The sequence below is a fragment of the Kitasatospora sp. NPDC057965 genome (assembly GCF_042887135.1).
Classification (GTDB): Bacteria; Actinomycetota; Actinomycetes; order Streptomycetales; family Streptomycetaceae; genus Kitasatospora.
Genome location: NZ_JBHVPZ010000006.1, coordinates 178,139 through 235,809, shown reverse-complemented (window position 1 = coordinate 235,809; position 57,671 = coordinate 178,139). Strand labels below are relative to the sequence as shown.

Annotated in this window: 47 protein-coding genes and 1 pseudogene (1 of these 48 cut by a window edge); 28 read left to right on the top strand and 20 right to left on the bottom strand. The window is 75.1% G+C overall.

Going from position 1 to position 57,671, the window contains the following annotated elements:
* Positions 1–215 carry the final stretch of a DNA-binding response regulator gene (locus ACFVVU_RS10100; protein WP_387789077.1) on the top strand. Its footprint begins 469 nt before the window's first position, so 215 of the gene's 684 nt are visible here — the last part of the coding sequence; its start codon lies beyond the left edge, outside the window; the stop codon is at positions 213–215.
* A 39-nt stretch (positions 216–254) separates the two neighbouring features.
* Here ACFVVU_RS10100 and ACFVVU_RS10095 read toward each other — a convergent pair whose 3' ends face one another.
* Both ACFVVU_RS10095 and ACFVVU_RS10090 read right to left on the bottom strand, forming a co-directional pair.
* Positions 255–1,280, bottom strand: a complete 1,026-nt coding sequence (locus ACFVVU_RS10095; RefSeq protein WP_387789075.1) for a LuxR C-terminal-related transcriptional regulator — start codon at positions 1,278–1,280, stop codon at positions 255–257.
* 223 nt (positions 1,281–1,503) lie between these two features.
* The gene (locus ACFVVU_RS10090) at positions 1,504–2,595 is read right to left on the bottom strand and encodes a DUF5937 family protein (RefSeq protein WP_380682701.1); all 1,092 of its coding nucleotides are present in this window, start codon (positions 2,593–2,595) and stop codon (positions 1,504–1,506) included.
* A 100-nt stretch (positions 2,596–2,695) separates the two neighbouring features.
* Between ACFVVU_RS10090 and ACFVVU_RS10085 the strand changes: the two genes are divergently transcribed.
* The 4 genes from ACFVVU_RS10085 (at position 2,696) to ACFVVU_RS10070 (ending at position 7,557) form a co-directional block, all read left to right on the top strand.
* Positions 2,696–2,932: a hypothetical protein gene (locus ACFVVU_RS10085; RefSeq protein ID WP_387789073.1), complete on the top strand. Its 237-nt coding sequence runs from the start codon at positions 2,696–2,698 to the stop codon at positions 2,930–2,932.
* Between the two features lie 72 nt (positions 2,933–3,004).
* Positions 3,005–3,583, top strand: a complete 579-nt coding sequence (locus ACFVVU_RS10080; RefSeq protein ID WP_387789071.1) for a hypothetical protein — start codon at positions 3,005–3,007, stop codon at positions 3,581–3,583.
* A gap of 174 nt (positions 3,584–3,757) precedes the next feature.
* On the top strand, positions 3,758–6,580 hold the full coding sequence (locus tag ACFVVU_RS10075) for an SdrD B-like domain-containing protein (RefSeq protein ID WP_387789069.1): 2,823 nt from the start codon (positions 3,758–3,760) through the stop codon (positions 6,578–6,580).
* Positions 6,581–6,744: 164 nt separating this feature from the next.
* Positions 6,745–7,557 carry a hypothetical protein gene (locus ACFVVU_RS10070; protein WP_387789068.1) on the top strand — a complete coding sequence of 271 codons (813 nt, stop codon included), beginning with the start codon at positions 6,745–6,747 and terminating at the stop codon, positions 7,555–7,557.
* Between the two features lie 97 nt (positions 7,558–7,654).
* Here the strand turns inward: ACFVVU_RS10070 and ACFVVU_RS10065 are convergent, their stop codons facing one another.
* A complete protein-coding gene (locus tag ACFVVU_RS10065) occupies positions 7,655–8,947 on the bottom strand; it encodes a right-handed parallel beta-helix repeat-containing protein (protein ID WP_380682344.1) in 1,293 nt (430 codons plus the stop codon).
* A gap of 85 nt (positions 8,948–9,032) precedes the next feature.
* Between ACFVVU_RS10065 and ACFVVU_RS10060 the strand changes: the two genes are divergently transcribed.
* Positions 9,033–10,244: a Dyp-type peroxidase gene (locus ACFVVU_RS10060; RefSeq protein ID WP_387789066.1), complete on the top strand. Its 1,212-nt coding sequence runs from the start codon at positions 9,033–9,035 to the stop codon at positions 10,242–10,244.
* Positions 10,245–10,275: 31 nt separating this feature from the next.
* Here ACFVVU_RS10060 and ACFVVU_RS10055 read toward each other — a convergent pair whose 3' ends face one another.
* Positions 10,276–11,859 carry an AMP-binding protein gene (locus tag ACFVVU_RS10055; RefSeq protein ID WP_387789065.1) on the bottom strand — a complete coding sequence of 528 codons (1,584 nt, stop codon included), beginning with the start codon at positions 11,857–11,859 and terminating at the stop codon, positions 10,276–10,278.
* 305 nt (positions 11,860–12,164) lie between these two features.
* Between ACFVVU_RS10055 and ACFVVU_RS10050 the strand changes: the two genes are divergently transcribed.
* Complete coding sequence (locus tag ACFVVU_RS10050) at positions 12,165–12,977, top strand: hypothetical protein (protein ID WP_387789063.1); 813 nt, start codon at positions 12,165–12,167, stop codon at positions 12,975–12,977.
* Between the two features lie 215 nt (positions 12,978–13,192).
* On the opposite strand, the gene ACFVVU_RS10045 is transcribed toward ACFVVU_RS10050, so the two are convergent.
* Positions 13,193–13,936, bottom strand: coding sequence for an SDR family oxidoreductase (locus ACFVVU_RS10045; protein ID WP_387789062.1), 744 nt, complete (start codon positions 13,934–13,936; stop codon positions 13,193–13,195).
* Between the two features lie 115 nt (positions 13,937–14,051).
* Here ACFVVU_RS10045 and ACFVVU_RS10040 point away from each other — a divergent pair, with 115 nt between their 5' ends.
* The 4 genes from ACFVVU_RS10040 to ACFVVU_RS10025 all read left to right on the top strand — a co-directional run bounded on the left by ACFVVU_RS10040 (position 14,052) and on the right by ACFVVU_RS10025 (position 18,401).
* Positions 14,052–14,657, top strand: coding sequence for a TetR/AcrR family transcriptional regulator (locus ACFVVU_RS10040; RefSeq protein ID WP_380682338.1), 606 nt, complete (start codon positions 14,052–14,054; stop codon positions 14,655–14,657).
* Positions 14,658–14,973: 316 nt separating this feature from the next.
* Positions 14,974–15,411: a hypothetical protein gene (locus ACFVVU_RS10035; RefSeq protein ID WP_387789060.1), complete on the top strand. Its 438-nt coding sequence runs from the start codon at positions 14,974–14,976 to the stop codon at positions 15,409–15,411.
* A 276-nt stretch (positions 15,412–15,687) separates the two neighbouring features.
* Entirely contained in the window at positions 15,688–18,030 is a 2,343-nt protein-coding gene (locus ACFVVU_RS10030) for a tetratricopeptide repeat protein (protein WP_387789058.1), read from the top strand.
* A gap of 44 nt (positions 18,031–18,074) precedes the next feature.
* On the top strand, positions 18,075–18,401 hold the full coding sequence (locus ACFVVU_RS10025) for a DUF6191 domain-containing protein (protein ID WP_380682334.1): 327 nt from the start codon (positions 18,075–18,077) through the stop codon (positions 18,399–18,401).
* 25 nt (positions 18,402–18,426) lie between these two features.
* On the opposite strand, the gene ACFVVU_RS10020 is transcribed toward ACFVVU_RS10025, so the two are convergent.
* Both ACFVVU_RS10020 and ACFVVU_RS10015 read right to left on the bottom strand, forming a co-directional pair.
* Positions 18,427–19,374, bottom strand: coding sequence for a molybdopterin-dependent oxidoreductase (locus tag ACFVVU_RS10020; RefSeq protein WP_387789056.1), 948 nt, complete (start codon positions 19,372–19,374; stop codon positions 18,427–18,429).
* A gap of 168 nt (positions 19,375–19,542) precedes the next feature.
* The gene (locus tag ACFVVU_RS10015; RefSeq protein WP_387789208.1) at positions 19,543–21,033 is read right to left on the bottom strand and encodes an alpha/beta hydrolase family protein; all 1,491 of its coding nucleotides are present in this window, start codon (positions 21,031–21,033) and stop codon (positions 19,543–19,545) included.
* Between the two features lie 257 nt (positions 21,034–21,290).
* Here ACFVVU_RS10015 and ACFVVU_RS10010 point away from each other — a divergent pair, with 257 nt between their 5' ends.
* Complete coding sequence (locus ACFVVU_RS10010) at positions 21,291–22,577, top strand: sensor histidine kinase (RefSeq protein ID WP_387789054.1); 1,287 nt, start codon at positions 21,291–21,293, stop codon at positions 22,575–22,577.
* Positions 22,574–23,236 carry a response regulator gene (locus ACFVVU_RS10005; RefSeq protein WP_380682331.1) on the top strand — a complete coding sequence of 221 codons (663 nt, stop codon included), beginning with the start codon at positions 22,574–22,576 and terminating at the stop codon, positions 23,234–23,236. The genes ACFVVU_RS10010 and ACFVVU_RS10005 overlap by 4 nt, the downstream gene beginning before the upstream one ends.
* Before the next feature lie 23 nt (positions 23,237–23,259).
* Here ACFVVU_RS10005 and ACFVVU_RS10000 read toward each other — a convergent pair whose 3' ends face one another.
* A complete protein-coding gene (locus tag ACFVVU_RS10000; protein ID WP_387789053.1) occupies positions 23,260–23,559 on the bottom strand; it encodes an ester cyclase in 300 nt (99 codons plus the stop codon).
* On the bottom strand, positions 23,532–23,699 hold the full coding sequence (locus ACFVVU_RS09995) for a hypothetical protein (RefSeq protein WP_387789052.1): 168 nt from the start codon (positions 23,697–23,699) through the stop codon (positions 23,532–23,534). Before ACFVVU_RS09995 ends, ACFVVU_RS10000 begins: the two co-directional genes overlap by 28 nt.
* Positions 23,700–23,853: 154 nt before the next feature.
* Between ACFVVU_RS09995 and ACFVVU_RS09990 the strand changes: the two genes are divergently transcribed.
* Together ACFVVU_RS09990 and ACFVVU_RS09985 are read left to right on the top strand one after the other, a co-directional pair.
* The gene (locus tag ACFVVU_RS09990; RefSeq protein WP_387789050.1) at positions 23,854–24,627 is read left to right on the top strand and encodes a polysaccharide deacetylase family protein; all 774 of its coding nucleotides are present in this window, start codon (positions 23,854–23,856) and stop codon (positions 24,625–24,627) included.
* 38 nt (positions 24,628–24,665) lie between these two features.
* Entirely contained in the window at positions 24,666–25,331 is a 666-nt protein-coding gene (locus ACFVVU_RS09985) for a phosphoribosyltransferase (RefSeq protein ID WP_380682327.1), read from the top strand.
* Between the two features lie 42 nt (positions 25,332–25,373).
* Here the strand turns inward: ACFVVU_RS09985 and ACFVVU_RS09980 are convergent, their stop codons facing one another.
* Complete coding sequence (locus ACFVVU_RS09980; protein WP_380682326.1) at positions 25,374–25,646, bottom strand: hypothetical protein; 273 nt, start codon at positions 25,644–25,646, stop codon at positions 25,374–25,376.
* 140 nt (positions 25,647–25,786) lie between these two features.
* Here ACFVVU_RS09980 and ACFVVU_RS09975 point away from each other — a divergent pair, with 140 nt between their 5' ends.
* From ACFVVU_RS09975 to ACFVVU_RS09960, 4 genes are all read left to right on the top strand, one after another.
* On the top strand, positions 25,787–26,518 hold the full coding sequence (locus tag ACFVVU_RS09975) for a TSUP family transporter (protein ID WP_380682325.1): 732 nt from the start codon (positions 25,787–25,789) through the stop codon (positions 26,516–26,518).
* A gap of 60 nt (positions 26,519–26,578) precedes the next feature.
* Complete coding sequence (locus ACFVVU_RS09970; protein WP_387789048.1) at positions 26,579–27,076, top strand: DUF5990 family protein; 498 nt, start codon at positions 26,579–26,581, stop codon at positions 27,074–27,076.
* A gap of 51 nt (positions 27,077–27,127) precedes the next feature.
* Positions 27,128–27,547 (top strand): hypothetical protein, encoded by a 420-nt coding sequence (locus ACFVVU_RS09965; RefSeq protein WP_387789047.1) that lies wholly within the window; start codon positions 27,128–27,130, stop codon positions 27,545–27,547.
* Between the two features lie 112 nt (positions 27,548–27,659).
* Positions 27,660–29,297 carry a multicopper oxidase family protein gene (locus tag ACFVVU_RS09960; protein WP_387789045.1) on the top strand — a complete coding sequence of 546 codons (1,638 nt, stop codon included), beginning with the start codon at positions 27,660–27,662 and terminating at the stop codon, positions 29,295–29,297.
* 21 nt (positions 29,298–29,318) lie between these two features.
* Here the strand turns inward: ACFVVU_RS09960 and ACFVVU_RS09955 are convergent, their stop codons facing one another.
* Both ACFVVU_RS09955 and ACFVVU_RS09950 read right to left on the bottom strand, forming a co-directional pair.
* Positions 29,319–31,475, bottom strand: a complete 2,157-nt coding sequence (locus tag ACFVVU_RS09955) for a HelD family protein (RefSeq protein WP_387789043.1) — start codon at positions 31,473–31,475, stop codon at positions 29,319–29,321.
* A gap of 203 nt (positions 31,476–31,678) precedes the next feature.
* Positions 31,679–32,362, bottom strand: coding sequence for an RDD family protein (locus ACFVVU_RS09950; RefSeq protein WP_387789042.1), 684 nt, complete (start codon positions 32,360–32,362; stop codon positions 31,679–31,681).
* A gap of 200 nt (positions 32,363–32,562) precedes the next feature.
* Here ACFVVU_RS09950 and ACFVVU_RS09945 point away from each other — a divergent pair, with 200 nt between their 5' ends.
* Entirely contained in the window at positions 32,563–33,036 is a 474-nt protein-coding gene (locus ACFVVU_RS09945) for a GreA/GreB family elongation factor (RefSeq protein WP_380685939.1), read from the top strand.
* 38 nt (positions 33,037–33,074) lie between these two features.
* Here the strand turns inward: ACFVVU_RS09945 and ACFVVU_RS09940 are convergent, their stop codons facing one another.
* The 3 genes from ACFVVU_RS09940 to ACFVVU_RS09930 all read right to left on the bottom strand — a co-directional run bounded on the left by ACFVVU_RS09940 (position 33,075) and on the right by ACFVVU_RS09930 (position 37,287).
* Entirely contained in the window at positions 33,075–34,415 is a 1,341-nt protein-coding gene (locus ACFVVU_RS09940; protein ID WP_387789041.1) for a serine hydrolase domain-containing protein, read from the bottom strand.
* A gap of 93 nt (positions 34,416–34,508) precedes the next feature.
* On the bottom strand, positions 34,509–35,189 hold the full coding sequence (locus ACFVVU_RS09935) for a hypothetical protein (RefSeq protein WP_387789039.1): 681 nt from the start codon (positions 35,187–35,189) through the stop codon (positions 34,509–34,511).
* Between the two features lie 109 nt (positions 35,190–35,298).
* Complete coding sequence (locus ACFVVU_RS09930; protein ID WP_387789037.1) at positions 35,299–37,287, bottom strand: stealth family protein; 1,989 nt, start codon at positions 37,285–37,287, stop codon at positions 35,299–35,301.
* A gap of 614 nt (positions 37,288–37,901) precedes the next feature.
* Between ACFVVU_RS09930 and ACFVVU_RS09925 the strand changes: the two genes are divergently transcribed.
* A complete protein-coding gene (locus ACFVVU_RS09925) occupies positions 37,902–40,646 on the top strand; it encodes a M4 family metallopeptidase (protein WP_387789035.1) in 2,745 nt (914 codons plus the stop codon).
* A gap of 145 nt (positions 40,647–40,791) precedes the next feature.
* Here ACFVVU_RS09925 and ACFVVU_RS09920 read toward each other — a convergent pair whose 3' ends face one another.
* Positions 40,792–41,931, bottom strand: coding sequence for a sensor histidine kinase (locus ACFVVU_RS09920; protein WP_380685102.1), 1,140 nt, complete (start codon positions 41,929–41,931; stop codon positions 40,792–40,794).
* Entirely contained in the window at positions 41,921–42,586 is a 666-nt protein-coding gene (locus ACFVVU_RS09915) for a response regulator transcription factor (protein WP_380685103.1), read from the bottom strand. The genes ACFVVU_RS09920 and ACFVVU_RS09915 overlap by 11 nt, the downstream gene beginning before the upstream one ends.
* 469 nt (positions 42,587–43,055) lie before the next feature.
* Here ACFVVU_RS09915 and ACFVVU_RS09910 point away from each other — a divergent pair, with 469 nt between their 5' ends.
* Positions 43,056–47,681: a multicopper oxidase domain-containing protein gene (locus ACFVVU_RS09910; protein ID WP_387789032.1), complete on the top strand. Its 4,626-nt coding sequence runs from the start codon at positions 43,056–43,058 to the stop codon at positions 47,679–47,681.
* A 114-nt stretch (positions 47,682–47,795) separates the two neighbouring features.
* On the opposite strand, the gene ACFVVU_RS09905 is transcribed toward ACFVVU_RS09910, so the two are convergent.
* Complete coding sequence (locus ACFVVU_RS09905) at positions 47,796–50,444, bottom strand: cation-translocating P-type ATPase (protein WP_387789031.1); 2,649 nt, start codon at positions 50,442–50,444, stop codon at positions 47,796–47,798.
* Between the two features lie 324 nt (positions 50,445–50,768).
* On the opposite strand from ACFVVU_RS09905, the gene ACFVVU_RS09900 reads away from it, so the two are divergent.
* The 3 genes from ACFVVU_RS09900 to ACFVVU_RS09890 all read left to right on the top strand — a co-directional run bounded on the left by ACFVVU_RS09900 (position 50,769) and on the right by ACFVVU_RS09890 (position 53,868).
* Entirely contained in the window at positions 50,769–51,725 is a 957-nt protein-coding gene (locus tag ACFVVU_RS09900) for an RNA polymerase sigma factor SigF (RefSeq protein ID WP_387789029.1), read from the top strand.
* Between the two features lie 96 nt (positions 51,726–51,821).
* Entirely contained in the window at positions 51,822–52,202 is a 381-nt protein-coding gene (locus ACFVVU_RS09895; protein WP_387789027.1) for an STAS domain-containing protein, read from the top strand.
* 106 nt (positions 52,203–52,308) lie between these two features.
* Complete coding sequence (locus ACFVVU_RS09890) at positions 52,309–53,868, top strand: N,N-dimethylformamidase beta subunit family domain-containing protein (RefSeq protein WP_380689224.1); 1,560 nt, start codon at positions 52,309–52,311, stop codon at positions 53,866–53,868.
* A gap of 61 nt (positions 53,869–53,929) precedes the next feature.
* On the opposite strand, the gene ACFVVU_RS09885 is transcribed toward ACFVVU_RS09890, so the two are convergent.
* Positions 53,930–54,847, bottom strand: coding sequence for a helix-turn-helix domain-containing protein (locus tag ACFVVU_RS09885; RefSeq protein ID WP_380689222.1), 918 nt, complete (start codon positions 54,845–54,847; stop codon positions 53,930–53,932).
* Positions 54,848–55,113: 266 nt separating this feature from the next.
* On the opposite strand from ACFVVU_RS09885, the gene ACFVVU_RS09880 reads away from it, so the two are divergent.
* A complete protein-coding gene (locus tag ACFVVU_RS09880; protein WP_380689220.1) occupies positions 55,114–55,446 on the top strand; it encodes a hypothetical protein in 333 nt (110 codons plus the stop codon).
* A gap of 129 nt (positions 55,447–55,575) precedes the next feature.
* Here ACFVVU_RS09880 and ACFVVU_RS09875 read toward each other — a convergent pair whose 3' ends face one another.
* A complete protein-coding gene (locus ACFVVU_RS09875) occupies positions 55,576–56,082 on the bottom strand; it encodes a DUF2004 domain-containing protein (protein WP_387789024.1) in 507 nt (168 codons plus the stop codon).
* Positions 56,083–56,332: 250 nt separating this feature from the next.
* On the opposite strand from ACFVVU_RS09875, the pseudogene ACFVVU_RS09870 reads away from it, so the two are divergent.
* Positions 56,333–56,482: pseudogene (locus tag ACFVVU_RS09870) on the top strand (ANTAR domain-containing protein); the annotation flags it as partial.
* A 132-nt stretch (positions 56,483–56,614) separates the two neighbouring features.
* Entirely contained in the window at positions 56,615–57,559 is a 945-nt protein-coding gene (locus ACFVVU_RS09865; protein ID WP_387789023.1) for a DUF5133 domain-containing protein, read from the top strand.
* Positions 57,560–57,671: the final 112 nt, after the last annotated feature.

Genomic DNA, 57,671 nt, shown 5'->3' with positions numbered 1-57,671 from the left:
CCGTGCCGGCGCCGTTCGCCGAACAGGTGCTGAGCGAGCGCGAACGCGAGATCCTGCGGCTGACCGCGACCGGCGCCTCGGTGAAGGAGGTGGCCCGCGAGCTCTACCTCGCCGCCGGCACGGTCCGCAACCTCACCTCGGGCGCCATGCGCAAGCTCGACGGCCGCAACCGCTTCGACGCCGCCCGGATCGCCTCCGAACGCGGCCTGCTGTAGGCCGCCGTGGCCGCCGGTGGCGGGGCACGGGCGGCACGGTCAGGGCGCCGCCACCTCCGGTGCCCGCTGCGCCTCGTGCTCCAGCAGTCCGAGCCGGGTGGCCCGCACCATCGCGGTGAGCCGGTTGTCGGTCTCCAGCACCCGCAGGATCTCGGCGACGAACCGCCGCACCGTCCGGTCGGAGTACCCGAGGTGCCGGGCGATCGCCTTGTCGGTCGTCCCGGCGGCCATCATCCGCAGCACCAGCAGGTGGGTGCCCGCGAGCACCGGCGCCGAAGCGCCGCCCCGGCGCCGCCGGGTGTACGGCTCGGCCGTCGACCAGCTGTGCTCGAAGACCCGGGTGAACAGCTGGACGAGCAGCCCGCCGTCGATCACCACATTGCGGCGCGCCCCCTCCGTCTGCGAGCGGGTGACCACCTTCTCCTGGTCGACGATGACCAGCCGCAGCGGCAGCGATTCCGCGGTGCGGACCTCGGCGCCCGCCTCCTGGAGCGCGTTGACGTACTCGACGACGTCCGGACTGCCGAGGGCCGAGGCCGGCGCCACCAGCCGGTAGTGGATGCCCCGGCGCAGGAGCTCCACGTCCTCGCGGATGGACGGCTGCAGTGGCTCGCGCTCGGCCGCGCTGGGCAGCATCACCGCCACCTCCGATCGGCTGGACGCATGCAACTCCCAGAGCCTGGAGCGCAGTTGCTCCCGCGAATCGAGCACCTCGACGGTCGGAGCGGGGTCGACGACCGGGCCGCCCCCGGAGGCCGGCGGGGCCAGCAGGGCGCCGGCCAGGTCGGAGATGAGGTCCTGGGCGCGGGTGAACTCGGCCAGCCGCTGCCGCTGGTCCGCGACCAGCTGTCTGAGCACCCGCTGCGGCGGGACGAGCGGCGAGTCCGGATCCCGGTCGAGGAGCCCCTGCTCGGCCAGCCAGTCCACGGCCTCCCGGACGTCCTCGGGGCAGGCGCCGAGCCCCCGGGCGAGCTCCACCGGATCCGCTCGGCCGTCCTCGGTGCGCAGGAGCGCGCGGTAGACACGGTACGCAAAACGAGCGTTGATCCCGGTTGCCGCCGACATCGCCTTGAACTCCAGCCGTAGATCCGGATCGTGAGCGGGAACGCGCGATTGAACACCGGGGAAACCGATTCCCCGGCGTTCGGGTGGCGAGACTACTGCAAGGATTCGCCCGGTCAAGGGTGCCGCGGTTTAACTCCCGGCATACCCCCGAGGGGTGACGAACCATCCGAGGTCGCACCGTGCTGTTCGTCCACGTCGCGGTCCGCCCCGCCACCGGCCGTCGCTACCGCAGGACGGACTCCAGGAAATCGCTGCCGAGCCGGGCGACGGCCGGGAGGTCGAGCTGGTGGAGGACGTAGCGGCCCCGGCGTTGGGTGACGAGCAGACCGGCCTTCCTGAGGACCGCGAGGTGACGGGAGACCTCCGGGGCGGTGATGCCGTACGCGTCGGCGAGCTCGCTCGTCGAGTACACGCCGCGCGCGAGGTTGCGGCACAGCCGCATCCGCATCGGATGGGTCAGCGCTTCGAGCCGCCGCGTGACCGTTTCCACGGACTCGCTGCCGCCGACCTCGTCGGTGGCCACCGGGTACTGGACGACGGGCTGCCAGCCCGGAGCGTAGATGGCGAAAAGGTGCGGCCACCCGAAGACGCTCGGCAGCAGGGTGACGGCCCGGCCGCGGGCCTCGGTGCGCCCGTGCACCAGCTTGTCGGCGACGATCCGGCTGCCCTGCGCGTCCTCCTGGAGGCTCAGCGCCGGCGACGCCGCCGCGAGCGCCTGGGCCAGGCCCTTGCGGCGCAGCAGCTCGGTCTTGTGCTGGGCGTCGGCGGCGAGCTGGACGCGGACCCGGCGCCAGGTCTCGGCGAAGAACGCCCGGTCGCAGTCCTCCAGGAGCCGCCGGATCCAGGCGCGGGTGGCGGTGGGCTCGGCGAGCATCCGCTCGACGAACGCCGCCTGGCGTGGGCCGCGCGCCGCCGCCAGGTCCAGCGCACGGCGCCGCGACCGGGCGTCGACCAGCGGTGACGGCAGGCCCTTGGGATAGTGGCTGGTGCTGCAGGAGATCTCCAGCGCCGCGCCGACGAACCGCTCGTCGTCCATGCGGTCGAGGTCGTCCAGTTCCTCGGCGAGTGTCTCCCGGGGCCGGGTGGGCATCAGGAAGTCGGAGCGTGTCGAACGCCACATGAAGTCGGCTTCCAGTAGCCGGTCGGCCAGCTCAGGCCGGAGCGCGGCGGAGGTCGCCGTCGTCCACGCGTGCAGCCGGGCGTGGTGAGCGGGCTCGGCCAGCGCGTGCAGCGCGCTGCCGAGCTCGGCCAGCGGCGAGGGGCAGAAGGTGATCCGCTCGTGCGGCAGTCCGGTGATGTCTATGGTCACGCTCACCTCCCCATGGTGCCGGACCGGGCGGAGCCGCTGCCGCGTCGTTTGACCAGGACTGTCAATCGACGGGACCTCCGGGGCGGCCTGGGGGCACGGTGATCGCATGAACGCACTGCAGCAGCACCTCCTGGACAGCCACCGGGCCGCCCGGCACGCCGAACCCGCCCCGCCGGTGCCGGGCGCCCGCGACATCGAGGTGCTGCGCGCGGTCCGCGACCACCGCCGCTTCCGGGCCGTGCTCGCCGGTCGCCCGGCCACCGGCCGACTCCGCGCGGCCCTGCGGCGGGCCCTCGGCCGGGATCCGCGCTCCTGGGCGCGGACCGGCTGGTCCGCCGAGTAGCGCCCGCCCGCCGGTGCCGGGGGCGGGTGCCCGGCTATGGCGATGTCGGACGGTTCCGCTACAGTCCCGGCCATGTCCGGGGAACCCGTGGACGGCGGCCCGGCCGTCGAACACGTCAATGAACAGGCACAGGTGACGATCCACCAGTTCCTGGTGACCGCCGACCCGGGCGAGGTGGCGACGAGGCTCGCCACGGAGCCGGGCCCCGCCGCACGGCTCGCGGCGGCCGTGTACCGGGCGTCCGCGCAGACGCACGGCACGGCCGACGCCGCCACCCGGCGGCAGATCCTGGCGCTGGACGCGGCCCGCTTCGGCGACCGGGCGCTCTCCGCCGGCCTCGCCGCCGTGTCCCTCCCGCGGGCGCCGGACACGCGGTGGCGGGTGGACTGGGCCACCGGCTCCGGCGTCCACCCTCGCTTCCTCGGCCTGCTCGGCGCCGCCGCCGGGCCGCCGCCGCTGGTGGACGGCGACGGCCGGCCCGTCGACCTGTTCGCCGTCCGACACCGCGTTCGGGTGTGGGACCTCTCGGGCGACCCGGTCGTGAGCGGGGAACTCGCCTTTCCGGAGCCGGTCGGCGCCTTGGCCGTCACCACGGACGGCCGGGTGCTGGCCGGGTTCGGCCACGATCTGGCCGTGCTGTCCCCGTGCTGACGGTCGAACGGCGCACAGTCCATCGGAACGTCTGATCTGCTGTCAAAGTTCCTGGTTTTCCTGCGAACTTGAGTGATGTCCCTTTAAGCTCCCGTTAACATGGCGGCTTTTCAGCCACACGCGAATGCCCTCGCGGGGTCCGGGCGGAAGGCCCAACTGACAATGAGAGCAGGGATGACAACGACACGTGATCAGGAGTCCGGTGCCGTTCGCGGCCCGGAGCGGCGGTGGCCGGGCCTGCCCGGACGCCGTACCGTGGGGGGCGCCGCGGCGCTGCTCCTCGGCATCGGGGCGTGCTCGCTGCTGGCCGCCCCGGCCGCGTTCCCGCAGGCGGCGGACGGGACGGTGACGGTCCAGGTGATCCGCGCCGTCGACACCGACGGAGTGTGGACGCCCGGGCTGGAGCCCGGGATGGCCGGCGTCAAGGTGACCCTCACCGACGACACCGGTGCCGGGATCGAGGGCACCACGGCGGCGGACGGCACCGTCACGCTGACGCCGGGTACCAAGCTCACCGGCGGCAAGTACCGCGTCCAGGTGGTGAACCCGAAGCCGGGCACGCTCTACCCGGCCTTCGCCTCCCGCGAGGGCCTGGGCGGAAAGCCCAACCAGCTCAGCAGCAACGAGGAGTTCGTCGACGTCTCCGGCGGCAAGAACGCGTCGGTGCTCACCGGGCTCTGGTACCCCGGCGACTACTGTCAGAAGAACGCCACGCTGGTGACGACCTGTCAGGCGGCCTCGCGCGAGGGCGGGACCCAGCGCACGCTGGTCTCCTTCCCGTACAGCGCGCGCGGCCAGGACGGCAAGGACGCCAAGGCGACCAACATCGCCACCAACGCGGAGACCGGCACGCTCTACGGCATCGCGTGGAACAAGGCCGACCGGCGGGTGTTCTCCTCGGCGGTCGCCAAGCGCGCGACGGAGTACGGTCCCGGTGGCGCGGGCGGGATCTACGTGACGGACCTGGCGTCGAAGCAGACGTCGCTGTTCACCACGGTCCCGAACGCCGGTTCCACCGCCCACGGCGCCGGCACCGACGACGGGTTCATCGCGGTGCCGGGCAAGGAGAGCCTCGGCGGCATCAAGGTCACCGACGACGGCAAGGACCTCTTCGTCGTCAACCTGAACGACCGCAAGCTCTACCGCTACAACGCCACGGTGGCCACCGCGGCCACGCCGAAGGCCGTCTACTCCATCCCGGACCCGGGCTGCCCGGCGGCCGGGGACTGGCGTCCGTTCGGCCTCGGCCTGCAGGACGGCACCGGCTTCCTCGGTGGCGTCTGCTCGGGCGAGTCGACGGGCAAGGCGTCCGACCTGCGCGCCGTGGTCCTGCCGTTCGACCTGGACACCGGCGCCTTCTCGGCGGCGATCCTGAACCAGCCGCTGGACTACCCGCGCCAGTCGACCGTCGGAGCGGGCAACCCCTGCGACGGTGCGGCCTGGTTCCCGTGGACCAACGGCTGGCCGACCTCGCAGAACGGCACCCCCTGCAGCACCGGCCTGCTCGCCCAGCCCGAACCCGAGCTGGGCGAGATCGCGTTCGAGACCGACGGCTCGATGCTGCTGGCCTTCCGCGACCGCTTCGCCGACCGCGCGCCGGACGGTGTTCCCTACGCCGCCGTGATGTCGGGCGGTGACCTGAACAAGGCCTGCCTCGCCAACGGCAGCTACGTGATGGACACCAACGAGGGCTGCGGGAAGTCCCCCCGGGGAACCCGCTTCTTCGACACCAGCTGGGGCGGTCACCGCAACACGGCCTTCGCGGGCCTGGCCGACTCGAAGGTCGAGAACACCATCGCGACCTCCGCGTTCGACCCGAACCACGAGGCCCTCGGCTACGGCACCTCGTTCCTCCAGCGGAACGGCCAGCAGGACCCGAAGTTCGGGTTCCGGCTGACCCCGCCCGGCGGTCCGGACCCGTTCGGCAAGGGCGCCTCGATGGGCGACCTGGAGGTGCTCTGCGACCAGGCGCCGCTGCAGATCGGCAACCGCGTCTGGTACGACCCCGAGCGCAGCGGCATCCAGCGCCCGGGCCAGAAGCCGGTTCCCGGGGCGACGGTCAACCTCTACGACGAGGCGGGGAAGCTCGTCGGCACCACGAAGACGACCGATCGCGGTGAGTACTACTTCGACGACACCAACGTCACGGGCGGCCTCAAGCCGCGCACGAAGTACACCGTCCGGCTCGACAACCCCGCCGACTACGCCAAGGGCGGCCCCCTTTACCAGTGGGTGCCGACCGACTCGGACGTCGGCGACAACGCCTTCGTCAACTCGAAGGGTGTCGTCCCGGCGGGCGGGCAGTACGCCGAGCGCGCGCTGACCACCGGCGGTCCGGGCGAGAACGACCACACCTACGACTTCGGGTTCCGCCAGCAGGAGGGCGCGCTGCGCCTGGTCAAGCACGACCAGGACGGCAAGCCGCTGGCGGGCGCGACGTTCCAGCTCTGGAAGGAGACCAACGAGACCGCCGGGCTGCAGAGCACCGGTGACAAGCCCGACGCGAAGGTCGGCGAGCCCTGCACCACCGGGGCCGACGGCATCTGCAAGGGCAGTGGCGTGGCCGGGTCGTACTACTGGCAGGAAGTGAGCCCGCCCGAGGGCTACTCCGCGCCGGAGACCACGGTGTTCGGCCCGCTGGTGCTGAACGCCGACAACCTGGCCACCGGGGTCGAGGTGACGGCCGTCAACAAGCTGAAGCCGACGCCGACGCCGACGGCCACCCCGACGCCGACGCCGACGCCGACGCCCACCGAGTCGCCGACGCCGACGCCGACTCCCACCCCGACGCCGGTGCCGACGCAGACCCAGGCGCCGACGCTGCCGTCCCCGGCCGCGACGCCGCCGGCGCCGGCCACCCCCGCCCCCGGATCGCACCTGGCCAACACCGGTGCGAACGAGGGCATCCCGGTGATGGCGGCCGGGGCGGGCACGCTGACCGTCCTCGGCGCGGTGCTCGTGCTGATGGCACGCAGGCGCCGGGCCCAGCACCGCTAACCTGCCTCCGACGGCTCACTCCCGCCGGGCCCGTGACACGGCCCGGCGGGGTGGCTGCCGAGGCACCAGGGCGGGTCCGTGGACCTCTTGGTCCGCGGGCCCGCCCGTGTGTTGCGCGGGCCCGCCCGTGCCGTTGTGACCGACCGACGAGAGAAGGCATCCGCATGGCCCGGAAGATGGCCCCGAAGACGAAGGCCGCCACCCCCGGGACCGCCCCCGGGCCGGGTCGCCGGACGTACTGGCTCAGGAGCCTGATCGCCCTCGCGGTGTGCGCCACCGCCGTGGGCGGCCTGGTCGCGTACCGCACGCTGTCCGACGAGCCGGGGGAGCGGCCGGTGACCGTCGACGAGGCCGCCCGGCTGGCCCTGTCACGCCTCAACCTGTTCCAGGCCAGCCCGGTCAAGGTCACGCTCGACGCCGCCGAGGGCGGGGGAGTCACCGTCCACGTCGAGGGCGTCGTCGACTACCGCGACCGCCGCGGCACCGGCCGCTACCAGGTCGCCGGGGCGAGCGGCGCGCTCGACCACGGCCTGGTCGTCTGGGACGCCGGCGGCCTCGGGCTCGCCCCCGAACCGGACGGTACGGACGGCCCGGCCTGGCAGCAGGCCGAACGGGTCCCCCGGCAGGGCTGGTCCCCGCGCAGCTACACCGCCGACCCGCTGGACGCCGGGCTCCAGCTGATCGTCCAGCTCGGCGCCGACCGGCCCGACAACCCGCTGCTGCTCGCCCAGTCCGGCGCGCGCTGGCTCGGTCGCGACCGCCTGGACGGCCGCGACCACGACCGCTTCGCCGGCCCGCGCGCCCAGGGCGCCGCACCCGACGGCGAGCGCTCGCCGCTGACCTACTGGGTCGACGGCGACGGCGGGCTGCGGAAGCTGACGATGCGGATGCCGGGCCTGGGCACCCCGACCACGGTCGGGTTCGCCGGGCGGGACGACACCGCCAAGCTCCCCGAGGCGCCCTGGCTCACCGGCTGACGGGCACCCGGCCGGCCCAGCGGTCCGTCAGCCCCGCCGGCCCGTCACCCCGGACAGCCCCGTCGGCCCGTCACCCCGGACAGCCCCCGTCGGCCCGTCACCGCGCCGGCTGCGGCGGCAGCGCGGCGGGGTCCGTCGGCAACGCGTACGCCGCCGGGTCCACCGCCCCCGGCAGACCGGTCGCCGGCCGGCCGGGAGCCGCCGGATCGGCCAGTGACGGCTGCGCGGGCGGGGCCGGCACCTGGCTGAACGGCACGCCGGGCGGCGCCTGCACCGGGGCCGCCCGCCCGGCGGCCAGCGGCCCGTGCGCCGGCCCGCCGCAGGCCGCCGCGGCCTCCAGCCCGTCCGGGTTCTGCGTACCGGGCCGGTTGCCGCTGAAGCAGTTGCCCGGGTCGACGGAGGCGAGCACCAGGTCGGCGCCGTTGCCGTCCACCTGGTTGCCCTCGACCCGGTTGCCGCTCGCCGGGTGGCCCGCCGGGTCGGTGACGATCACCCCGGCCGCGCGGTTGCCCCGGACCAGGTTGCGCTCCACCCGGTTCGCCGTGCCGCCGCCGATCCCGATGCCGATGCCGAAGGCGCCGTCCGCCTGCTGGGGCGAGTCGGCGGCGTTGTTGTCGACCACCACGTTGCCCGCGATCACCGCGGCGTGCTGCGGGGCCAGCGCCTCCAGGTCGTTGGAGTTCACCGTCACGCCCACCCGGTTGCCCGCCGCGCGGTTGCCCAGGATCGACAGCTCGTCGGAGGCGTTGGTCAGCTCGATGCCGACCGCGTTGCGCTCCACCGTGTTGCCGCGCACCAGGGTCTGGCACGGCTTGCACTGGCCGACGTAGATGCCGGAGTCGGCGTGCCCGGAGGCGTAGGACTCCTCGATCACCCCGGCGCGCGCGTCGAAGGCGTAGATGCCGTACAGGCCGTTGTTGTAGGCCGTTACCCGGGTCGCCCGGAAGCCGACCACGGGCGGGAAGCGCTGGGTGTCCAGCGGGTCGTACGCCGAGCCGCCCGCGCCGCGCTGCTGGAGCTTCTCGTCGGTGACGCCGGTGAACAGCACGCCGTTGGCCAGGTAGCCGTGCACGGTCAGGTTCTCCACCACCGTGCCGGCGCCGGTGGCGGTGATGCCGTTGACCAGCTTCATCCCGCCGTCGAACACCACCGTGGAGCGGTCGGTGCCGCGCACCACGATGTTCGGCTTCGCGACCCGCACGCTCTCGCGGTAGGTGCCGGGACCGATCAGCACCGTGTCGCCCTCGCGTGCGACGTCCACCGCCTTCTGGACGGTCGGGAAGTCCTCCGGCACGCGGACCACGCTCCCGGCCGGGTGCTTGGCGTCCTCCGCGGCCGGACCGGAGGAGGAGCACCCGGCGGCCGCCAGGACGACCGCGAGGGCGGACACGGCGGCGACGGCGGTCCGACGGGATGATTGACGATCAGGAAACGTGATTTGCATGGCACGTGTTCTATCGTCTCCAATAGGGCGCATGCCCACCGGATCGGAAAATGCCACGTCGTCGAACCCCTCCGCCGCGTCCGGCGTCGGGCGGCGACGGGCACTGCTGGCGGCCGGGGCGGCGCTCGCCGCCGGTGTCGGCGCGACGGTCGCCGATCTCGCGGGCAAGGACCGTGCGGCGGACCGCGGCACCACCGGTGCGCCGCGGCCCGAGGCACCGATACCCTTCCACGGCGTCCGGCAGGCCGGGCTGACGGCCCCGCAGCTGCCCGCGACCAAGCTGCTGGCCTTCGACCTCCCCGCCGCCGCCACCCCCGCGGACCGCGAGGCCCTGCGGTCCCTGCTCACCGCCTGGACCCGCACCCTGGCCGCGGCGGCCGGACCGTCCGCCGACCCGCGGCTGCGCGCCGACGAACGCGCCCCCCGGCTCACCTCGCTGGTCGGCCTCGGCCCGGGCCTCGCCGCCCGGCTCGCCCTCGCCGTCCCCGCCGGATTCGCCGAGCTGCCGCCGTTCCCCGGCGACCGGCTCGACGAGGCCCGCAGCGGCGGCGACCTGCTGCTCCAGCTGTGCGCCGCCGACCCCTGGACGCTCGCGGTCGTCGCCGAACTCGCCACCGCCGCCGCCCGGGGCGCCGGCGCCACGCCCCGCTGGGCGCAGTCCGGCTTCCTGCCCCCGACCGCACCGGGCACCACGCCCCGCAACCTGTTCGGCTTCAAGGACGGCACCGCCAACCCCGACGAGGACCAGGCCCGCCAGTGGGTCTGGGGCCCGCCCGGGCCGCACGAGAACGCCACCGTCCTGGTCTACCGGCGGATCCGGATGGACACCGCCGCTTTCGCGGCCCTCGCCGAGGAGCAGCAGAACCTCGCCATGGGCCGCCGGATCGGCGACGGCGCCCCGCTGACCGGCACCGCCGAGCGCGACGAGCCGGACCTCTACGCCAAGCACCCCGACGGCGCCTACGTCATCCCCAACACCGCCCACGTCCGCCTCACCGGCCCCCGCCTCGACGGCGGCGCCCGGATGCTGCGCCGCGGCTACAGCTACGACGACGCCCCCGGCGACCGCGGCCTGCTGTTCTGCGCCTTCATGCGCGATCCCGCCCAGTTCACCCGCGTCCAGAACCGCCTCGCCGAGCGGGACGCGCTCAACCCCTTCCTCGAACACAACGCCTCCGCCGTCGCCTACGTCCTCCCCGGCGCCCCGGAGGGCGGCACCCTCGGCGACCGGCTCTGGGCCTGACGGACCCTCACCCGGGGGCGGGGGAGGGCGTTCAGCCCGTGGCGGCCTCACGCAGCCGCTTCTTGTCCGGCTTGCCGACCGGTGTCAGCGGAATCTCGTCGACGAGGTGGAGCACCTCCGGGGCGTAGATCCGGCCCTTGCGCGCCGTGACGAAGGCACGGAGCTCGGCCGGCCGCGGGTGCTGCCCCGGGGCGGGCACGACGGCGACGTGCACGTGCTCCGCCTCCTGGTCGTCGCGGACCCCGAAGACCGCGCAGCGCGCGACCGCCGGGTGGGTGAGCAGGAGGTCCTCCACCTCGGACGGGTAGACGTGCCCGCCGACCACGATGATCAGGTCCTTGGCCCGGTCGGAGAGGTAGAGGTAGCCGTCCTCGTCGAAGTAGCCGACGTCGCCGGTGTTCAGCCAGCCGTCGCGCAGCACGGCGGCGGTGAGGTCGGGCCGCTTCCAGTAGCCGGCCATGACGGTGCCGGAGCGCAGGTGGATCTCGCCCTGTTCGCCGGTGGGCAGGTCGGTGCCGTCGAGCGAGCGGATCGCCACCTCGACACCCGGGACCGGCCGCCCGACGGAGACCTGCCCGCCCTGGCCGGTCCGGTCGTGCTCGCGCGGGGTGAGTACGGAGATCAGCTGCGTCTCCGACGTCCCGTAGATGCCGACCAGCACCGGCCCGAACACCCGCAGCGCCTCGCGGATCCGGGTCGGTGAGGAGGCGCTGCCCCCGTAGAGGACCTGCCGCAGGCCGGACAGGTCGGTGCGGCCGATCGCCGGGTGGTCCAGCAGCTGGTGGAGCAGCGGCGGCAGCACCCAGAAGTCGGTGATGCGTTCGCGCTCGACGGCGGCCAGGACCGCGCCCGGTTCGAAGGAGCGCTGGAGGACGACCGTGCCGCCGCGCCGCAGGGTCAGGTCGGCGAGGATCCCGGCGAGGTGGGCGAGCGGGGTGGCGACGAGCAAGCGCGGCGGTCCGTCGGCGGCGTCGCTGCCGATCGGGGCTTCGAAGACGTGGCGGTAGGGCCCGTGCAGGCTGAGGATGCCCTTCGGGATGCCGGTGGTGCCGCCGGTGTGGCGGATGTTGAGGTCGTCCTCGGGGCCGATCCGGACGTCCGGTGGCTCGGCGGGCTGCCGGGCGGAGGCGGCGAGGACGTCCTCGCCGACGGCCGTGCCGGAGCCGGCGTCCGGCCCCGGGCCCAGGGTCAGCACGGTGGGAACGTCGATCAGCGGGAGCAACTCGGCGGCGGAGGCGTACCGTTCGGCGTCCACGAGCAGGATCGTGGTGTCGACGCTCGCGGTGATCTCGGCCAGGACCGGGGCGCTCATGCCGTCGTACAGGTTCACCACCCGGGCGCCCGCGAGGCCGGCCGCGTACCGGGCGGCCAAGGCTTCGGGGGTGTTGCCGGTCAGCAGGGTCACGGTGGTGCCGCGGGCGGCGCCCCGGGCGATCAGCTCGTGGGCGAGTCGGCAGCTGGCGGCGGCGAAGTCGCCGGAGGTGATCACGGTGCCGTCGGCGTCGACGACGGCCGGCCGGTCGGGGCCGGATGCGAGGGACCGGAGGATCAGGGCGGGGCCGCTGACGAACTCCGCGTCGCCCATGGCTACTTCTTCCTTGTAGTTTGCAACCATGGGCCCAGGCTAACCCCGCCCCGGCCGCCGTACCGGGCGCCTCCGACGGGTATTCGGCCGGAAATCTCCGCGATAGGGCGCATTGGTGAGGGGTCGTCAGCGTGCCTCCGGGGCCGGCGCCGCGGGCGGGCCGATCCGGTGAAAGCCGCCGCTGAACAGGTGGATCCGGCGGCCGGGGCCGCTGGCGGGGCGGGCGGCCGTCAACACATGCGGGTGCGCGCTCGGGGCCACCACCCTTCCTCCGGGGCGCTGCGCTCCGAACGAGAGGAATCACCCGAATGAGATCCGGCAAGAGGTGCACCACGGTGACGGTCCGACCGGAGCCCCGGCTCCGCCGTCCCCTGCGGCGGGCGGCCCCCGGCGCGGTGGCGGTGGCGGCGGTGCTCGCCGTCGGCGTCCCGTCCGGCACGGCGTCCGGCACGTCCGCGGCCCCGTCGCCCGGTCGGGCGACCACCGCCACCGCGTCCGCGTCCGCCTCCGCGACTGCGACCGCGACCGCCACCGCCACCGGGTCCGCGCGGAGGCCGGACCTGACGCTCACCAAGACGGCGACACCGGCCATCGTGACCGGCGCCGGGCAGACCGTGACCTTCACCCTGCGGGTCACCAACACCGGGAACGCCCCCCTCACCGGCGTCTCCGTCAAGGACACCGCCTTCACCGGCGAGGGCGCCGCGCCGGTGATCTCCTGCCCGTCGACCGCCCTGGCCCGGGAAGCGTCGATGACCTGCACGGCGACGTACGTGATCACCGGCCCGGACCTGAAGCAGGGCCGGGTCGACAACACCTCGGTGGCGATCGCCAAGGCGCCCGACGGCAGCACGGTGACCTCCGCCCCCGCGTCGGCGGCGGTCACCGCCGGGCTCGTCGGCCGGCCGCCCGGCTCGCCCTCCCCGTCACCCTCCCGGACGGCGACCGCCTCCCACCACCTGACCCACGTGCCCTCCCGCACCCACGCCGCCGTGCCGCCGACGACCGGCGAGCCGTCCGCGGAGCACGCGCTCGCCGAGACCGGAGCCGGCACCCGCACCCTCCTCGCGGCCGTCGGTGCCGCCCTCCTGATCGCGGCGGGCACTCCGCTCCTGCTCGCCGCCCGCCGCGCCCGTCGCCGGGACTGACCCCGCCGGAGATCGCCTTCGAAGAGCGGCGTTCGACGACGTTGCGGAGCCGGCGGACGTGCCGGTCGCGGCCGGGGGGTCAGCCTGCGTGAGAGCCCCGTCGGCGCAGGTGGGCAGGGGGTCTGCCAGGAGCCGTGGAGTTCCGGCACGTCCCGCCAGGACATGCCGGAACGCAGCTTCCACGCGATCCCGTTCAGCACCGGCGCCCGGCGCGCTCAGCGGCCGGTCGGCAGGTTCATTCCGCCGGTGCAGTCGAACACCACGCCGGTGACGAAGGTGTTGGCGGCGAGCAGGTGGATCGCCCGGGCGACGTCCTCGGGGCGGCCGACCCGGCCGACCGGGACGGTGGCGGCCAGGCTGTCGAAGAGCTCGGCGCGCTGCTGGGCCGGGACGCGGTCCCACCACGGGGTGTCGATCACGCCGGGCGAGACGGCGTTGATCCGCAGCGGGGCGAGTTCGACGGCCAGCGGCGGGACCATCGCCTCCAGGGCGCCGTTGATCGCGGCCAGTCCGGCGGTGCCGGGGATGGCGGCGCGGGCGGAGGAGGCGGTGATAAGGGTGACCGAGCCGTCCTTGCGCAGGTGCGGCAGCGCCGCCTGGAGGACGCGGACCTGCGGCCAGAACTTTCCGTCGAAGCCGGTGGCGAGGTCGGCGAGGTCGAGCTGGGCGAACGGGCCGCTGCCGGCCGAGCCGCTGACCGCGACCACCAGGTGGTCGACGGTGCCGGCCTCGGTGAAGAAGCCGGCGAGGGCGGCCGGGTCGGTCGCGTCCAGCTGCCGCCCGGTGCTCGTGCCGCCGATCCGGGCGACGGCGGCGTCCAGCCGCTCGCGGTCGCGGCCGGTGACCACGACCTCGGCGCCGTCCGCCGCGAAGGCGGTGGCGGCCGCCTCGCCGATGCCCGAGCTGCCGCCCATCACGACGACGCGCTGTCCGGCGAAGAGGTTTGACGCAGTGCTCATGGTCGGGTTCCTTCCGGATGGTTCGAAAGCTTGTCGAGACCGTTGGTTCCGGCAATGATGTTTGTCGAGACTGCTAGTCTTGTCAAGTGCCAGCAGGAAGGAAGGGACGACCACGATGAACGAAACCGAGGGCACCCCGCCCGCCCGGCCGCACACCGGGCGCCGCCGCAACGAGGCCGCCCACCGGGCGATCCTGGACGCCGCGCTGCGCCTGCTCGCCGAGTCCGACGGCACGCCCGTCACCATCGACGCCATCGCCCGCACGGCCGGCGTCGGCAAGCAGACCGTCTACCGGTGGTGGCCCTCCAAGGGTGCCGTCCTGCTGGACGCCCTCACCGACCGCGCCGACCAGGACGTCTCCGGCCCGGACACCGGTGCCCTGCGCACCGACCTGCGCTCCTTCCTGACCACCACCTTCGAAGGCACCCAGCGCGACACCACCGCCTCCGCCCTGCGCACGCTCGCCCGCGAGGCCGCCCGCGACCCGCACCTCGCCGAGCTGATGCGGACTTTCACCGCCTCCCGGCGCGACGCGCTGCGCGACCTCCTCGCCCGCGGCCACGACCGCGGCGAGCTGGCCGAGGACGCCGACCTGGACCTGATCGTGGACCAGGTCTACGGAGTGCTCTGGTACCGCTTCCTGCTCGGCCACGGCCCACTGGACGCCGCCGTCGCCGCGCGACTGGCCGACACCCTGATCGCCGGGAACGCGGCCGGCTAGGAGTGTGGGTCGGTAGCGAGCGGGCGGCTCCGCTCCGGTGATCGGCGGATCGGTCGCGGCGGGCTCGTCAGGGTAGGTGGGGCCGGCGGGGCCTGCCTGCCGGGTGCCCGGCAGGCGTGGGCGCCCTTGTTCCGGTGCTTGGCGATCTGGTCGGCGGGCTGCGGGATCGCCGAGCGCGGATCCTCCGGTGCCGCAGGTGCTCGCGGGATCGCGCGCGAGGAGCACGGCGAACGGACCCACTCCGGAGCCCGCCGCACCGACACGGGTGTGGCACGATGACGGTCTTTCGAGGATCGGGCCGAGGACGGGTGCAGCGATGGAGGACCGGCGAGCCAGGGCGCAGGCCGCGGCGATCCGCTGGGTGGTACTGGTGGTCGCGCTGCTGTTGCTGATGGTGGGTGCCGGGTACGCGGCATCGGGCCGGGCGGTGGCGCGAGGCGCGGGCAGCCCGGGAGTGTTCACCGTCACCAAGGAGGCCGTGAACTGCGGCCGTTGTGTGGTCGAGGGCACCTTCCTGCCGGACGACCCGGCCGAACCCGTCCTGACCGGCGCCCGGGTGATGGGCCGTCTCCCGGTTCGCGTGCTGGGAGATCAGGCCCGGGCGGTCGGCCACGACGGCAAGGTGTACCCGCCGGACGGCGGCGGGGCGGCGCAGCGCGGCCTGGGGATCGCCGCCGGCGGGCTCGCAGGGCTGCTGCTCTGGCTCTGGCTGGCCGTCCGGGCCCGCCGCCGACGCCGTTCCGCCTCACTCTAGGGCTTCCGGTCGGCCGCCTCCGGTGGCGATCGGTCGGTGCAGCAGCACGACGCTCCGATGACGGGCGGGAGCCGGCGTGCACCGCCGGTCCGGCCACAACGGCTCTGTCCGCGCCCGCTGCGCATCGGTCAACGACACAGATCAACCAACGATCAGATGATCCGCAGGAGGCGGCCTGGCCGCCCCGGCCCCCGGCCGGCGCCGCACCCGCCCGGGGCGGGTGCGGCGCCGTGCGCGAAGATGGGGCCTTCGGACACGCAGGGTGAGGGGCAGCGGGTGGGCGGGGAGTACGGGGACGCGGACGGGGCCGGTACCCGCGTGTACAACCGGCTGACGGACAGTACGGTGCACGGCACCGTGGTCCAGGCCGGACGGGCCGACATCGTCATGCGGGCGGCGGACTCGGTCGAACCCGCCGTGCCGGTGACCGTGACACCGCCGCTGGGCCTGCGGGACGCGTGCCGCCCGCTCCGGGGGCGCGCCGACGTGCTGGCCCGGCTGGAGGCCGCACCGGCCGGGGAACGGCTGCAGGTGCTCTGCGGGATGGGCGGCTGCGGCAAGACCTCCCTCGCGCTGGAACTCGCCGCCCGGCGGACCGCCACCGGGTGCCGGGTCTGGTGGGTCGAGGCCCGCAACGGCCCCGCCCTGGAGGCCGCGCTGCGGGCCGTCGCCCGCCAGGCCGGCGCCGCCCCGGAGGAGCTCGAACGCGGGGACACCGCCGACGTCCTGTGGTCCCGGCTGGCACGGCTGGACGGCCCGTGGCTGCTGGTCGTCGACAACGCCGACGACCCGGCCCTGCTCGACGGACCGGGCGCGCTGAGCGCCGGCACCGGCTGGATCCGTCCCGCCGTCGGAACCGGCACCGTCCTGGTCACCACCCGCGAGGGCACCGCCGCCACCTGGGGGCCCGCCGCCCGGCTGCACCCCCTGCGGCCCCTGACCGGCGAGCGGGCCGAGGACGCCGCCCGGATCCTGCGCGACCACGCCCCGGACGGCGCCGGCACCGAGGCCGAGGCCCTCGCCCTCGCCGCCCGCCTCGGCGGCCTCCCGCTCGCCCTGCGCCTGGCCGGCACCTACCTCACCGAGGCGGCCCGGACACCGGCCCCGTTCCGGGCACCCGGCACCCCGACCGGCTACGCCGACTACCAGCGGGCCTGGGAGGCCGGCCCGCAGGGCCTGGACCCCGAGCACGCCCTCTCCCGGACCTGGGCGATGTCCCTCGACCTGCTCGAACAGCGCGGCCACAGCCACGCGCGGCACCTGCTGGAGCTGATCGCCTCCTTCGCCGACGCGGACCTGCCGTACGCCCTCCTCCTCACCCCCGACCGCCTCGCCGGCATCGGCCCGCTCGCCGCGCTCGACGGCCCCGCCCTCTGGCAGCACCTCACCGCGCTCGCCGCCTTCGGCCTGATCGACCTCCCCGACCCCGCCCCCGACGCACCCCCGGTGCTGCGCATGCACCCGCTCGTACGGGACGCCTCGCGCACGGCCGAGGCCGGGGCGACCGCCCTGGGCCTCCTGGTGGCGGCGGCGCTCGCGGAGGAGACGGGGATGCCGGAGGAGGCCGAGTTCTGGAAGATCTGGCGACTCCTCGCCCCGCACATCCTGGACGGCTTCCACCGCATCGACACCAGGCCCCTCACTGATGAGGAACTCCTGAACCTTGTCGAGGCCGTCGACCTGTCAGCCCGGTGCCTCAAGGGTGAAGGCCTCTTCACCCAGGCCCGGGCCGAGTACGAGGCGGTCCTTGCCCTCGAATGCGAACGAGGGGGCGATACCCACTCGGGGACGCTCGCCACCCGGCGCCGTCTTGCCCTGGTCCTGAGTGATCTGGGTGAGTTCGACGCGGCACGGGCGGAGCTCGAACAGGTTCTTGCCGTTCTGTGTGGGCTGGGCGATGGGACCCTCACCGTGAACACCCGGCGTTCTCTGGCCCGGGTGATGCTGGAGATGGGAGAGCTGGACGCTGCCCGGGCGGAGTTCGAGGCCATCCTCGCGCTCCTGCAGGACAATGTGGGCGAGGAAGCCCCCGATACGCTCGACGCCCGGCGCGAACTCGCTGTGATCCTCAAGCAGCAGGGGGAGCTGGAGGGGGCCCGGGCCGAGTTCGAGGCCGTTCTCGACATCCAGCGGAGCCACCTCGACGACGACTCTCCCCAGGCGTTCATCACCCGCGCGGCCATCGCTCAACTCCTTTATGACCTGGGGGAAATGGAAGATGCCGGCGAAGAGCTTGCGGCGGTTCTCGCCCTCCAGCGGGCCCAGCTGGGTGAGGCCCACCCCAACACCCTGATCACCCGCCACAACCTCGCTGTGGTGTTCCTCGCCATGGGGGAGCTTGAAGCGGCCCGGGCGCAGCTGGAGACGGTGGTCGCTCTCGAACGCGATCGGTGGGGCGCCACCAACCGAGTCGGCCTCCTCACCCGCCGCACTCTTGCCCTGACGCTCGTCGGCCTGGGAGAACGGGAGACGGCCAGGGCCGAGTACGAGGCGATCCTCGAAGTCCAGCGCGAGCGGCTGGGCGAGGACCACCCCGACACGCTCGCCTTGCGCGAGGAACTCGCCGCCGCCCAGGACCCCCCGGCGACGTCCGAGCCCGAGCCGGCCGAACCTTCCTGAACCCGGCCGGGAACGACGGCGCCGGCACCACGCGTTGGGCCGGCATGGTGATGATGTCGGGCCTGCTCCTCATGGCCGTTCTGGTGATCGTGCCCTTCACCCTGGCGGCGGCCCGGCAGGTCGTGGTGCGGTCGGGCCGCCCCGGGTGGCTGTCCCGGCGGCTGGCGGCCCGGGCGCGCGGGGGCGGCGGGCTCGGCCTCGGTGCCACCGCGACCGAGGAGTTGCACGCGTTCTTCAACGCGAACAAGCGCGTGCAGATCGAGCAGCGGCGCACTCAGCTGGTCCTGCGGGACGACGACCGCGCCGCTGCTCCGCCCCGCACCCGCCTCGACCTGGACCTCAACACCGCCTTCATCGAGCAGCAGCGGTAGGAACGGATCGCCGCCCGCGCCGGGCTCAGACGGCCACCACCTCCACCGCGTGCACGGCGTTGCGCGCGCCCGAGGGCGGCTGGACGCGGCCCCGGGCGTCGGTGGCGCGGCAGCGGATGCGGTGCGGGCCGGGGGACAGCCTGCACGGCAGGGCGAACCGCTGCCAGACGGGCCCCGGGCCACGCGGTTGCAGGAGGGTCGGGCGCCAGCCGTCGTCGTCGACGGCGACCTCCACCGCGACCACAGGCTCGTAGCTCCACGCCCGGCCGGTCAGCTCGTGCGTTCCGGCCGTCACCCGCTGTCCGTCGCGCGGGCCGAGGAGCTTGCTGTTGACGTCCACCTCCCGCACCGGGCGCGCTGCGCCGCCGCCGGGCGGGACGCGGGTGTAGAGGCGGGTGGTGAACAGGTGCTCGGGCCGCCGCTCGGAAAGCACCACGCGGGTCAGCCACTTGACCGAGTTGGTGGCGAACAGCCGCGGCGCCACCGCGCGCAGCGGGAAGCCGTGCCGTCGCGGCAGCGGTTCGCCGTTGACGGTGTCGGCCAGCAGCACCTCGTCCCTGGCCTGCTCCAGCGGGAGGTCCTTCAGGTACCTCAGCCCGCCCTCACCGGCGTACGAGCCGCGGTCGGCGCCCTCGAACCAGATGTGCCGGGCCTGCGGACGCGGGGCCGCGAGGTCCAGGACGTCGGCGAGCGCCACCCCGGACCACTCCAGGTTGGCGACGGCGCGGGTCGGGACGTCGGGACGCGACGGATTGCCGAAGCACTCGTGGAAGGCGGTGAGGCGCCTGCGGGCCAGCCCGCGCAGCGCCGCGAGGTCCAGCCAGAGCGGCCGCTCCACCAGGCCCTCGACGGTCAGCGTCCAGGCGGAGGCGTCGAGTTCGGGCGGTGGTCCGAGGTGGTTCCGGACGAAGAGGTGCTCGACGGGGGTGAGGAAGGCGTCGGGCGTGCTCGGATCGGCGGGCGTGGCCTGCACACGGGCTCCGTACGTGGTCGGTCCGCCCCGCCGGGACCGGGAGGCCGTGGCGGGGCGGACCGGGGTGGACTCCGGCTGGACCCTAGGAAGGATTGCGGTCCGAACGATCCGTGTCCACCCACCCGTTGCGGCCCGGAGTCACGTCCGCCGGCTCCGGGCCGCGGCGCCTCAGGGGCTGCTGCCCGGGCGGTAGGTGGTGAGTTCGCCGTGTTCCGACAGCGCGCCGGCCAGGTCACCGGGCTGCTGCCGCAGGGTGGCGTCCAGGAAGGCGAGCGTGGTCGCGGCGACGACGCGCGGGCTCCCGGTGCGGCCCAGCGAGCCGACCAGCGAGGGCAGGGGCGGCAGGTACAGCGGGCCGTCCATGAAGGTGAGGTGCGCGGCGCCGGGAATGCTGAGCCGGTAGCTCGTCGCGGTGCTGAGCTTGAGGACCTCGGTGAGGCGGGGCAGGTAGCGCGGGTCGGTCGCCGGGCCGATCTCCTGGGTGAGCGCGAGCACCGGCTGGCGGAACGGGCGCGGGTCGGGGTCGCGGGGGTAGCCGTCCAGGTCGATGACGGCGGCGAAGCGGGCGTCCTGGCGGGCGGCAAGCAGGGCGGCGGCGCCACCGAGGGAGTGGCCGGTCACCGCGGCCCGGGCGGTGTCCAGACGGCCGGTCAGCGGGTCGCCGGTCTCGCCCCGGTCCAGCCGGCCCAGCTGGGTGAGGACGAAGCCGAGATCGGCGGCCCGGATTCCGGCGGTCTCGGCGGCCCGCCGGTTGTCCTCGGTGTCGTCGCCGGTGGCGGCGACCTCGGTGCGGATCGTCCGGCCGTCGGCGAGGACGACGGCGGCGGAGTCGTACGGGTGGTCGAGGGCGGCGACCAGGTAGCCGTTGGCGGCCAGTTCCTCCGCCCAGGCGGTGTTCTGGGTCCGCACGCCCCCCAGCCCGGGGGAGAACAGTACGACCGGGAACCGGGCGCCGCCTCGCGCCACCGGGGCGTCGGGAACCGCGTGGGTGCGGGCCCGCAGGACACCGTCCATCAGGAAGCCGGGGAGGCCGGCGTAGCTCGCGAGGGCGTCGGCGACGGTGCGCGCCTCCTCCTCCGTGCGGCCGAGGTACTGGGCCCGCCGGGTGTCGGATGGGCTCTCCTGCGCGGGGTACCAGAGCTGCGCCACGACCGTGCGCCGGTCGTCGGGTTCGGCAGTGGCGGTCTCGGGGCGGTCCGGGTCGGTCCACTGCAGCACCCGGGTGCCGACCGCGAACGGCCCCGTCGGCTCGGGGAACACCGGCACCGGGAAGGCCCAGGCGGCCGCCGGGCCGGTCACGGTCAGGGCGAAGCAGACCAGTGATCCCGGCAGCGCCAGCCACCACCGGACCCGCCTCGCAGGCCGGCCGGTGCGGCGTCGGACCAGCGGGGAGACGGCGAACGGCAGCGCCAGGACGGCGCCCGCCACCACCGGGAACAGCTGCCAGCGGAGCCCCAGCACGCTCAGCACCAGCACGGAGAGCAGGAAGGCCGCGCCCGCCGCGATCGTCACGGGCGGGCGGGCGCCGGGGGGAAGCCAGCGCGCCGCCACCAGCGCGACGGCGGCCAGCAGGGCGAGGATCTCCAGGGGGGACATCTGCGGTCCCGTGAGTAGGTCTGTCACCCGGTCATCGTCGGCGCGGGCCGCGCCTCGCCACATCGATCCCCGGTCGCCGACCGGTGCCACCGCGGTCGCCTTCCCGGACCCGGCCTCCTGCGACCGGAGTCGCAAGTGAACCCGCCCGGTCGGCGGCCGCGTTGCGACCGCGGGAGGTGGCGGGGCTCCTCCTGGGGTCGTAGTCCGGCGCGGCGCGATCAGACGGTGGACGCATGCGTTCCGCCGGGCCGCGCCCTACCGTGACACCCGGTGCGGCTCCGACCGGGGCCGCCGTGACGCCGAACCGACAGGGACGTGGGATGACCGAGCCGGCCGTGGAAACCGGCGGTGCCCGCCCGGTGCGCCGGCGGGGCAGGGCGCCGCGGGCGTGGGCCTCGTGGCTCGCGGGGTACGCCGACCGGACCTCCGCGCGAGCCGCGCGGCCGGTGAGCGCGGCCCGGCGCTGGGGCTCCCGGCTGCCGCCCGTGGTGTGGGACTCACTGCTGCCGGCCCTGCTCCTCGTCAACATCGCGACCACGCACGCTTCGCGGGGGCTGCCGGTGGCCCTCGCCCTCACCGCCGCCCTCACCCTGCCCCTGCTGTGGCGGCGCCGGGCGCCGCGCACCGTGTTCGGCGTGGTGGCGGCCGTGGCCCTGGTCCAGTGGCTGGTGGACGTGCAACTGCCGGCCGACGTCGCCCTGCTGGTGGCGCTCTACACGGTGGCCGCGCGCTCGGGGCGGCGCGGCACGCTCCTCGCCTGGGCCGTCGTGGAGGCCGGGGTCCTTCTGGCCTGCCTGCGCTGGGTGGCGGAGGACGCCTTCCTGACCCCCTTCGTCGCGGTGACCGCGACGGCCGTGGCCGCCGCCGTGCTCGGTGTGAACGTGCGGACCACCCGGGCCTACCTCGCGGCCGTGGAGGAACGGGCCGCGCGGCTGGAGCAGCAGCAGGAACAGCAGGCGCGGCTGGCCGTCGCCGAGGAACGGGCGCGCATCACCCGCGAGATGCACGACATCGTCACCCACAACCTGTCCGTCATGGTCGCGCTCACCGACGCCGCCGTCTACGCCCAGCACCGGTCGCCCGACAAGGCGACCGCCGCGATGCTCCAGATCTCCGAGACGGGCCGGCAGGCCCTGACCGACATGCGGCGCTCGCTGGGCGTGCTGCGGACCGACGAGCCGGACGCGCAGCGCCACCCGCTGCCCGGCATCGCCCAACTACGGTCCCTCGCCGACCAGATGAGCGCCGCCGGGCTGCCGACCGGCCTGGAGGTGCACGGCACCCGCACCGGCGTTCCCGCCACCGCACAGCTGACCGTCTACCGCCTGGTGCAGGAAGCCTTGACCAACGCCCTCAAGCACACGCCCCCCGGCACCCACGCGCAGGTCCGCGTCCGGTGCTCGGCCGAGGCCGTCACGGTGGACGTCACCGACAGCGGCCCCGACCCGACGCCGGCCGCCGGCACGCCGTCCGGCCACGGCATCCCCGGCATGCGCGAGCGCGCGGCCGCCTACGGGGGGACCCTGCGGGCCGGACCGCTGCCGGGCGGCGGCTGGGGCGTCCGCACCCGCCTGGACCTCGGCAGCGGCGGGGAGGCGTCCCGATGACGATCCGCATCCTGATCGCCGACGACGAGGCGCTGCTCCGGATGGCCTTCGCCACGGTCCTGGAGGCCCAGCCCGACATGGCACCGGTCGGGGAGGCCGCGGACGGCGCCGAGGCGGTCCGCCTCGCCCGGGAACTGCGGCCCGACGTCGTCCTCATGGACGTCCGGATGCCCGGGACGGACGGGATCGAGGCGACCCACCGGGTGATCCGGGCCTCCCCGCGGAGCAAGGTGCTGATCCTCACCACCTTCGATCTCGACGAGTACGCCTACGCCGGACTCAACGCCGGGGCCTCGGGCTTCCTGCTGAAGAACACCAGGCCCGAGGAACTGCTCACCGCGATCCGCAGCGTGGCCGCGGGCGACGCGGTGGTCTCGCCGCGGATCACCCGGCTGCTGCTGGACAACGTCCGTCCGCACCTGCCCGGCCGCGGCGGCGCCGTGCACGACGAGCGGCTGCGACGGCTCAGCCCCCGCGAGCGGGAGGTGCTGGTCCGGGTGGGCCGCGGTCTGTCCAACGCCGAGATCGCGGCCACCCTGCACCTCGCCGAGGCGACCGTGAAGTCCCACCTGGGGCGGGTCCTGCAGAAGCTCGAACTCCGCGACCGGATCCAGGTGGTGATCTTCGCCTACGAGAGCCGCCTCGTCCGCCCGTCCTGACGCCTGCTGCTCGCCACCCGCCGTCAGGACGGCAGGAAGCCGAGCCGGCGGAGCCGGCCGAGGAGGTCGACGACGCCCCAGGCCTCGGCGATCCGGCCGTCGGCGAAGCGGAAGACGAAGATCTTCTGGTACGCGACCGAGCGGCCGGTCGGCGGACGGCCCAGGTACTCGCCGAGGTTGGTGCCGGTGACGGTGTTGCGGCTGACCACCTTGTCCTCCTCCGCGATCACGTCCTCGACCGCGACGCGCAGGTCGGGGCAGGCGCGGCGGAGCGTGTCGAAGACCTGCTCCAGGGCTAGCGGTCCCCTGACCGTGGGCGGCACCGGCGTGTGGAGCAGCAGGTCGGGCGCGCGACCTGCTCGACGGTCGCGGCGATCGGCTCGGGGTCGCCGGAGTTCACCGCGTCGTGCAGCCGCCGCAGCGTCGCCACATGGGCCAGGGCGGTGGTGGGGGACTCGGGCACGGGTTCCTCCTGGTGTCCGGATGCTCGGGGTGTTCGAGAGCCGTACGGAGGACGGTTGCGGGCCGCGATCGGTGACACGGGCCGTCGACGGGGCCGCGAGCCGTCCCGGCGCGCCGCCGGCGCCGGACGGCCCGGAAGCGTCGATACTGCGGCCGTGACCGATCACCGGGCGAAACCCGACCGCCGACGGTTCCTCACGGCCGCCACCGCCGCCGGAACGCTGGCCTTCCTCGGCCTCGGCCCCGGCGCACCGGCCGCCGCCGCGGCCCGGCGCTCGCTGCTGGGCCACGAGGTCCGACGCCTGCCCACCGAGGAACACGTGCTGGCGGTGACCTTCAACGCGGCCTGGAACGACGACGGCCTGCCCGAGGTGCTGACCGCACTCGAACGGCGCGGTGCCGGCGCCACCTTCTTCCTCACCGGCCGCTTCGCCGAGCAGTACCCGGCCGCCGCCCGCACGCTCGCCGACGCCGGCCACGGCCTGGCCAACCACTCCTACGACCACCCGCCGCTCGCCGGGCTCACGGCGGACGGCCTGCGCGAGCAGGTCCGGCGGGCCGACCGGGCGATCCGCGCCGCGGCCGGCACCGGGCCGCTGCCGTTCTACCGCTTCCCCTACGGCGAGACCACGCCCGAGGCGATCGAGGTCGTCAACGCGCTCGGCCACGCCGACGTCGAGTTCACCCAGGACACCAACGGCTACCTCGGCACCGTCGGCGGCATGGCCGTGCCGAAGGCGGTCGAGCGCGCCGTCGCCGCCCTCGTCCCCGGCGCGATCCTGCAGCTCCACCTCGGCAGCAGCCCCTCCAACGGCCCCGGTCTCGACCCCGCAGCCCTCCCGCTGATCCTGGACGCCGCCGAGGAGCGCGGCTACCGCGTCACCACCCTGGACGCCTTCCTGGACCCCGCCACCGGCCTGCCCGGCTGAGGGGTGTACCGGCGGTGGGCCGGGGTAGGCGCCTGGATGTGACCTCGTTGTTCACCAACCGTCGCGACGCCGGTCGCAGGCTCGCCCTGCGGACCGGTGACTACCTGCGCGCCCGTGGTGGGGCGGAGCCGGTGGTCGTCGGGCTGGCGCCGGGCGGGGTCGCGGTCGCGGCGGAGGTGGCGCGGGAGCTGGCGGCGCCGCTGGACGTGCTGGTGGCCCGCCCGCTCAACGCGCCCGGCAACGGCACACCGCTGGGCGCGCTCGCCGACGAGGAGCCACCGGTGCTGAACCGGCGGGTGATGCGCGGCCTGGGGCTCGGGGCGGCGGACCTGGAGTCCGAGGTGAGCCACCAGCGGGTGGAGCTGCACCGGCTGGAGAAGCTGTACCGGGACCGCCGGCCGGCGCTTCCGGTGGACGGCCGGACGGTGGTGCTGGTCTGCGACGGCGTGGTGTTCGGGCCGCTGATCCCGGCCGCGGTGTTCGCGCTGCGCGCCCGCGGGCCGGGTTGGCTGGTACTGGCCGCCCCGGTGTGCGACGCGCGGTCGGCGGCCGGGCTGCGGCGGATCGTCGACGTCCTGCTCTGCCTGCGGGAGGCCACCTATCTGCACGCGGTGGGCCCCTGGTACGACGATTTCCGGGACGTCACCGACCGTGAGGTGGCGGTCCTGCTGCGGCAGCAGCCGACCGTGCGCCGCCCGGGCTGAGCCGCCCCGGGAGGGTGTCCGCGCGGTCGGGTGTGCGTGCGCTCAGGTGCCGGTGGCCGGGAGCAGCAGCAGCCGCTCGGGGTCGAACGGCATCCAGGCCGGGGCCTCGCCGCGTCCCATCGTGCGGACACGGCACCAGGCCGGGGCGCCGGCCGGGCGCCACCAGGCGTTGATCCGGCCCACCGACCAGCTGCCGTCCGCCCGGTTGACCTGGACCGGCTGGTAGGCCGGCTCGACCTCGTGCTCCGGCGGCTGCCAGCCGGGTGCGCCGTCCGGGTGGGACGCCGCGGTCTGCTGCCGGGGACCGTCTGCCATGTCTTCCCCTCCTGGGCGGGCCGTCGCGCCAACTCTACAGGCGTGTAGTAGTTCGTGGGAGTCCGGTGGGTGAAATTCGGTCGAGCGGTCGGGGCGGGGCGCGTACGGTCGGGGCCGGGCGGGAGTCAGGGGGGCGCACGGTGGCGGCGGGTTGGGGTGCGGCGTTGCTGCTGGGCCTGGTGGTGCTGGTGGGCTCGTCGGTGCAGCGGCTGGCGGGTGTCGGGTTCGCGCTCGTCGCGGGACCGGCGCTGGTCCTGCTGCTGGGACCGGGGGAGGGCGTGACGCTCTCCAACTGCGCGGCCGGCGTGATCAGCGCCGTCGGACTGGCGGAGACCTGGCGGCGGGTGCGGCTCACGCGGATGCTGCCGCTGGCCGGCGCCGCCGCGTGCACCGTCCCGCTGGGCGCCCGGGTCGCCGCGGGGGTGCCGACCCCGGCGCTGCTGATCGGCATCGGACTGCTGGTCAGCGCGGCGGCGCTGCTGGTGATCCGGGGCGTCCGGGCCTCCGCGCTGCGCGGCCTGCGGGGTGCGCTGGCGGCGGGCGCGGCCAGCGGGTTCATGAACTCCGCCGCCGGGGTCGGCGGTCCGGCCGTCTCCCTGTACGCCGTGAACACCGGCTGGAGCGCCCGGGAGTTCCTGCCCAACGCGCAGTTCTACGGCGTGGCCGTCAATGTGTTCTCGCTGGCGGCCAAGGGCGTTCCGCACCTGGCTGCCCCCGCGTGGGCGACCACGGCCGGCGGGATCGTGCTCGGTGCGGGCGTCGGCCGGGTGCTGGCGGACCGGGTGCCGGAGCGCGGCGCCCGGCTGGTGGTGCTGGGCCTGGCGCTGGCCGGCGGCCTCGCCACCCTCGGCAAGGGTCTCTGGGCGCTCTGACGGCACCGCCCGGCGCGGGGACGATGGCGCCCGCGCCACCCCGGCGGGCATGCTGTCCCCGTGCAGCTCCGCATCGAAGCCGTCGACCTGCCGGGCAGCTCCTGCCCGGCCGCTCCGGGCTTTCCCGGCTACCGCGACATCCGGGTCGCCGTCCAGCGCCGCGACCGCCCGGGTGAACTCCTCGACCCCCGGCCCGGCGACGCCCCCTCGGCGGTCTGGACGCTGGAGTGCACGGCGAGCGTCACCCCCGGCGGCATCGACCTCGGGGGTCCGTACGTCCAGGGCCGGCCCGGGCGGCGCTTCGTCCACCTGGTGTGGCAAGCCGCCGACGACAGCGGCGGCTTCACGGTGTTCCGGCGGGCCAAGCTCATGCTCGACGCCGTCGACGCGACGGTGGCCGCCGAGGCGGTGGCGGCCGAGGCGGTGGCGGCCGGGCGACTGGTCGCCCGCCTCGGCCTGACGGACGCCGAGGGTCATCCGCTGTGCGCGGCGGTCCGGCCCCCGGCCGTGGTCTGGTCGGCGCAGGACGTGAACGGGCCGGGGGCGTCCGGGGGCTGAGGGTCGCTCGCTTACCCCGTTCACATACCGGGGCGGGGTACAGTGACCGCCATGCGTCCGGACACCGCCCCGCCCTCCCGCGACCCGCGTCGCCGCGGGGCGGGGGCGGCGCTGGTGCTCCTCCTGCTGACCGCCCTCGGACTGATCGGTCACCACACCCTCCCGGCCGGGATCGGCCCGGCCCCGCACGCCGCCATGGTGACGGCGTCCGACGCCCATCAGCACATCGGCGCGGCCGGGCACCGGTCGGCGACCGTCGCCGACCGGTTGCCGACGGCCTGCGCCGAACACCGGGTCTGCTCCTCGACGGTGCCCGCCCGCGGCATCCCGCTCGACGCCCCGCCGCCGGCCGGGCTCGCCGACGCCGCCGCCGCCGGTCCGGCGCCGCGCCGACCGGCGGCCGCGCCCGGCATTCCGTGGCCCGGCGCACCCCCGCCCGACCTCGACGTCCTCTCGATCTCGCGCAGATAGGCCCCCCACGGCGGCCGGGAGCGGAACCTCCCGCCCCCGCCGCCGGGCAGCCCCGTCCACCGGCACGGCCGTGGAGGCCGGTGCCGTACGCGCACTCACCCGAGAGACCCCGATGCCCGAATTCACCGTCAACCGCCGTTCCCTGCTGCTCGCGGGCCTGGGCGCCACCGGCGCCGGCCTGCTCGCCGCCTGTTCGGACGCGGCCGGCACGCCGCCGCTCACCGACCCGTCCGGCAGCCCCGTCGCCGAGGCGGAGGCCAAGCGGCCCTCCACCGGCCGGGAACGCCCGGTGACCGTCACCGCCACGGCCGACACCGTCGACCTCGGGGGCGGGACCACCGCCCGGACCTGGACCTTCGGCGGCGCCCTGCCGGGCACCGCGGTCCGCACCACGGCCGGCGACACCCTGGTCGCCACGCTGAACAACCACCTGCCCGCGCCGACCTCCCTGCACTGGCACGGCCTGGCGCTGCGCAACGACATGGACGGCGTGCCGCCGGTCACCATGAAGGCGGTCGCACCCGGCGGCAGCTTCACCTACCGCTTCGTCACCGACCGGCCGGGCACCTACTGGTTCCACCCGCACGTCGGCGTCCAGCTCGACCGGGGCCTGTACGCGCCGCTGATCGTCGAGGACCCGCGGGAACCGCTGGGGTACGACGAGGAGTGGGTGGTCGTCCTGGACGACTGGCTGGACGGTGTCACCGGCACCCCCGACCAGGCGCTCGCCGAGCTCCGCAAGGGCATGGGCGGCAGCTCCGGCACGGGCGGCCACGACATGGGCGGCATGGGCGGGATGTCCGGCCACGACATGGGCGGCATGGGCGGGATGTCCGGCCACGACATGGGCGGCATGGGTGGGATGTCGGGCCAGGACACGGGCGGCACGGGCGCGCCCGCCGGGCAGCAGCAGTCGTTCATGCTGATGGGCGCCACCAGCGACCTGCTCGGCGGCGACGCCGGCGACGTCCGGTACCCCCACCACCTGGTCAACGGCCGGACCGCCGCCGACCCCGAGGTGTACCGCTCCCAGCCGGGCCGGCGGGTCCGGCTGCGGATCGTCAACGCGGGCGGCGACACCGCCTACCGCCTCGCCCTGGGCGGCCACCGGCTGACCGTCACCCACACCGACGGCTACCCGGTGAACCACGAGGAGGTGGACGCCCTGCTCATCGGCATGGGCGAGCGCTACGACGTGCTGGTCACCCTGCGCGACGGCGTCTTCCCGCTGACCGCGCTCGCCGAGGGCAAGGACGCGGCGGGCCGCGCCCTGGTCCGCACCGGTTCCGGCGAGGCCCCGGCGGCCGACCTCCGCCCCGCCGAGCTCAACGGCCGGATCCTGGCCGCCGACGCGCTGCGGGCCACCGACGAGGTCCGGCTGCCGGCGCGCACGCCCGACCGCACCCACCGCATCGAGCTGACCGGCGGCATGGCCAGGTACGACTGGGCGCTCAACGGGCGCCCCTTCGACATGGCGGACCCGAACGCCCGCCCGTTCCTGGTCGGCGCGGGGGAGCGGGTCCGCCTGGAGTTCGTCAACCGGACCGGGATGTGGCACCCCATGCACCTGCACGGGCACACCTTCCAGGTCGGTGAGCAGGGGCCGCGCAAGGACACCGTGATCGTGCTGCCGGGCCGCACGGTGACCTGCGACTTCGACGCCGACAACCCCGGCCGGTGGATGACGCACTGCCACAACGCCTACCACGGCGAGGTCGGAATGATGGGCCTGGTCGGCTACCGGGCCTGAGGCCGCTCCCGGGCGGCGGGCTCAGGCCCGCCGCCCGGGCCGGTCCGCCCGCACCACGACGGTGCACAGCCGCTTGGTGGCCCGGGTGAGCGCGACGTAGAGGTCGCGCTCACCACCGGGGCGGGCCGCGCGGATCCCGTCGGGGTCGACCACCACGGCGGCGTCGAACTCCAGGCCCCGGGCCTCGGAGGCCGGCACCGCCCGGACCTGCTCCGCGACGCCCCCGGCGGCCGTCAGGAGCGCCGCCAGCGCGCCGACCGAGGCGTCCGGGCCGACCACGCCGATCAGCTCGCCGGGATGGGCGGCCGCCTGCGCGCGCAGCTCACCGAGCAGGACGTCGCCGAGCGTGGCCGACGTCGCGCCGAGGGTGCGCGGCCGTTCGCCGTGCCGGATCGAGCCGACCGGCGGCTGCTCCGGGGCGATCTCGGACAGCAGTTCCCGGGTGGTGGCCAGGATCTCCTCGGTGGTGCGGTAGCTGACGGTCAGCGTGCGCAGGTCGAAGCGGCCGCCGAGGTGCGGGGCCAGCGCCTCGTGCCAGCCGCGCGCGGTGGCCGCCGGACCGGCCTGGGCGAAGTCGCCGACCAGCGTCATCGACCGGCCGGGGCAGCGCCGCAGCACCATCCGCCACTGGAGCGCCGTGAACTCCTGCGCCTCGTCCACCACGACATGGCCGAAGGCCCGCCGCGGCGGGCCGTCCAGCAGGCCCGCCGCCTCGTCGAGCAGCGGCAGGTCGGCGTCGGTCCACGGCGCGCCCGGCGCGCGTCGCAGCAGCGCCCGCTCCTCGGCGGTGAACTCCGGCAGGTGCGCGGCCAGCGCCCCGGGGTCGCCCAGCAGCGCGTCCACCACCGCTCCGGGCGTCAGCCGCGGCCACAGCCGCTCGACGGCGCGCTCGACGTGGGCGTCGTCCAGCAGCTCGGCCCGCATCGCGTCGACGTCGAAACCGGGGCCGTCGTCGGCCGGCCCGTCGTCGATGCCCAGTCGGCGCAGGTCCCTCGCCGCGGCCCGGTCGAGGTCGAGGCCGGTCACCTCGGCGACCTCGGCGTCGATCCGCGCCAGCGTCTCGGCGGCGCCCCGGGCCAGCGCGGCCGTCACGGCGTCGACCAGCAGCTCCTTGAACAGCCGGCGGGCCCGGTGGTGGGCGAGGCCGCCGGCGCGGGCGGCGTCCCGGACCCGGGCGACCTCCGCCGCGTCCAGCCGGACGTCGTCGTGCCCGACGCGCACCGCCAGGCCCCCGTCCGGCGCCTGCCGCGCCCGCACCACGGCGGCCAGCGCTCCGGCGAGCGCGGCGTCGCCCTTGAGCCGGGCCGTCCGCGGCCGTTCGACGGCCTCCGCCACAGGGCCGCCCGAGCCGTCGGCCGGCCTTCCGGCCGGTTCGGCGCCGGCCAGCTCGGCGCAGGTCGCGAGCACGACGTCGTTCTCGCCGAGCGAGGGCAGCACCTGCGCGATGTACTCCAGGAAGCGGGCGTTCGGCCCCAGCACCAGGACGCCCTGCTCGGCGGCCTTCGGGAAGGCGTAGAGCACGTACGCGGCGCGGTGCAGCGCGACCACCGTCTTGCCCGTGCCGGGACCGCCCTGGACCACGGTGACCCCCCGGTGCGGCGAGCGGACGATCGCGTCCTGCTCCGCCTGCAGCGTGGCCACCGCGCTGCCCATCCGCCCGGTGCGCCGCTCCTGGAGCGCCGCGGCGAGCGGGCCGTCGCCGACCACGTCCTCGGCGGTGGGCTCGGAACCGTCGAGCAGCTCGTCGGTGACCCCGACCACGGCGCGCCGCGCCAGGCGCAGGTGCCGACGCCGCCGCAGTCCCATCGGGTGCACCGGCGTCGCCTCGTAGAACGCCCGCGCCGCGTCCGCCCGCCAGTCGACCAGGGCCGGCAGCTCGTCCTCGCCGCGCTGCAGGCCGAGTCGGCCGATCCGCAGCGCCGTCCCGTCCGCCAGGTCGATCCGCCCGAAGACCAGGCCGCCCTCGGCACCCTCCAGACGCCGCACCTCGCGGGCGAGCCGCTCGGCCGCCGACTGCCGCTCGTAGGCCTCGCCGGCACCGTCCGCCCGGGTCGCGAGCGTCCCGGCGAGCTGCGCCCGGGTGTCGGCGAGCCGGTCGTCGAACAGCGCCGTGACGGCGTCCACCTCCGCCCGCTCCAGTCGCACCTGGCGTACCACGTTCTCCTCGGCCTGCGGCACAGGAAGCGCTCCCCTCTCGGTGTCGGCCTGTCACTATGCGTGGTCGCGCGACGAATGTAAACGTTGACCTCGGGCCCCGATCCGTGTCTTCGCCCGGGCCCCGGGCCTTCGTCGGCCCGGCCCGGAACGCCGCCGACCGGGCACCCGGCCGCCGCGGTGGCGGCCCGGTGCCCGGTCGGTACGGGGGTGCGGGAGCCCGGGACTCAGGCCTCCTTGATCACCACGGTCTTGGCGGACTTGTCGTGCAGCGCCTGCTGGTACGGCTTGTCCCACAGCGGCCACAGCACGTTCAGCAGGGCGAAGAGGGAGCCGATGCAGTAGACGGCGTTGGGCAGCGTGTAGAGGGCCGCACGGATCAGCAGCGAGTTCTCGGCGGGCTTGGCCCCGGTCGCGAGGTCGACGACCCGCAGCTTCATGACCTTCTTGCCGACCGTCTGGCCACCCTGGGTGAGCAGCATCGCGGCCTCGTAGCCGAAGGAGAGCAGGGACGCCACGATGTAGTACAGGAACGAGGCGCCGGTGATCGCGAAGACCAGCACGGTGGGCACGAGCAGGATGGCGACGTCGATCAGCCGGGCGACCAGGCGCTCGGCGACCGGGGCGAGCGGCTTGCCGCCGGGCACCGGGGAGCCGCCGTACGCGCCGGGCTGGGGCTGCCCGTGCGGCCAGGAGCCCTGCGGCTGGCCGTAGGGCTGCTGCGGGGGAGTGCCGTAGCCGGGCTGCCCGTACGGCTGCTGCTGCTCCCCGTAGGCCTGGCCGTACGGGGCCTCCTGCTTGTACGGCTGCTGCTGCTCCCCGCCGTAGGGGTTCTGGTTCTGCTGGCCGTAGGGGTTGTTGTTCCCCTCGTACGGGTTCTGACCGTTCCCGGTGGGACCGTTGGTGCTCATCGTGGCTGGTTCCCTGCCTCGGCGATGGTGGTAGGGCTGTTCTATCGATCATCGGTCGGCCTCGTGAAGACGGACCGGCAAGTCGTTACCGATCAGGCACCCCGTTGTCGCCGAGCCGGGTGGCCGGGAGTCCGTTATGTTCGAAAATGCCGGAATAAGCCCGCGCCGCCCGCCGCGGCGGCCCGACCAGGGAGACGGCCATGACCGGTGCACCCGAACCCATCAGCGACGCCGGCCGGACCGCGCTGGAGCGGGAACTCGCCGAGCTGCGCACCGAGCGCGCCGCCGTCGCCGCCACCCTGAGCGGCGACGACCAGCCCGGCGATCCGGCCGACCAGGCCGACGAGTTGCAGCGGGTCGACGAGCTCGACCGGCTGGACGACCGGATCACCGGGATCGAGGGACGGCTGCGCGAGGCCGCCGCCGCTGGGGCGCCGAGCACCGAGTGCGTCGGCGTCGGAAGCACCGTGACCCTGCGCTTCGCGGACGCCGACGAGATGACCGTCCGGATCGGCGAACTCGCCGAGGAGCTGGACCCGGAGCTGGTCACCGCCGACAGTCCGCTCGGCCGCGTCCTGCTCGGCCGCCGGGCCGGCGAGACCGTCGAGTACGAGGCCCCCGGCGGGCCGACGACGGCGCTGGTCCTGTCGATCGGCGACGGCGCGGCGGCGTAGCCGCTCTTCCGGGCCCGGCCCGCGGCGTCAGTGCGGCCTCAGCACGGCCTCAGCGCGCAGGGGTGGACCAGGTAGGAGCCCAGCCGGCCGTCCCGGTCGCCGTCCTTGAACGCGACGGCGCGGCCGGTCAGTCGGTCCCGCTCGGCCCGGAGTTCGAGCGCGGTGCTCGGGCTGTTGATCCGGGCGTCGGCGGTGGGCAGTTGCAGCGGGGCGCTCGCCAGGAGGTCCCAGTGCTCCGACGCGGTGGCCGGCGCGGTGACGGCCGGTTCGCCGGCCAGCCGGAGTTCCACCCGGCCGCCGGTCAGGATCCTGATCCGCAGCGGGACGTCGCCTTCCGCGGTGCCGATCTCCCCGGCCCAGACGCCCGGCGCCAGGAACGTCGGGTGGGTCCGCTCGACGGCCGGGTTGACCTGGTCGTTGGAGAAGCCGGGCACCAGGATGCCCACGAGGTGCTCGACGACGGCGTCACGGGCCGCCTTCGCGGTGGAGTTGGTCAGGACGGCGATGGAGGTCTCGCGCTCGGGGATGTCGATCATCATCGTCGCGATGCCGCCCATGCCGCCGCCGTGGCTGCGGATCACCGGTCCGGAGCCGCGCGAGACGATCCGGCCGAGCCCGTAGCCGAGCCGCTCGTCGATCGGCAGGGCGTCGTCCATGGCCGCGGCCGTGGCGGGTTCGAGCAGCCGGGAGGCGGTGCGGGCGAACAGTGCGACGTCGCCGGCGGTCGCCCAGCCGGCCCCGGCGGCGGGGTGGCCGGTGAAGCAGGCGGGGTAGGCGCGGCCGTCGGGGGAGTAGCGCTCGGCGACGGGCGCCGGCCCGGGGTGGGACGGCCCGAACCCGAAGCTCGCGAGGCCCAGCGGCTCGGCGATCCGCTCCCGCAGGTGGTCGCCCAGGTCCTGGCCGGTCGCGGCCTCCAGCAGCCGGCCCAGCTCCTGGTAGCCCAGGTTGGAGTACTCGAAGCCGGTCCCCGGCTCGCGGACGAGCGTGCGGTAGCGGTCGAGGTCGACGGGCAGCGGGCCGGTGCCGTAGTGGAAGCTGTAGAACGCCGGGAACCCGCCGCGGTGCCGCAGCAGTTGGCGCGGTGTCGGCGCGGTCCACCGGAAGCTGCCGGGGATCGGGGCGTCGAGGTCCAGCAGGCCGTCCTCGGCGGCCAGGCAGACGGCGGTGGCGGTGAAGGCCTTGGTGACGGAGGCCAGCCCGTAGACCGTCTCCGCGGTGGCCGGCCGCCGGTCGGCGACGCTCGCGTGGCCGTAGGCCCGGGCGAGGACGACTTCGTCGCGTTCGGCCACCGCGACGGAGACGGACGCACAGCCGTGTTCGGCCAGCGCCTCCGCGCAGAACTCGTCCAGCCCGTCCAGCCCGTCCACCCTGCCCGGCATGCGGAGACCTCCCGATCGAATCGCCCATCGGTCGAACGATAGTGCTCCGCCTCCGAACGACCGCCGCCGGGGCCGCCCGGAGCTGACGTTCCGTCAGGCCGTGGGTCCGGCGGGGCGGCCCGGGACCCAGAGCGGCACCGGGGCGGTGGGGGCCATGTGGTGGGCCGCCTGGGCGTCGAGCTCGGCCACGGCCCGGTCCCGGTCGCCGTCGGTGAGGTCCGCCAGCGCGGCGGCGGCGGAGCGCGCGCAGGCCAGGACGAGGGCGAGCAGGTCCTGGCGGCGGCAGTGGTCCCGGACGTAGGCCTCGCACCGCGTGGCGACGGCCGCGGTGTGGGACGCGCGCTCGGCCGCCGCGCCGGGGCCGGTCCCGGCGGTGGCCGAGCGGACCCCGTGCCAGAGCAGGACCAGCGCGGCCGGCTCGGCCGGGTGGGACACCTCGGCGAGCCGGGCCCACTCGCGGGCCTCGGCCGACTCCCGGCCCAGCTGCTCCAGGGCCGCCGGGCCGTCCCCGCCGTGGCGTCGCAGCACCAGCTCCGCCGCCCGGCGCACCACCGCCTGCAGGACGGCCTCGGCCGGCACCCGCAGTCCGGGCGCCGCCGGGTCGCCGAAGGCGAGCCAGGCGTCGGCGAACGAGGCGGCCCGCAGCCGCCCCTGCCAGGGGGCGGAGCCGGCCGCGGGCGTCAGCCGTTCCGCCACGGCGAGGCGGACCAGCCCCACGCCGATGAGGTCCGGCGCGTCCGCGTCCGGCCCCAGCCCGATCAGTTTGGTCCTCACTGCGTACCCCCCGGCCAGCGGTCATCACTCGTTCGGGGTATCTCATCACGGTACGGAGCCGGACGTACCCGGTCGGGGCGCCGATGAGACGCACGCCACGCGCCGGGCGTCAGTCCTGGTCGACGGGCCCCTCGGCCGGGGCGGAGGGCCGCTCGGGCGCCGTTTCGCGGCGTTCGAAGGGTGAGGGCACCGGGAAGTAGGCCCGCAGGAAGTCCGTGACGGCCCGCTCCTGCTCCTCGGGCGCCAGCAGGTCCCGGGTGCCGTCGGCGAGGCAGAAGTAGTCCGCCCAGCGCTCCTCGTGGAGCTGCGCGAGCCGGCCGAGGTCCTCGGTGCTGTCGGTGACGAAGTAGCCGTCGTAGAGGTGGCCCTCGACGGTGCGGGCGGTGGCGTGGCCGTAGTGGATGGCCAGGGTGACCGGCGCGAGGTCCGCGGCCGAGCGGAACGGCGAGCGGACCGTGTCGTGCAGCTGCGCCGCGAACCGCTCCGCGCTCTCGGCCAGCACGCTGCGGCGCAGCGGGTGCGGGGAGTGCTTGAGGGTGCGCGGGTAGGTCTTCCCGACCTCGGCGGCCAGGGCGGCACGGGTGTTCTTCTGCGCGGCGACGTAGACCGAGTCATCGGGCTCGGTGACGCCGGGCGGGATGATCCGGTCGTCGGGGAAGTAGCGCGGCATGCCGTTGCCGAGGAAGAAGTCCTCCGGGATGAGCGGGCGGCCGAGGAAGACGTCGTCGTTGAGGTACAGGAAGTGCTCGGCGAGCCCCGGGACGAGGTGCAGCCGGGTCTCGATGGCGTGGGAGTTGAACACCGGGCCCGCGTCGGTGCCGGCGAACAGCGCGCGGTGCGGGACGACGGTCAGGTCCGGGTGTCCGGTGTCCAGCCAGCTCGGCGTCTGGTCGTCGGTGACCAGGTGGATCCGGCGGATCCACGGCGCGTACGCGGCGAGGGCGCGCAGGCAGTAGCGCAGTTCGTCGCGGTTGCGGAAGCGCTGGTCGGCGTCGCCCGCGATGCCGCTCTCGGCGACGCCGTCCTCCTCGGCGATCGGGCCCGCGGTGTGCGCCAGCCGGGCGCGGGCGGCGGCCCGGCGCTCCTGCCAGGCGGGGTCGGCGTCGTCGACCCAGGTGATCACGGCGTCGATCGGGAAGTCGACCTGGTCGGGCAGCGAGGTGGCGAACACGTCGAGCAGCGGGAACGACCGGCCGCCGACGGTCGTGGTCGCGGTGGCCCGCAGCGAGGGCACCCACCAGCCGAACGGGGTCTCGTCGATCGACGCGATGGCGCCGGGGCCGGGCGCGGCGGAGTCCCAGAACTCGACGTCGCAGCCGGTCTCGGGGCCGTACAGCAGGGTGCCGATCACCGCCGGGCGGTAGATCCGCACGCCCTTGACCCGGTCGGCCGGCCAGGACGGTCCGGCCTGGTCCGTGGGGGTGTGTTCGGCGGCGTCCTCCCGGGTGTCCGGCGAGGTGTGCTCCGGCCCGGCCTCCAGGAGGGCGACCGCGCGGGGCAGCTGCTCGGCGAGCACCGTGGTGAGGGTGCGCCCGTGCTCCAGGAGGTCGGCGTAGACGGCCTCGCCGGCGAACGCGTCCGCGAGCGCCCGCAGTACCGCGGGCCGGTCGCCCGGGCTGATCGCCAGGCGGTGCCGCGGGTGGCGGTCGGGCACGATGCCGTGCGGGAGGCCGGCCGTCCGCACCGCCCTGCTCACCTCGGCCAGGTTGCTGTCCCGGCGGTCGCCGGGCAGCAGCGTCCGGCGCTCCTCGGCCAGGTGGTCGCGGTGGCGGACGACACCCGCGAGCGTGCCGAGCAGCTCCGCCTCCCCGGCCGAGCGCTCCTCGGCGAGCAGCTCGTACGGCGACCGCGGCTCCTGCTGCGCGGCGTCCTGCCGTCCGGTGCCCTCCTGCCGGGACTCCGCGTGCCCCACCCCGTCCGGCCCCACCCCGTCCGGTCCCGCCCCGTCCGGTCCGGCTGCGTCCGCCCCGGCGTCGGGCAGGACCTCCTCCGGGGTGGCGACGGGTCCGGCGGGCATGCCGTCGGCCGGCCGGTGGCGGCGGGCCAGAGCGGCCAGCGGGCGCATCCTGGCCGCGAGGTCGGCGGGGCGAATGGGCAAAGGAAACTCCAGGGGCTGATGGTCCGGGTCCCGGGCCTTTTGCGTGTCCCCGACGAAGAATTCGGCGGGGCCGTCGGCCCGGGCGGCCCGGAACGGTTCTCCTTGCTGTCCGGAGCGGTCGGGCGGCCGGTGGTCCGGCCTGACCCCACCGCTGCGGAGGTTCCTCACAGGTGGTTCATGGCGCCCGGCAGGGGCGCGGGTCGGGCGAGTTGCGGTTCGCAGGGGATCGTATGCGACCGAGAGAATTTTGTGTTGATTGATGGTAACAATCGCGTGTCTATTCGGCGCTGCGAAGGAAATGGGGGACGGTCCCCTCGCCATCTGAAATGGTGCGCGACAGATCTGATGGATCGTCACATATTTTCCGATTCGGCAGTCTTGACCCCCTTATGACCTGGGCATTGCCAAGCCTGTCCACCGCGGGGCATCGGTCGGCCCGGGCCCCGTCGGCCTGCATATGCAGATGGTCGACATATGTCGAAAGCTGTCCTATGGTGTTCGCCAGGCGGGCGACCGGATCCGGAGAGCGGACGAGTCGTGGGGGTGTGGGCGCCCGCCGTACACGTGTGGTCCGGCGTACGGCCGGGCCCTCCGCTTCCTGTGGGAGGACCGCAGTGCACCAGCGTTCCCGTTCACCCAAACTGCTCGGCGCGGCGATCGCCGCCGTTCTGGGCCTCGGCCTGGGCGTGCCGCCCGCGGCGGCCGGGGCCGCCCGGGCCGCCGATGCCGACCCCGTCCCGGGCCTGGTGGCCGGATCGGACACCGCCGCCCCGCAGCTGGTCACCGGCCTGGCCGAGCCGGCCGCCGGCGGCACTCCGGCCGACGCCGCGCGCGCCCACCTGGCGGCCCACCGGGACCGCTACCGGGTCGACCCGGCGCAGCTCGTGGAGACCGGGACCGAACGGGCCGCCGACGGCCGTCGCACCGTCAGGTTCGCCCAGCAGCACGGGGGCGTCCCGGTCTTCGGGGCCGCCTACCTCGTCCACCTGGTCGGCGAGGGCGGCGGGCAGCGGGTCGAGTCGGTCGGCGGAAAGTACTTCACCGGGCTCACCGTCCCGACCGTGCCCGGCGTCCCGGACGAGGTGCTGCGCCGGCTCGCGCTCGGCGCGATCGAGGACCCCACCGCCCGGGAGGGCGCCACGGTGGAGGACCACGGTCCGGTGGTGCTGCCCGGTGGTGCCGGCCGGCTGGCCCGCCACTTCACCGTGCGCGGCACCGACCCGGCCGTGTGGGCGTCGACGGCGCGCGAGGTGTTCGTGGACGCGGCCACCGGTCAGCTCGCGCTCACCTACGACGTGCGCGCCCCGTACCGGGCCGCCGCAGCCGCCGCGTCGGCCGCACCTGACGGCCGTGCCGCGGCCGCCACCGCGGCCGTGGAACCCGCCACCGGCACCGCCCCGGACGCCCTCGGCCGTTCCGTGCCGGTGAACGTCGGCCGCCTCCCCGACGGCAGCTACCAGCTCACCGACCTCGCCCGCCCCGCCGCCATCACCACCTACGACGCGGCCGGCCGGGAGGTCCTGGACTTCAACGGCGGCCTGCCCGCCGACGCCCGTCCGGCCGCCTCGGCCGGCCCCGACTTCCCGGCCTCGACCGGCACCAGCGGCGCCACCGACGCGCACCTCAACGCCGCCGCCGTCGACGACTTCTACCGCACCCGCCTGGGCCGGGCCGGGATCGACGGCGACAACGGCCCGATCACCTCCGTCGTCAACGTCACCAGCTTCGGCGAGCCCCTGCAGAACGCCTACTGGGACGGCCGGAAGATGATCTACGGCGGCGGTACCGGGACGTACCGCCCGTTCTCCGTCGCCCGTGACGTGGCCGGCCACGAGATGACCCACGGCGTGGTCGAGCACACGGCCCAGCTCGTCTACCTCGGCCAGTCCGGCGCCCTCGACGAGGCCGTCGCCGACTACTTCGGCAACGCGATCGAGGTGACCAGCCGCGGCATCCCGATGACCGACCCGCGGGCCGCGCTGCTCGGCGAGGACCTGTGCCGCACCGGCACCCCGGAGGCCTGCGCCGTCCGCCGGCTGGACGACGGCCGCACCACCGTCGCCGACTTCATCGGGGCGCCCGCGGGCGTCGACAACGGTGGCGTGCACCTCAACTCCACCATCTTCTCGGGCGCGTTGTGGGACGTCCGGCGCGCCCTCGACCCGCTCACCGCCGACCGCCTGGTGTACCGCGCGCTCGCCGAGTACCTCACCCCGCTCGACGACTTCGTGGACGCCCGCAACGCGGTGCTCGCCGCCGGTCGTGCGCTCGGCCTCGACCGCGCCCAACTGCGCGCCGTGGCAGGGGCGTTCGACGCCCACGGGATCAAGTCCGGCTGGCAGCGGCGGATCGGCGTGGACAGCCGTTCGCTGCTGAGCGAGCTGTCCACCGAGAGCATCGCGCCGGACGCCGCCGCCGGCCGCTGGGTGGCGGCCACCGCGGGGAAGGGCGGCCGCGGCAGCCTCGGCGTCTACGCGGGCTCCGTCGCGGGCTCCGCCGAGCCTGTCCGGCTCAGCCCGGACGACGGCCGCTCGCACGGCTGGCCCGCCACCGACGGCACCAGCGCCGCGTGGGCGGCGATGGGCCAGGGCGCGAACGGCCAGTGGGGCATGGAGGTGTTCGCCCGGCCGCTCGACGGCGGCGCGGCGCGCAGCGTCCACAGCGCCGCCAACCAGTACCTCGGCGACGTCCGGATCTCGGGCGGAGACGTCGCCTTCCTGGCGAACGACTTCAGTACCGGCCGGACCTGGCCGCAGCTGTCCCGTGCCGGCGCCCCGGTGACCGCCGTCCCGCTGCCCGAAGGCCACGCCGCCGCCGACCTCACCCTCAAGGACGGCCTGCTCGCCTGGACCGAGAGCTGGCAGGTCGGCGAGCGGACGGTGAGCGCGCCGACCCTCTACTCGATCGCCGAAGGCCGGACCCTCGCCCAGTACCCGGTGCCCGATGCCACCCGGGTCTCCGGGACCAGGCTCGCCGGCGGCCGGCTGCTCTGGGTGGAGACGCCCACGGACCCGACCAGGGGCAGCTCGATCCGCTCCGGCGCCCCGGACGGCTCCGGTGCGGCCGACGTCCTGTCCGGCAGCACCACCGCGCCGCGCCGGATCACCGCCCTCACCGCCACCGACCGGGCCGTCACCTTCGGCTACGCCGGCGGCCGGGTGAGCGACACCATGAAGAACACCGACCTGCCGAAGCTCTGGCAGCTCCCGCTCGCCGGCGGCACCCCCGAGCGGGTCTCCTGCAACCGCGGCGGCCAGTACGCGCCGGTGGCCGACCGGGGCACCCGGGTGCTCTGGCTGGACGCCACGGCGGGCCGCACCGATCTGGTCGTGCGCGAGCGCCCGGCCGGCACCTGCTGACCGGAGGGCGGCTGCCCCGGAGGCCGAACCAGGGCGCCCGACCCCGGCGCCCGGCCCCCGTCCGTCCCTCGGTCGCCCGCCCGGCCGCCGCACCCGCGGCGGCCGGGCGGGCCTTCCGGCGTGATCCGAAGGACAACGCCCCCGCTCACCGCACCCGGCGCGAGGGGCCGCCGGCGTCGTGACCCCGCCGCCGGGGGAAGCCCCGTCCGAACCCGCGGACCCCCGGTGCACCGGCCGGGACCGGTGCCGGATCGGACGCCGGGGGGCGCGGCGGAAGCGTGATCCGCAGCAGCGAACCGTTCGGCGGCTCGGAGACGACGGTGAGGTCGCCGCCGTGCCCCGCGACGACGGCGCGCGCGATCGCCAGGCCCAGCCCGGTGCCGGGGCGCCCCGACGCCGGGGGCGGGACGTCGGCGTCGGCCCGTGACCGGGCGAAGCCGATCCCGCCGTCCTCCACCTCGACCACGGCGCCGTGACGGGCCGGGCGACAGCGCAGCGCGATGGTGTCCCCGTCCACGGTGAACTTCACGGCGTTCTCCACCAGGGCGTCGAGCGCCGCTTCGAGGCGGGACTCGTCGCCCTCGACCAGGACGCGGGGTGCGTCCAGGAGCCAGTCACGCTCCGAGGCCGGCCGCCACCGCTGGACGGTCCGCCGCAGCAGGGCGCCGAGGTCGACGGGGGTCCACTCGAACCCGGTGGGCTCATAGGCGTCGGCCAGGACGAGCAGCCGCCCGGCGAGGTGGCCGAGCTTGTCCAGCTCGTCCACCACGACATCGAGGTCCTCCCGGCTGTCCGGGGTCGCCGGCCCGTCGCGGACCATCTCCGCGTAGCAGCGGGCCACCGTGATCGGCGTACGCATCTCGTGCGAGCAGTTGCGCACGAAGAGCTCCTTGACCTCCTGCGCCCGGCGTTCGCGCTCGACGAGCTCCCGGGTCTGCGCGAGGGCGGCGGCCCGCCGGCGCACGTGCCACACCATGCTGAGGAAGACCAGCGCCATCAGCGGGACCTCGGCGAGTTCGTCCCACTCGGCGTGGCCCCGCGCGACGAACCGGCCCAGCGCGGCGCCCGTCACCAGGGTGACCGCGGCCAGCACGGCGGCCGTGCGGCGCACCGACCAGTTCTGGAGGCCGTAGACGATCGACATGCTGATCCACACCAGGTGGAACACCAGGGTCTCCAGGGCGGGTTCGACGAACAGCAGCAGCTGGCTTCCCCCGGCGAACAGCACCCACCCGGCGAACAGCCGCCTCCCGGCGAAGACCGGCCGCCTGCGCTCAGCCGGCACTGAAGGCGTACCCGACGTTGCGCACCGTCTCGATGACCGGCCGGGGCACCTTGCCGCGGATCCGGCGGACCGTCGCGTCGACCACGTTGCTCCCGAGCTCGTCGGTGTGGCCCCAGACTCCCGCGAGGAGTTCACGCCGGCTGCACACCTCACCGGCCCGCCGCATCAGATGACCGAGCAGCATGAACTCGCGGTGCGACAGCGGCACCTCCCGCCCGGCGAGGCTGAGCGCCTGCCGTTCGAGATCGAGGGTGACCTCCCCGACCCGGAGCCACCGCTGGGACGCGCCGGCGCCGGGTGTCCGGAGCCTGGTCCGCACGCGCTCCACCAGCTCCGCGGTCGCGAAGGGCTTGCCGAGGAAGTCGACCGCCCCGAGCCGCAGGCAGCGGACCCGGGTGGCGACGTCCATCACGGCGGACAGCACGAGGACCCGCTGGTCGGCCTGCCGGTCGAAGGCCTGCCGCATCACCTCGAAGCCGTCGAACCCGGGCAGCATGAGATCGAGCACGACCAGGTCGAACCCGCCGGCCCGCAGCCGCTGCACGGCCTGCGGGCCGGACTCCGCGGCGTCGACGGCGTGCCCGTCCGCCTCCAGCACGCGACGCAGGTAGGCGCGTAACCGCGCCTCGTCCTCGACGACCAACAGCCGTGCCATGACGGGCTCCCGTCTCCTCCCCGGCCGCACTCGTCCCCTGGGCTGTCATCCGCGGCTGCGCCGGATCCTACAAGCGCCGCGGCGGAGGATCGTCGACGATCGGTCGAAGACGTCCGGATCGACCCGGTTCACCGCCGATCGTGGACCATCGCGGTGGCACGGCGTCAGCACCCGTGCTCGCCCGGACCCGCAGCGCCGGCATGACGGCCGGATGAGAGACCTGTCATCTTCGCCCCCGTCCCCGCCGGCCGGCCCCAGGCTTGTCGCGCGCGCGTCACCAGCCGGTGGCGCGGGCCCGTGCCCCCGTTCCGCCGGCCTCCGGCGGGACGGGGGAGCCGGGCCCGGGCGCGAGAGCGGCGGCAGCTCGCCGAGGGAGAGGGAAGGCGTGTTCACGAAACGGGAAACGAGAGCGGCGAGGGCGGCGAGGACGTCGAGGCGGCGTACCTTCGCGCTGTTCGGTGCGGGGACGATGGTGGCGGCGCTGGCGATGCCGATGTCGCTGCTCGACCGGGCACAGGAGGCCGTCCACCGCGGGTCGGGCGGCGTCGTGGACGGGGCGAAGGCCCCGCACTACTTCGGCCCGTGGCCGAACTGGGCCAACAGCCCGCTGACCTCCTCCAGGGCGAAGGTGGTCATCGGGACCACCGCCATGGCGGTCGGAAACCCGCTGGTCGACCGGGCGTACGCGACCGACTTCGCGACACCGCCGGGCGAACTCGGGCCGGTCCTCGTCGTCCTGGACGGTTCTCCGCTGCCCGCCGGCACCCTCAAGAGCTTCCGGACCTGGAACCAGGCCACGCCGGGCGGCAGCCCGACGGCCTCCGAAGGCGGCCTCTTCCACGGCTACCTGCTGCGCCCGGGCGGTACGCCGGGCAGCTACACCGTGGTGGCCGACAGCGGGCCGAGGACGGTGCCGAGGCCGGCCGCGGGGGCCGGGGAGATCGCGACCTACGAGGTCCCCGACGTCGCCGTGCAGGCCGGCGACGTCATCGGCTTCTACGGCCAGGGCGTCCCGGTCGACACCGGGGTCGGCGCGGCGCCCGACACCTTCCTGTACCCGGCCGGGGTCGACGGTGCCACGAACCCGCCGACCAGCGTGCCGCCGGCCGTCGGCGGCACGGTCACGCCGGGCTCCACCGCCTACCCGCGCTACCCGGCGCAGGACCGGCGGTACTCCTTCGGGGCGCAGGTCGTGCCGGCGAGCACCGGCACCGGTGCCACGGCGACGGCCACCGTCGACCCGCGGACCGGCGGCATCACCGGCATCGAGGTGACCTCGCCCGGGCGGCACTACGTCGCGGGCGCGACCTCGGTCACCGTCGAGGGCGGCACCACGGCGGCCACCGCGCAGGCCACCGTCAAGGCGACCGGGGCGGTGGTCGGCCTCACGGTCGACGCGGGCGGCAGCGGCTACGGCGGCTTCGCGGTCGCGATCACCGGCGGTGGCGGCGGCGGTGCCACCGCGACCGCCTCCGGCGGGGTGGGCGCCGTGGCGGTCACCGACGGCGGGGCGGGCTACACCATGCCGACGGTCGACTTCGACCTCCCCGACGACCCGAACGGCACGGTGGCCAAGGGTCACGTCGATCCGGCCGATCTCACCGCGGACGGCGGCGTCACCAAGGTGACCGTCGACGAGCCCGGCAGCGGCTACAGCAGCGCACCCGGCGTGGTGATCCGCAACGGGACGCCGGCCGACCCGATCCCCGGCGCGACGAAGGCGACGGCCGCCGCCGGCCTGAAGCTCGTCGAGGTGAGGGTGGACGCGATCGGGTCCGACTACACCGCGGAGCCCGCCGTCACCGTCACCGACCCGACGGGCCGGGGCGGCACCGGTGCGGCGGTGCGGGCGGTGACGGACACCGGGGCGATCAGCGGGATCGAGGTCACCGCCCCGGGCGCCGGCTACCTCACGGTCGGGATGAAGAAGTTCCAGGACACCCTGCCGCTGACCTGCGACCCCGGGACGGACGGCACCGGCTGCCCCGACGTCGCACAGCTGCGGGCGCCGTCGACGGACCCGTCGGAGAAGTTCGTCCCGGTCGCCGTGCCGCAGCCCGTCACCACCGGCGGCCGACCGGCCGACGAGTACGTCATCGGCCTCGTCCAGTACCTCACCCGGTTCTCCTCCGACCTGCCGCCGACCCTGGTGCGGGGCTACGTGCAGCTGTCGACCGACGCGGTGCCCGGTCGCCGGGTCCCGCTCTACAACGAGCTGATGGACGGCACCCGGCAACCGCTGCCGTACACGGGCGTGACCTCACCGCAGTGGATGGGACCGCTGATCACCGCGACCAAGGACCGGCCGGTCCGGGTGGTGTTCCGCAACCTGCTGCCCACCGGCGCCGCCGGTGACCTGTTCCTGCCGGTCGACAGCACCGGCATGGGCGCCGGAGCGGGCCCGATGACGATGCCTCCGCCGTCGAACGACGGCACCGTCACGGACGGGGTGCGCAATCCGGCCTGCACCGGGGACAAGGCCGACTGCTTCAAGGACAACCGCGCCACCCTGCACCTGCACGGCGGCGTCACCCCGTGGATCAGCGACGGCACCCCGCACCAGTGGATCACCCCGGCCGGCGAGGCCACCCCCTGGCCGCAGGGCGTCAGCGTGCGGAACGTGCCGGACATGCTGGACGCCACCGGCGCCGAGCTCTGCGCCGCCCAGGACGACGGCTGCTCGACCTTCTACTACACCAACCAGCAGAGCGCGCGGCTGATGTTCTACCACGACCACTCCTACGGCATCACCCGGCTGAACGTGTACGCCGGCGAGGCGGCCGGCTACACCATCACCGACGACACCGAGAAGGCACTGGTCGCCGGCGGCACGATCCCCGGCGCGGCCGACACCATCCCGCTGCTCGTCCAGGACCGCACCTTCGTACCGGACGACGCCCAGCTCAAGGACCGCGAGGACGCCACCGGAAAGACCGTGGCCTACGGCCAGGACCCCACCTGGGACACCGCGCGCTGGGGCGGCAAGGGCAGCTTCTGGTACCACCACGTCTACATGCCGGCACAGAACCCCGGCGACCCGTCGGGCATGAGCTCCTACGGCCGCTGGATGTACGGGCCGTGGTTCTGGCCGCCGGCCGGCGACACCAAGTACGGGCCGATCGCCAACCCCTACCACGACCCGCGCTGCAAGCTGGACGACCCGTCGACCTGGCAGTACCAGGTCGCGCCGTACTGCGAGCCGGAGCAGATCCCCGGCACGCCGAACGTCTCGATGGGCATGGAGCAGTTCAACGACACGCCCATCGTCAACGGGGTCGCCTACCCGAAGGTGACGCTGCAGCCGAAGACCTACCGGCTGCGGCTGCTCAACGCCGCCAACGACCGGTTCTTCAACTTCCAGTGGTACAAGGCCGATCCGAAGCAGGGCGACGGCACGACCGAGGTGGCGCTGAACGCCGACGAGCTGGCGGCGGCGCAGACCGACCCCAACGTCGCGCCCACCCCGGCGGACGCCAACAACGACTCCGCCGGTCCGGACTGGATCCAGATCGCCAGTGAGGGCGGCTTCCTGCCGGCGCCGGCCGTCATCGACGGCCAGCAGCCGACGACCTGGATCACCGACCCGACGCGCTTCGACGTCGGCAACGTGGACAAGCACTCACTGACCGTCGCCCCGGCCGAACGCGCCGACGTGCTGGTCGACTTCTCCAAGTTCGCCGGCAAGACGCTCATCCTCTACAACGACGCGCCCGCGGCCTACCCGGCCCGCATCTCGTCGTACGACTACTACACGGGTGCCCCCGACCTCACCGCGTCCGGCGGAGCACCCAGGATCCTGCCGGGGTACGGTCCCAACACCCGCACCGTCATGCGGGTGACCATCGCGGACGCGGCGCCGGCTCCGGCGTTCAACCTGACGAAGCTGCAGGCCGCCTTCAAGCACCACGCGGACGGCTCGGGCGTCTTCGAGTCCGGCCAGAACCCGGTGATCGTCGGACAGGCGGCCTACAACTCGGCGTACGGCACGAGCTTCCCCGCCGCCAGCAACTGCAACGTCAGGAACAGCTCCGTCAAGTCCTGTGACGGCCTGGTCCGGGTCAACGACACGGCCTCGTTCGGCTTCAACACGCTGAAGGCGCCCACGACCAAGATGTCGATGCCGCTGCAGCCCAAGGCCATCCACGACGAGATGAACGCGACGACCTTCGACGAGTACGGCCGGATGTCGGCCAACCTCGGCGTCGAGGCGTCGCCACCCACGCCGGGGGCGCAGAACGTCACGCTCTACCCGTACGTCAACCCGCCGACCGAGCTGATCGACGGCACGAACCTGCCCAGAGCGGACGTCAAGGTGGCACCGATCGGCACCGACGCGGACGGCACGCAGATCTGGCGGTTCACCCACAACGGGGTGGACACCCACCCGATCCACTTCCACCTCTACGACGTCCAGGTCCTCAACCGGGTGACCTGGGACAACATCGTCATCAAACCGGACGCCAACGAGCTGGGGTGGAAGGACACGGTGCGGATGAGCCCACTGGAGGACACGATCGTCGCGCTACGCCCGGTCGTACCGACGGTGCCGTTCGAAGTGCCCAACTCCGTGCGGGCGCTCGACCCGGTGATGCCGCTCGGTGACACCTCCGGGTTCAACAGCACCGACCCGCAGGGAAATCCGACCGACCCCATCGGCAACAGACTGGTGAACTTCGGCTGGGAGTACGTCATCCACTGCCACATCCTCAGTCACGAGGAGATGGACATGATGCGTCCCCAGGTGCTGGCGCTGCCGCCGAGGCGGGCGACCGGGCTCAGCTCGACGGTCGTGGGCAGCGGCGCGAGCGCCAGGATCCGGCTGGAGTGGCAGGACGACTCGATCAACGAGACCGCCTTCGTCGTCCAGCGCACGAGCGACGGCGGCACCACCTGGAACGACGTCGGCACGGTCGAGTCGCCCCTGGACCAGCCGAACACCCACGGGACCAGGGCCTTCGTCGACCCGACGGCCTCGATGACCACGCCGTACCTCTACCGGGTCGTCGCACTCAACACGGTCGGGTACGGCGGCGCGTTCCCGAGCATGACGGTGAAGTCGGTGTCGGACCCGCTGCGGGTCACCCCGGCGCCGTGATCCCGGGCGGCCGGGGCCCAGGCTGATCGGCGCCGACCCCCGACCCCCGACCCGGATGCCCGACCCCGACCCCCCGGTCGACCGTCCGACGTCCGTCGGCGGTCGGCCGGGCCGTCAGCCCTCGTGCCGGCGCAGCCGGGCGGCCGCGAAGCCGACGACACCGACCAGGGCCGGCGCGGCCAGGTCGGACCAGGTGAGCGGCACCGTGTCGAGCACATCGCGCAGGAAGGGCAGGTAGAGGGCCGCCGCCGCGAGCCCGGCGGAGGCGAGGACGGCGAGCGGGAGGAAGAGGTTCGCGCGGGTCAGCAGCCGTTCGCGCAGGCCCAGCACGACCCCGAGCTGGGCGGTCAGCAGAGCGAGGAACAGCACGCTCTGCCAGGGGCGGTCGCCGTCGCGGGCCCAGAGCGCCGCGCCGAGCGAGGCGGCCGCGACGACGAGGCCCAGCCACAGCACCCGCTGCCACACGCCGGAGCCGAGGATGTGCTGGTCCGGCGGGCGCGGCGGCCGGGTCATCGCCCCGGGGGAGACCGGCTCCGCGCCCATGGCCACGCCGGTGAGGCCGTGGGTGAGCAGGTTGATCCAGAGGATCTGGCCCGCGCGCAGCGGCAGTGCGAGGCCGAACAGCGGGCCGGCCAGCATCACCAGGATCTCGGCCCCGCCGCCGGACAGGCCGAAGACCAGGAAGCGGCGGATGTTGTCGTAGACCCGGCGGCCCTCCTCCACCGCGCCGACCACGGTGACGAGTTCGTCGTCGGCGAGGACCAGGTCGGCGGCCTGGCGGGCGACCTCGGTGCCGCGCCGGCCCATCGCCACGCCGATGTCCGCCCTCCGCAGGGCCGGGCCGTCGTTGACACCGTCGCCGGTCATCGCGGTGACGGCGCCCCGGCCGCGCCAGGCCTGGACGATGTCGAGCTTCTGCCGGGGGTCGGTCCGGGCGAACACCCGGGCGCGGGTCGGGTCGGTGACCGCGCCGGTCGCGAGCTCCCGGCCGGTCGCCACCGCCCCGGGTCCGGCGGAGGCCTCCAACAGGCCGACCCGGACGGCCAGCGCACGGGCGGTGGCCGGGTGGTCCCCGGTGATCAGCACGGGCAGGATGCCGGCGCGGCGGCAGGCGGCCAGGGTGGTGGCCGCGGCGGGTTTGGGCGGGTCGGCCATCGCGGTGAGGCCGAGCAGACGCAGGCCGTGCTCGGCGTCCTCCGGCGGGTCGGGCAGGTGGTCGACGTCCCGCTGCGCCACGGCGAGCACCCGGAAGCCCTCGGCCGCCAGTTCCGCGGCCGCCCGGCGGGTCCGTTCCAGCAGCTGGGCCGGCTCGGCCAGGACGCGCGGGTCCAGGACGGCCTCCGGGGCGCCCTTGAGGCAGACCAGCAGGGTGCCGTCGGGCCTGCGGTGGACGGTGCTCATCCGCTTGCGCCCGCTGTCGAACGGTACCTCGGCGACCCGGGGGAGGGCCGTCCGCAGCTGCTCGTGGTCCAGTCCCGCCTTGCCGGCGGCGGTCAGCAGGGCGGCCTCGGTGGGATCGCCGAGCGCCCGCCACTCGGTGTCCCCGTCCGGCGGCGGGCGCAGCGCGGCGTCGTTGCACAGGACGGCGGCGGTGAGCAGGGCCTCGGTCTCCTCCGCCGGGGCCGCCCCGAGCCGGTCCCCGTCGAGCCGGTCCCCGTCGAGCCGGTCCCCGTCGAGCCGGTCCCCGCCCGTGGGCCCGTCGAGCTGCTCCCCGTCGAGCCGGACCTCGCCGGCGGGCCCGTAGCCGAGGCCGGTCACCCGGGCCGTCGAGTGCGGGGTCCACAGCCGCTCGACCACCATCCGGCCCTCGGTGAGGGTGCCGGTCTTGTCCGTGGCCAGCACGGTGACCGAGCCGAGCGTCTCCACGGCCGGCAGCCGCCGGACCACCGCGCGGCGGGCGGCCATCCGGCGCGCGCCGAGCGCGAGCGCGAGCGTGACGACGGCGGGCAGCGACTCCGGCACGGCGGCGACCGCGAGGCTGATCGCCGTCACCGCCATCTCGCCCGGAGGCTGGTCGCGGAGCAGACCGAGGACGAAGACCAGCACGCACAGACCGACGGCCACCGCCGCCAGCACTCGGCCGAGTCCGGCCAGCCGCCGCTGGAGCGGGGTGGGCTCGGGCCGGGGCCGCAGCAGCGTGGCGATCCGTCCGAGCGCGCTGTCCGCGCCGGTGGCGGTGACGACGGCCAGGGCCCGGCCGCGCAGGACGACCGTCCCCGCCCACAGCTCCCCGTCGGCGGGCGTGCCGCCATCGGGCTGCGCGCCGGCGGGCTGCTTGGCCACCGGCAGGGACTCGCCGGTCAGCATCGACTCGTCGAGCAGCAGCGCCGCGGCCTCGAGGATCCGGGCGTCGGCCGGAACGATGTCCCCCTCGGCGAGCGCCAGCACGTCGCCCGGGACGACCTCGGCCGAGGGCACCTTGTGCGGCTCGCCGTCGCGCACCACCCGGGCGGCGGGGGCGGAGAGCCGGGACAGCGCCGCCACGGCGCTCTCCGCCCGGACCTCCTGGACCACGCCCACGGTGGTGTTCACCACGATCACCAGCGCGATGACCACCGCGTCCGGGTGGTCGCCGATGGCCAGCGTCAGCGCGACGGCCGCGATCAGCACCGTGATCAGCGGGTCGCGCAACTGGGCGGCCACCCGGGACCGCAGCGGCACCCGGCGGTCGGCGGCGACCTCGTTGCGGCCGTGCCCGGCGAGTCGCGCCGCGGCCTCGGCGCCGGTCAGCCCACGGGTGCGGGTGCCGGGCGCGGCGGTCACGGCCGGGGCCCGTCGGCCGGCGGGGAACACACGGCGACGCGGTCCCCCACGGCGGTTTCCACGGCGGCCTCCCTGGCACGGTGCGGGGCCGGGGCGGGCCCCGGACGTCCGTACCTCCATGGCACCACCGAACACGCTCCACGGCACCACCGAACACCCGCCCCGGCAGCGGCGGACCGGCCGGGGAGAACGGCGGCGGTGGGGCGGTCGCGGACAGTGAACCGATACACATCGGCATCAATCACCCCGTACTGGGTACCAACACCAACGGAGCGGCCGTGGGCGTACCACCGCCGGCCGTTCCCGCTGTCCTGGAGCACCGCCGTGTCCGTTCCGACACCCCACGCCGGCCCCCGCGCCGGCCCGCCGCACTCCCCGTCGACCGCTCCCCGCACCCGGCCGGACGGGGCGACGCCGCACGGCCTGCCGCCGGACCTGCCCCCGCGCCCCACCGAGGCGCAGCTGCGGGTCATGGGCAAGACCGAGGCCCGGGAACTCAGCGACGCGCTCTTCGGGCGGCTCGCCGGGCTGCCCCGCGAGACGCACACCCACAGCTACGTCCGCGGCACCATCATCGAACTCAACATGCCGCTGGTGCGCTTCATCGCCGGGCGCTTCCGCCACCGCCCGGAGGACATGGACGACATCCTCCAGGTCGGCACCGTCGGCCTGATCAAGGCGGTCGACGGCTACGATCCGGGGCGCGGGGTCGAGTTCGTCACCTACGCCATTCCCACCATCGCCGGTGAGATCAAGCGGTTCTTCCGGGACACCTCCTGGCCGGTCCGCGTCCCGCGCCGGATGCAGGAGTCCTACCTGACCGTGGCCCGCGGCTCGGACCGGCTGGAGCAGCGGCTCGGCCGGCTCCCGCACCCCGAGGAGATCGCCGAGGAACTGCGCCTCACCGTCGACGAGGTCGTCGAGGGCCTGGTCGCCGGCCGGGTCTACCGGACCGATTCGCTGGACGCGCTGCGCGAGCAGGACGCCGACGAGACCGGCAGCGCGCTGCTGGACCGGCTCGGCTCCCGCGACCCCGGCATCGAGCTGGCCGAGTTCCGCACCGCCGTCCGGCCCCTGCTCGGACGGCTGCCGCACCGCGAGCAGGTGGTGCTCAAGCTGCGCTTCTGGGAGGACCGGACGCAGTCCGAGATCGCCGAGCGGATCGGCGTCTCGCAGATGCACGTCTCGCGGCTGCTCTCCGCGACCCTCGCCCACCTGCGCGAGCAGTTGGACGACCGGACGGCGGACGGCGGTGCGGACGGCCTGCCCGAGCCGGGCTGAGCACCGGTTCCGCGAACCGGCGCCCCGCCGGGCGTTTCCGGCCCCCCCGCAGCGGTTAACCGCGCTGCGGGGGACATCGGAACCGAAGGAGGCGCCATGACCCGCAGCCGGCCCCGACCCCCGGACGCCGCCCGGACCGCCCCGGACGAAGGCGCTGCGTTCACCGTCCACGCCCGGCCGTGGGCCCACGGCAGCGTCCTCGCCCTGCGCGGCGAACTCGACCTGGACTCCGTCGCCGTGCTGCGCCAGGCCCTGGACCGCGCGCTCGCCGTCCCCGGCACGGTCGTCGTGATCGACTGCCGCGACCTGGCGTTCTGCGACTCCACTGGTGTCAGCACCCTGCTGGAGGCCGCCGGCCGCGCGGCCGCCCAGGACAGCCGGATCGAACTGGCCCGCCCCCGGCCCCTGGTCCGTCGTGTCCTCGAACTCACCGGTGCCGGCGACGCCTTCCCCGTCCACGACACCGTGCCGCCGTGATCCTCCCGTGCGAGGGCCCCGCGGTGTCGCTCCCGCCCGGTCGGCGCGCCCTCGCGCATCCTTCTCCTGACGGCCGGTCAGCGGGCGGCGAGGGTACGGAGGGCGTATGGACGGGCAGCACGGGGTGGCGGGGCGGCGGCGGTTCCTGGGGCTGACGCTCGCCGCCGCGGCGGCGGCCGGGGCGTGCACGCGCTCGCCCACCGCCGCACCTCCCTCGGCCCCCCTCGCCCCCTCCGCTCCCTCCGCCCCTTCCGCCTCGCCCGCCGCCGCCGAGAACGCCCTGCCCGGCGACGCCGACTGGCGGATCACCGCCGCCGGCCCGCCGGACGCCGTCGAGGGCTACACCGCGCAGGCCAGCGCGCTGCCCGGCGAACGCGTGCGCCTGCACGTGTCCACCACCGCCCCCGGCTTCCGCGTCAGCGCCTACCGCATGGGCTGGTACGGCGGTGCGCGCGCCCGCCTGGTCTGGCGCTCCGGGCCGGTGGCGGGAACCAGCCAGCCGCGCGCCGCCGTCGACCCGGTCACCCGCACGGTGACCACCGCCTGGCAGCCGTCCACCGAGCTGGACACCACCGGCTGGCCGCCCGGCAGCTACCTGCTGCGTCTGGACGCCGACGGCGGCGCGGGCCAGCGCTACGTGCCGCTGACGATCCGCTCGGCGAGCACCGCCGGAACCGTCGTGATCGTCAACGCGGTCGGCACCTGGCAGGCGTACAACCAGTGGGGCGGCCACGACCTGTACGACGGCCCGTCGGGCGGGCTGGCCACCCGGTCGCTGGAGGTGAGCTTCGACCGGCCCTACCTGGACTACGACGGCGCGGGCCTGTTCCTCGTCTACGAGGCGCCGCTGGTCGCGCTCGCCGAACGGCTCGGCCTGCCGCTGTCCTACCTCACCGGGGCGGACGTGCACCGCCGCCCCGGCGTCCTCGACGGCGCGCACGCCGTCCTGTCGCCGGGCCACGACGAGTACTGGTCGCCCGAGCAGCGCGCGGCGGTCACCGCGGCCCGCGACGCCGGCACCAACCTGGCCGTGCTCGGCGCCAACTGCTGCTACCGGCGCGTGCGTTACCAGCCGTCCCCGCTCGGCGAGGACCGCGTCATGGCCTGCTGGAAGGGCGACTGGGCCAGGGACCCCGGCTACCTGGCCGGCGGCCCGGCCACCACCGACTACCGCCTCGCCCCCGGCGCCGACCCCGAGAGCTCGCTGCTCGGCCTGCTGTACGACGGCTACCCGGTCGACGCGCCGTACGTCGTCACCTCGCCCGGGCACTGGGTGTTCGCCGGCACCGGCGTGGCGGCGGGCGACTCCTTCGAGCACCTGGTGGGCGTCGAGTACGACACCGTCGACGCCGCCCGTTCCTTCCCCCGCCCGCTGGAGATCGTCTCCCACTCGCCGGTGGTCTGCGACGGCCGCCGCGCCCACGCCGACACCGCGTACTACACCCACCCCTCCGGCGCCGCCGTGTTCGCCAGCGGCACCATGCGCTGGGTCGAGTCACTGGACGCCGAGGGCCCGGCCACCCCCGGCGTCAACCACGGCCTGGACGGGCGCACCGGCGCGATGACCCGCCAGGTCACCGAGAACGTGCTGCGGGCCTTCGCCGCCGGCCCGGCCGCCGCCACCCGCCCGGCCCAGGACAACGTGCGCGCCGTCTACCCGGGCTGAGGCGCAGTGATCGACGCCGGCGGACCGTTCCGGGCGATCCGGTCGGGCGCGGCGACCGCGGTCATGACGGGAGGCTGCCGGGAAGGCCGGCGGTCATCTCGGTGAAGAAGTCGCTCATACAGGCACGCGGGCCGGGCGCCGCGCGGCGGTCCCGAGTGAGGGCGAGCAGGCGACCCGGCGTGTGACCGGACAGCGCACGGAAGTCCCGGTTCATGTGCGCCTGGTCGTGATAGCCGCACAGCGCCGCCAGCTCGGCCAGTGAACGGTACTGCCCTGCCGGGTACTTCAGGGCGTACTGGAAGCGGATGACCCGCGCCAGGCTCTGCGGCGGGATGCCCACGCTCTCACGGAACACGGCCTGGAGGCGGCGGTTGCCGCGCCCGGTGAAGCGGCACAGCTCCCCGACGGACAGCGCCCCGTGCCGGGACCAGAGCAGGTGCCAGGCCTCGGCCGCCAACGGCGCGACCACCGGGGCGTCGGCCATCCGGGACGCGAGGGCGGCGTCCAGGACGGCCCAGCGGTCCTCCCAGCGGGATGCCCCGGCCAGCCGTTCAGTGGTGCGCGCGGTCCAGCCGGGGCCCAGCACGTCGTCCGGATCCGGCACGGCCCCGGTGAGGTGGTGCACCGGAAGTCCCAGGCAGCGATGCGCCCCCATCGGCGTGAACTCGACCTCGATCGCGTAGCCGGCCCCGGGAAAGCCGGCCAGCAGCGGATCCGTGCGCAGTCCGGCGACCATCGCGTACCGGTGGGCCCGGTCCGTCCCGCCCGTCCGGTCACCGTGCACGATCACCGGATCGCCCCAGCCCAGCAGCAGCGCGACGCGGGCGGAGGGAAGCATGACCTTGAGCGGGCGGGGACAGGGGGTGCGGTAGCCGCGGTAGCGGATCACCAGGCCGTTCAACCATGCCGGGGGTCGCCGCGCGACGTTCTCCGCGGTCGTCCCCCCGCCGTCCGTACCGTCGTCGAACACCCCTGCCATCACGCCTCCTTGTCCCCCCGCGGCAGCGGGCCGCGCTGTTCACGTGTGTCCGTCGGGCCGGTGCGTGTTTGTACAAGATGCCGGCCGGGCCCCGAGGCCATTCTGTTCCCGAGCCCGCGTCGTACAGAAGGCCCCAGCAGGAGCCGGGTGCCGAGCCGCACCGTGCGGCGCGGGCTCGGCGCCCGCGAGCGCCCGCGAGCAGAGGCGGACGCCCCGCACGCCCCGCACCACACCGTTCACTCACCGCACCGGAAGGGTCAACGACCATGCGTACCCGTCGACTGCTCACCGCGATCGCGCTCGGAGCCACCCTGGCCGCCGGAGTCGCCGTCCCGGCCTCCGCCGTCACGCGCGAGGCGCCGCCGTCCGCGCCGCAGGACACCCGGACGTCCGCGGCGTCGGGGGGATACACGAAGTCGAAGGGCGGACCGATCCGCACCTGCGACACCGCCGGCTGCTCGGTCGTCGTGAACACCAAGTTCAACGACGACATCTACTGGCAGTACTGGCAGTACAACACGGTCCACAACAAGTGGTACTACGTTACCTACCCGGCCACCGGCTGGATCTACTGCGGGAACGTCACGGCCGGCTGCTGACCGGTACGCGGCCCGGTGCCCCGGCCCCGCGCCGGGGTACCGGACGGCGGCCGCCGTCCGGCGGCCGACCTGACCGCACCCACCGCGGCCGAGCCCGCGCCGGCCGGGGCGGGCAGCGAGCGATTCCGGTCAGCTCTCCCAGCCGACGGCTGTCACCGCCCCCTGCGGGGTCGTCCTGACCGCCAGGATCTGGTCGCTGAGATCGGGTTCGAACACGTAGTCCAGGACCACCGCGGACCTGTCGGACAGGTCGCCCAGCCAGAGCCCGACGCCGCTCAGGCGCATGGCCGCGACAAAAGCGTCCGCCCCGACCTCCCCGCCTTCCGCCGCCCGGACGAGCCGGCCGACCGTCTCGCCGCCGTCGAGTTCCTCGACGTGGAAGTCGATGAAGGAGCGGTCCTCGCGCAGATGCGTTCGCAGAGCCGCACGCGCCGCCGCGTCGAGGGCCGGCAGGTGCGTGAGGCGCGCGGCGAGGCCGTCCAGTTCCCCGGCCGACGGCTCGCTGGACGGTCCGGCCCAGAGCAGGACGTCGACCCCGTCGTCCCCCAGCTGCAGCGTGTTCCGCCAGACGACGTCCGTCTCGCGGAGCGCGCCGGTCTCCAGACGTCCGAAGTGGGCATGCTCGATGACCTTCATGCGGGCCATTCTGCCCATGACCCGGCCGCCGCCCGGTGCCGGGGCCACCCCGGCGGCGCGGTCGCTCCCGGCTCGGCTCGGGGACAGGGGGCAGAACTCGTCGTCCTCCCGGTCGGCCAGAACCGTCAGGAGATCGCGGACCGGTCGACACCGCCGGGGTCGATGGCGCCCAGGGCGCGCAGCCGGGCCTCCTACGCCGCCGGATCGTCACCGGGACAGGGCCTGACGTCGAGGTGGAGAACAGGCGAAGGGCGTGCTCGCCGAGGCCGGCGGCCTGGACATGGACGTCGCCTTCCAGGCGCTCCGCGGCCACGCCCGGCGCAGCGGCACGGGCGTAGCCGACGCCGCCCGGTCGCTGGTGGAGGGCCGGCCGGCGCCGGCCGTCGTCCTCTCGGGCTGAACCGCTCCGCTCGCGACCGCGGGCGGCGCGCGAGGATCGTGCACCCACTCGGCTACTCCATGTCGCCCGATCGTGACGGCCTGTCGCCTCGTGGGCATGCTGTGCGGACGTGACCTGGAGGTGGCCGTGTCCATGGTGGATGTCGCGGAACTGCGGCGGCTGGTCGCCGAGCACGACGCCCTGGCCGGGGACCGGTCGCCCGACGCGCGCCGGAGGCTGCGCGACATCGGCTACACCATCGGGATCTACACCGGGGAGGCGGATGCCGTCCGCGCGATGGCCCGGGCCCGGGAACTGCTCGACGCGGGGCAGGACGGACACACCGGGCAGCCCCCCACCGAGCCGGGCCGGCGGACGGCCGCGGATGCGACGCTCCCGGAGAGCCTTCTGGCGGAGCTCGGCGAGCTGGCCGCCCGGGAACAGGTCCGGTCACGGTCGTCCTCGACGCTGGGCGACGTGCTGCACCTCGCCCGGGTGGTCCTGCCGGACTGCGTGGGGGCGGCGGTGAGCACCTGGCACGACGAGGGGTCGGTGCACACGCTGGCGGCGGGATCACCGCAGCTCCTGGCACTCGAACGGGCGCAGGCCGAGGCCGGGGCGGGACCGTTGTCACGGCTCCGTGCCCAGGGCGAGGGACGGGTCGTGGTGCGGATCGAACCGGGACGGCCGGGGCGGTTCACCGACCGGGCCCGCCGCTGCGGCATCCGCACGGTGGTCGCCGCACACCTGCGCACCCACCCGCACGGGTGCACCGCCTTCAGCGCCTACCTGCTCTCCGCGGAGGAGCCCGACGCCCCGGTCCTGCGGCTGATCGCGGCGCTGGCGCTCCAGTCGTCGATCGCCCTGGACCGCTCGGCGCTGGTCCGCACGGTGGCCGACCTGCTGGACCGCCGCCACACCACGGGGCTGGCCATGGGCGTGGTGATGGAACGCCACGGGGTCGCGCCGCACACCGCGCTGATGCTGCTCGCCCGGCTGGCCCAACGGCTGGAGACCGACCTGGGCACGGTCGCCCGCCATCTGACCGACCACACCCACAACCGGCCGGGCGCCCGGCCGGCACCGGACGCGGGATGAGTCACCGCGGGGTCCGCCGCGTCCGCCCGCGCGCCCGGCCCCGACCGGCGCGGCGCCGCCCCGAGGTGCGCTCCGGCCCGTCGTGCGGACAATCGACAGGCGGGGGCCGAAC

Coding starts and splice junctions, on each gene's coding strand:
- ACFVVU_RS10095 (WP_387789075.1), bottom strand. CDS start 1,280: ATGTCGGCGGCAACCGGGATCAACGCTCGTTTTGCGTACCGTGTCTAC.
- ACFVVU_RS10085 (WP_387789073.1), top strand. CDS start 2,696: ATGAACGCACTGCAGCAGCACCTCCTGGACAGCCACCGGGCCGCCCGG.
- ACFVVU_RS10080 (WP_387789071.1), top strand. CDS start 3,005: ATGTCCGGGGAACCCGTGGACGGCGGCCCGGCCGTCGAACACGTCAAT.
- ACFVVU_RS10075 (WP_387789069.1), top strand. CDS start 3,758: ATGACAACGACACGTGATCAGGAGTCCGGTGCCGTTCGCGGCCCGGAG.
- ACFVVU_RS10070 (WP_387789068.1), top strand. CDS start 6,745: ATGGCCCGGAAGATGGCCCCGAAGACGAAGGCCGCCACCCCCGGGACC.
- ACFVVU_RS10060 (WP_387789066.1), top strand. CDS start 9,033: ATGCCCACCGGATCGGAAAATGCCACGTCGTCGAACCCCTCCGCCGCG.
- ACFVVU_RS10055 (WP_387789065.1), bottom strand. CDS start 11,859: ATGGTTGCAAACTACAAGGAAGAAGTAGCCATGGGCGACGCGGAGTTC.
- ACFVVU_RS10045 (WP_387789062.1), bottom strand. CDS start 13,936: ATGAGCACTGCGTCAAACCTCTTCGCCGGACAGCGCGTCGTCGTGATG.
- ACFVVU_RS10040 (WP_380682338.1), top strand. CDS start 14,052: ATGAACGAAACCGAGGGCACCCCGCCCGCCCGGCCGCACACCGGGCGC.
- ACFVVU_RS10035 (WP_387789060.1), top strand. CDS start 14,974: ATGGAGGACCGGCGAGCCAGGGCGCAGGCCGCGGCGATCCGCTGGGTG.
- ACFVVU_RS10025 (WP_380682334.1), top strand. CDS start 18,075: ATGGTGATGATGTCGGGCCTGCTCCTCATGGCCGTTCTGGTGATCGTG.
- ACFVVU_RS10015 (WP_387789208.1), bottom strand. CDS start 21,033: ATGTGGCGAGGCGCGGCCCGCGCCGACGATGACCGGGTGACAGACCTA.
- ACFVVU_RS10010 (WP_387789054.1), top strand. CDS start 21,291: ATGACCGAGCCGGCCGTGGAAACCGGCGGTGCCCGCCCGGTGCGCCGG.
- ACFVVU_RS10005 (WP_380682331.1), top strand. CDS start 22,574: ATGACGATCCGCATCCTGATCGCCGACGACGAGGCGCTGCTCCGGATG.
- ACFVVU_RS09980 (WP_380682326.1), bottom strand. CDS start 25,646: ATGGCAGACGGTCCCCGGCAGCAGACCGCGGCGTCCCACCCGGACGGC.
- ACFVVU_RS09965 (WP_387789047.1), top strand. CDS start 27,128: ATGCGTCCGGACACCGCCCCGCCCTCCCGCGACCCGCGTCGCCGCGGG.
- ACFVVU_RS09960 (WP_387789045.1), top strand. CDS start 27,660: ATGCCCGAATTCACCGTCAACCGCCGTTCCCTGCTGCTCGCGGGCCTG.
- ACFVVU_RS09950 (WP_387789042.1), bottom strand. CDS start 32,362: ATGAGCACCAACGGTCCCACCGGGAACGGTCAGAACCCGTACGAGGGG.
- ACFVVU_RS09945 (WP_380685939.1), top strand. CDS start 32,563: ATGACCGGTGCACCCGAACCCATCAGCGACGCCGGCCGGACCGCGCTG.
- ACFVVU_RS09940 (WP_387789041.1), bottom strand. CDS start 34,415: ATGCCGGGCAGGGTGGACGGGCTGGACGGGCTGGACGAGTTCTGCGCG.
- ACFVVU_RS09915 (WP_380685103.1), bottom strand. CDS start 42,586: ATGGCACGGCTGTTGGTCGTCGAGGACGAGGCGCGGTTACGCGCCTAC.
- ACFVVU_RS09910 (WP_387789032.1), top strand. CDS start 43,056: ATGGTGGCGGCGCTGGCGATGCCGATGTCGCTGCTCGACCGGGCACAG.
- ACFVVU_RS09895 (WP_387789027.1), top strand. CDS start 51,822: ATGACCCGCAGCCGGCCCCGACCCCCGGACGCCGCCCGGACCGCCCCG.
- ACFVVU_RS09890 (WP_380689224.1), top strand. CDS start 52,309: ATGGACGGGCAGCACGGGGTGGCGGGGCGGCGGCGGTTCCTGGGGCTG.
- ACFVVU_RS09885 (WP_380689222.1), bottom strand. CDS start 54,847: ATGGCAGGGGTGTTCGACGACGGTACGGACGGCGGGGGGACGACCGCG.
- ACFVVU_RS09880 (WP_380689220.1), top strand. CDS start 55,114: ATGCGTACCCGTCGACTGCTCACCGCGATCGCGCTCGGAGCCACCCTG.
- ACFVVU_RS09875 (WP_387789024.1), bottom strand. CDS start 56,082: ATGAAGGTCATCGAGCATGCCCACTTCGGACGTCTGGAGACCGGCGCG.
- ACFVVU_RS09865 (WP_387789023.1), top strand. CDS start 56,615: ATGGTGGATGTCGCGGAACTGCGGCGGCTGGTCGCCGAGCACGACGCC.